The following is a 57,083-nucleotide window of genomic DNA, read 5'->3' as shown; positions in this document are numbered from 1 at the left end:
ATGAATGAAGGCGTACCTTACCCTGACGCCTTGGCAAAGTACGCCGCGGCCTTTCGCAAGATGTCGCGCTCCTCGGTAATGCGCTTGAGTTCGGCCTTCAGGCGTTTTACCTCGTCGGCCTGTGCGTCCTGCGCCTTGCGCTCATCCTCAGGGACGCTGTAAAGCTTCGTCCAGGCATAAATGCTATGAATGCTCACCCAAGCCGCTCGGCTATCTCGGTCGCTGGCTCAGGAGTACCTAGTGAACTCATGGCGGATTCATCCGGCGCAGCTACGGGAAGCCTATCCGAGTCCAGTTTACGATTGGGAAAAAAACAGGTTCCATGATGCCCTGGAATCGCGTTTACGAACGGGAAAAGTAAATCTTTTTGCGACGATGTGTCGGATATTCTGCGACTTTATCGAAAATCGTCGTCGTAAACCTGTAATCTTGAGACAAGCTCGACAACCGTGGGCTGCTACTGAAGTATGAGGACTTATGGAAAAGCGTGTTCCCGACGCCAATCAGGTGAAGTTTAAGGGTGACGGGGAAATGGTCGAAGCCGTAAACCGGAAGGATTGGTCTCAAACCTTGCTTGGACCATCGTCGGAGTGGCCTTCTTGCATCCGCGCCGCCGTGTCGCTGTCGCTCGGGTCCCGGTTCCAGCTGGCAGTGCTTGTGGGACCGGAGCTGGTCTACGTTTACAATGACGCGGTTATTCCCATCTTCGGCGATAAGCATCCTGCGGCGTTGGGGCAGCGCGTGCAGGACGTATGGCCGGAAGCGTGGGACACTCTGGGGCCGATCCTGTTGTCGGTCATGGCATCCGGCCGCTCGACCTGGCACGACGACCTGGTACTGATGCTGTACCGTGCAGGGTTCAACGAGGAATGCTATTTCACCGTATCGTACAGCCCAATCTTTGGCGACGACGACCAGGTCGCCGGCGTATTCGTCTCGACCATCGAGACGACCAAGCGTGTGCTCAGCGAACGGCGTCAGCGTACACTCGGCGAACTGGCCACCCGCTTGGCCCAGCGTACTACGGCCGAATGCTCGCTCGAGCTGGTGCGGGACGTACTGTCGGCGAACCTGCATGCGCTGCCGCTGACCGTCCTCTACCTGTTCGAACTCGACGGCGTGCACGCTGACCGCGTATTCTGCTGCGGCTTGCAAACGGCGGCAGAGCCTTTTCCTCGGCGGCTGGACTGTGCCCTCGGGCCGGCGGGTCGTGCGCTGCATCCTTTGGCAAGGCTCGCTCTGTCGACCGAGCCTTATGTGCTGGAAGCCGCTGCTGTGCTGGGGCCTGACGACCGCTGCGGGATCCACGGAGAACAGCCGCGCACACTGCTGGCGGTGCCGTTGGTTCTTCCCGGCCAGAGCGGGCCGCGCGGCTTCCTGATCGTCGGCACCGACCCGCACGCTCACCTGGATGACGTGCATCGCCGCTTCATCCAGACCGTCGCGGGCATTGTCACGACAGCCGTTGCCGGCGCCGATGCGATCGAGGCCGCACGACGGCACGCTCAGGCGTCGGCAGAGCTCGACCAATCACGTTCACAGTGTTCGGCACTGAACCGTGAGGTCGAAGTGGTCCGCGACGATCTGGCGCGTGTGATGGCGGGCACCAGCGATGTTTTTATTCGTTTCGACGAAGCCCTGCACATACGAACGCTGAACGCCGCTGCCATGGAGTTATTCCGGCGGCCACGTCACAAAATCATAGGCGCGCAACTGTACGATGTCGCGCCTCATCTAAAAAATACCGAGTTCGCCCGGGAGCTGGAGGAGGCTCTGGCCTCGCGAGAGCCGCGCATGTTGGAACACGTGCATTTGGAATCAGGTCGTTGGTTCCACGTGCGCATGGTGCCCGCGCCGCATGGCGTTGCCAGCTTTGCAACCGACATTACGGAGCGTAAGGAAGCTGAGCAGGCGTTAAAGCGGGCCAATGCCAATCTCGAACGGCGTGTGCAGGAACGTTCCGAGGAGTTGCGCGCCGCGACCCAGCTGCTTGYCGCGGTGTTCGATCGGGCGCCAGGTGGAATCGCGATCACCGAAACCGATAGTCGCTTTGTGCGCGTCAACCCAGCGTATGGGGCGATGCTAGGCTACAAACCAGAAGAATTGATAGGCAGGCGGTTCTGTGATCTCGTCGAACCGGACGATCTCGCCGACGCCACGCCGCGCTTCGAGCGTTTGCTGGCGCGCGACCTCGCGTTCTGTGAGACCGAAATGCGGTTTCGGCATGCGCGGGGCGACTGGATCTGGGTGCTCAGCTTCATGTCGGTGATCGAAGACGAACAGCGACGTCCGCGCTACACGGTCCATATTTCCAAGGACATAACGGGGCGCCGGCGCATAGAGGCGGAGCGCCGCGCCGCACAGGAAGAGCTGAACGTGCTTTATCAGCGGCTGGAAACGGTGCGCGAGGCCGAGCGCGTCGCGCTCGCACGCGAAGTCCATGACCAGCTTGGCCAGATTCTGTCGGCCGCCAAGATCGACTTACGCTTGTTGGAAGACAACATCATGCACGGCAGCGAAACAATGACGCCGGACCAACTGGCACAGGAGCTGCGCTCGGCCAGTTCGACCCTCGATCGCGGGCTGATGGTGGTACGTCAGATCGCCACCGAGCTGCGGGCGCCCGAGTTGGACGGACAGGGATTGTACGCTGCCATCGAATGGCATGCCCGCGATTTCGAGCGGCGTACCAGGATCGTCGTCGACCTGGACCTGGGCACCGGATTGCCGCAGCCGGCATTGCCGGCAGGCCAGGCCTTGTTACGCATTTTTCAGGAGGCGCTCACCAACGTGTTGCGGCATGCGCACGCGACCGAAGTGCGGATCACGTTCGAGCTGCGCGGGCCGCGACTACTGCTGCGGATCTGCGATGACGGCGTCGGCATCGCGCGCAGTGTGGCGCGCATGGCAGGCTCGCTCGGATTGACCGGCATGGCCGAACGCGCGAAACTCGCACACGGCCGGTTGCTGGTCGGTTCGATCCGGCCACGCGGCACGCTTGTCTCGGTCCTGGTACCGATCGACGGAGGCGCTGTCCCAGGGGCCAGCGCGGTCAATGAGGGAAACCAATGATCAACATTGTCATCGCGGACGACCACGAACTGATTCGTGAAGGCGTCAAGAAAATCGTGCGCTCGCATCCGGACATGCGCATCGTCGGCGAGGCAGCCGACTTGGCAGGGACGCTCGGACTGGTCAGGTTGCATGGGCCGGACGTGGTAGTGCTCGACATCAACCTGCCCGATTACGACGGACTCGAGGGGCTGTCCGAGCTGCACCGACATTTTCCGGATCAGCGTGTGGTTCTGCTCAGCATGTACGGGGAAGAAAAGTACGCTATCAGCGCGCTGCGCGCTGGTGCGATGGGATATGTCACCAAGTCCATGGCTGCCGACGAACTGGTGCGCGCAATACGCCAGATAGTGAATGGCGAAACCTATATCGGCCCGCGACTTGCCGAACTGATGGCGCGCCAGATGCTCGAAGTTGGCGAAGCGCGACAGCAGCGCCGCCTGACCAAGCGCGAGACCGAGATCGTCTCCTTGATCGGCGCCGGATTGCAGGTCAAGCAGGTGGCAGCTGAACTGGCGATCAGCGTCAGCTCGGTGAACACCTACCGCAACAGGATCTTCCGCAAGCTAGGCGTGCAGACGAACGCGGCGCTGATCCGTTATGCGCTCAAAAGCGGGTACGTCAGCTGATCAAATACCTTCCTCTGTCGCAAAGCTATGTCGTTTCTTTGTGTCACATATCTTGTGACAAAAAGAAGTCTTATTTGTGACACTTTTTGGCGTGGCAAGGTGTTTTTTTCATTCACCTATCTAAATAAAATCAATGACTTAGCCCGACTTTCTTGTTGCGGTGATGGCCTTTCGCCAGCTTGTCCGGAGACGGTCGCGCCTATGAGTGACGCGCTTGCTTGGATACGATGCAGGCATGCGAAGAATAAACAGTAGCTGGCCGCGACCCGCCAAACCAGCCGGAGCCGGGGAATGAAGCGGCTCCGGGATCCGCGCGCAACGCCCTCGCGCCCCGGTGCTGCGGGCGCATTGATCGACGTCCTCGAATTCGAGTGTCAGGGCGGGCGCTTTGCGCTGCCTCTCGACAGCGTGCGGCGCGTGATAATGAGCGCCCAGCCGACCCCCTTGCCGGGCGCATCCGACGTCGTGATCGGCTTGCTGAACGTAGCCGGGCAGACCGTCACCGTACTCGACCTCGCGCGCCGGGCCGGATACCGCCCGACGGTACTCGACCCGGAGCAATATTTTCTTCTGGTGGAGATCGCCAGCTTCCCCTGCGCGGTCGTGGCCGAGCGCATCGTTGGAATCGCGCGTCACGACGCCAGTGCACGGCAATGGCCTCCTGGTGCGGGCGGCGCCGCTTTCGTCGACGGCGCGGTTCAGCTCGACGATGGCCTGTGCCTGGTCATCGATCCGCACAGATTCCTGTTCGAGCAGGACATAATCCAGTTGGCGGCGGCACTCGCGGAGCATGCGCATGACTAAGCGCGGGGCGCACATACCGATGGACGTGGCGCTCGACTTGGCAGCACGCCGCATCGAAGCGGAAACGGGCCTGCATTTCCCGCCAACCCAGCGGCGCCAGCTGAGCGCTGCGCTGGAACGCATGGCCGTCGCCCAAGGCTACGCACGGCAGGCGGACTGCCTCGCCTGGCTGCTAGCGGGAACCTGGAACGCCGAAAAGACCGCGCTGTGCGCGCGCTTCCTGACGGTTGGTGAGACCTATTTTTTCCGGGAACCGCGCGCGCTCGACCTGTTGTGCGACTATGCCCGCGAGCATATCGCGCGTGGCGCCAAGCCGCCCTTGCGTGTGTGGAGCGCCGGCTGCTGCACCGGCGAAGAGCCTTACTCGATCGCGATGACGCTGCAGGACAGGGTGCCGCAAATGGATCCGGACATGGTAGCAATCCTGGCGACCGACCTGAATCCGGTCTTCCTCGACTTCGCACGGGCTGGCATCTACCGGCCCTGGTCGTTCCGGCGCACGGAACCGCAGCGGCAGGCGGCCCATTTTTCCGCACTGGACGACGGCCGTTTCAGGATCTCCCCAGGCCTGCGCGCGCGCGTGAAGTTTGCACAGCTTAACCTGGCTTCGGATGGATTCCCCGATGCCGCCGCCGGCACCTCCGGGATCGACCTGATCTTTTGCCGCAATGTGCTGATGTACTTCGCGCGGCCTCTGGCGAAGCAGGTCATCGCGCGCCTGCGTGCCTGCCTGGTGGATGGAGGCTGGCTGGTAGTCAACCCGAGCGAAGCATCGGCCGAGCTGTTCGAGGGCTTCGCGCCGGTGTACTTTGCCGACGCCGTGTTCTTTCGGAAGCAGAACCATGCGCACCGCGCGCCGCCCGCTAGGGCCGAGGCGCCGGCTGCCGTCGCGGTAAAGCCTGTACCGGCGCGGGCCGCCTCGGCCGCGCCGGCCGCCGCGCCGCAGCTGGTGTCGGCGCACGACGAGATGGCCGCGCGCGCCAGCCTCCTGGTGCGGCATGGCGAGCCTGGCGCCGCACTCCAGCTGATGCGGCGCGCGATCGAGGCGGCTCCGCTATCGACTCCACTGTATCAGACCGCCGCCGCACTCGCCCTCGAGCATGGGGCATCCGCGCTCGCGCGCCAGTGGGTCAAGGGGCTGCTGTACCTGGAACCGCAAAGCGCTTATGGCCACTACCTGGCCGCCCTGGTTGAGCACGCCGACGGCCGCAGCGACGCCGTGGCGCCCCTGCTGCGAACGTGCCAGGCCTTGCTGCCAGCCGAACCCGATGCCGACGGCTTGCATGACGCGGTCGCCTCCTTGCTGGGACGTGTGCAATGACCCGCCCCCCCCAGGAGCCGTCCGGCTTCGACTGGGCCGCGCTGATGCGGCAGGTGGAGCGCCATCGGGCCGCGCTGGGCGCGCTCTCGGGCGACGACCAGGATGCGCGTGCCCACCTGCTCAGGCAGCGCGCCCAGGCTCTGGCATGCGCACCGGTTGCCGAAGACGAGGGCGCGGCCGACGCGCTGGAAGTGCTGGCTTTCGATTGCGCCGGTGAGCGCTATGCGTTCGAGACCTGTTGGGTCGAACGAACGCTGCCGATGCAGCCGCTGACGGCGTTGCCCGGCATGCCCGCGCATATCGTCGGCATCACCATGGTAGAGGGCGAGGTGCTCGCCGTGCTCGACCTGCGCGTGTTGCTCGCGCTGGCCATCAAGGACCTCGTCGAACCCGGCGGACTGGTGGTGCTGCGCGGCGAAGGCAGCCGCTTTGCGCTGATGGCCGATGCGCTGGTCGGCGTGCACAAACTGCCGGCGTCGGGCCTCGATCACAGCCTGCCGGCGCTGGCGCAGCTCGACAAGACATTTCTGCGGGGCGTTGCCCCCGACCGCACAGCGGTGCTGGACGCGCGCCGCCTGCTGACCGATTCCACCCTGGTCGTGCATGCTGACCGCTGACTCTGGAGCTCCCATGTCCTTTTTTTCGAATTTGACCACCAGAGGCAAGCTGCTGCTCGGAATGGGAGTGCTGGTCTCCATGATGGCCGCCATCAGCGCGCTGTCCTACCGCGCCATCAGCGAGCTGCAGTCGTCCCAACAGGCCCTGTTCAAGGACGATCTGTCGATCGTGTTGAACATGGTCGAGCTGCGCAACGCGATAAACCGCGAACGGGTGCAGCTGGTGTCGCTGGTCGTGGCGGCGGCGCCCGACCAGGCCAGGATCGGGATCAAGCTGGACGCCGAGGAGGCGGCGGTGCGGCGCTGGATGGAAAAGCTGACTGCGCAGCGGGCCGACGACGTGGCATTCTCGAGCGCCTTCGAGCGGCTTTCGAGGACGCACGACGAGTATGCTCAGGTGCGCGACCTGCAGGTGTTGGCAGCCTTGAAGGAGGGCCAGCAGGCGAAGGCGGCGGCGGCGATCGGCCAGCTCGAGCGCAAGTTCGAAGCACTCAAGGATATTGCGGAAGAGCTGTCCAAAGTGCAGATGGAGCAGGCAGCTCGTCGGATGCGGGATGCCGAGAACATGGTCGAGCGTGCGCGGGTCGGTCTCCTGCTGATCAATCTGGCGGCACTCGCCGTCGTGTGCGGTAAGGCCTTCTGGCTGGAGCGCTCGGTCGCCGCGCCGCTGCGCCGTGTCACTGGCATCGCGGGACGGATCGCCAGCGGCGACCTGCGCGCAGAGGTGCCGGCAGACGAGCGCAGCGACGAGGTGGGCCAGCTGATGCGCGCGCTGCGCGCCATGGTCGGGGAGTGGCGCCGGGCGGTGGGTGAAACCCATGACGGCATCGCCACCCTCAGCGCGGCGGCGAGCGAGATCCTGGCCAGCACCGCGCAAGGCGTCGCCAGCGCCACCGAGACCGCGGCGGCGGTCAGCGAAACCACGGCCACCGTCGAAGAGGTCAAGCAGACGGCGCTGCTGTCGAGCCAGAAGGCAAGATTGGTGTCGGAGTCGGCGCAGCAGGCCGCGCGCACCGCCGCCGACGGCCGCCGCGCGCTGGAGCAGACCGCGGAGGGCATGCATGGCATCCAGGAGAAAATGGAGGCGATCGCAGCGACCATCGTGCGCCTGAGCGAACGCAGCCAGGCGATCGGCGAGATCACGGCCACTGTGGGCGCGCTGGCCGAGCAGTCCAACCTGCTGGCGGTGAACGCGGCGATCGAAGCGGCCAAGGCGGGCGACCACGGCAAGGGCTTCTCGGTGGTTGCGCAGGAAGTCAAGAGCCTGGCCGAACAGTCGCGCCAGGCCACCCGGCAGGTGCGCGAAATCCTCGGCGACATCCAGAAGCACGTGGGCGCCGCGGTGATGAACACGGAGCAGGGCGCGAAGTCGGTGGCGCAGGGCGTCGGACAGGCGGCCGACGCCGGTCAGGCGATCATCCAGATGGCCGAGCGCATCGAGGAAGCGGCGCAGGCGGCGGTGCAGATCGCCGCCTCCAGCCAGCAGCAGCTGGCGGGCATGGACCAGGTGGCGCTGGCGATGGAGAACATCCAGCAGGCGAGCGCGGAAAGCGCAGCCGGTTCGCGCCAGGCCGAGTCGTCTGCGAGGAGCCTGAATGCGCTGGGACAGTCGCTGCGGCTCTCCAGCGAACGCTTCCAGTTCTGACGCGCCATGGCCGACGCCGCCTTTCTGCAACGCCTGCGCGCGATTTTCGGCGAGGAGGCGAACGAGCACCTCGGGCAGATCGACGCCGCGCTTGTCGCCCTCGAGCAGGGGCCGCAGCCGCCGGGGGAGGAGGCGGTCCAGCAGGTACTCCGGCCCCTGCACACGCTCAAGGGTGCCGCGCGCGCGGTCGACGAAGAGGCCCTCGAGCTCTTGTGCCACGAGCTCGAGGGCGTGCTGGCCGCGGCGCTCGGGCGCGCCGCCGTGCTCACGGCCGAACAGTTCGACCGCTTGCACCAGGGGGCGGCGATTGCGCGGGCCCAGGCCCTGGCGCCCGGCGCGCGCAATCGCAACCAGGCGCTCGCCTGCGCCGCCCAGCTGGCGTCGCTGGCTACCCAGCTCGGCGCCACACCGGCCCCTGCGCCCGCCAAACTCGCCGGCACTGCCGATCCCGCCGACCAGCCGGCCGAGCCGGCGCGCGCGGCTGCGCCCGATACCAGCCATGACCGGATTCGGGTGCAGGGCAAGAGCATCGACGCCATCCGTGGCCATGCCGAGGCGCTGCTGCCGGTCGAGCTGCAACTGCACCACCATCTCGAGGCCCTGCGCGACCTCGCGCAGGGCATGGCTGCCCAGCGCAAAGAAACCGGCGCGGCGGGCGCCGGCGCCGACATCGGCCGCTTCGAACTGGCCTGCAACCAGCTGGCGAGCCGCCTGGCCCGGACCGGGGCCGAGCTGCGCGCCACGCGCACGCGGCTACTCGACGCCACGCTCGAGACTGCGTTGGTGCCCTTCGAGGCGGTGGCCGACGAGCTGCCCGCGCTGGTGCGTAAGCTGGGACGCAGCCACGGCAGGCAGGTCGAGCTCGAATTACGCGGCGCCAGCGTCGCGATCGACCGGCGCCTGCTGCCGGTGCTCAGGGAGACGCTGATCCACCTCGTCACCAACGCGGCCGACCACGGGATCGAGGCGCCCGAGCAGCGCCGCGCGGCCGGCAAACCGGACAGCGGCCGGATCACCGTGGCTGTGGTTCAGCGCGATGCGCGCCAGGTCTCGGTGCGCATCAGCGACGATGGCGCCGGTATCGATACCGAAGCGCTGGCGCGGGTGGCCGGGCAGCGCTGCGGGCTGGATCCCGCGCAACTGGCGCAAATGAGCGAGCAGCAGAGGCTGCAACTGGCCCTGCGCGCCGGCGTGTCGACGCGCGAGGAGGTGACGCAGGTATCCGGCCGCGGCATGGGCCTGGCGATCGTCGCGGAACGGGTGGCGGCGGCCGGCGGCCAGCTGCTGATCGAAAGCAGCCGCGGCGCCGGGACGATGTTCGAGCTGCTGCTGCCGGTAGGCGTGACCAACGTGCGGGCGCTTGTCGTGGCGGCCGGCGGGCTGCGCTATGCGCTGCCGCTGGCGGGCCTGGATGCCGTGCAGGCGGCGGGCCGGGCCGCCATCCGCACGGTCGAGGGCCGCGAAACCATCCTCGATGGCGGCCGGGTGCTGCCGCTGGTGCGGCTGGCGAGCCTGCTTTGGCCGGGGCAGGACGGCGCCGACGGCGCGGCAGGTGTGGTGCTGTTGGCGCGTGTCGGCGCCCAGGACTTCGGCATCCTGGTCGACGAGGTCGTGGCCGAGCAGGACGTGCTGCCCAAGCGCCTCGGACCGCTGCTGCGGCGCGTGCGCTACATCAGCGCCGCCGCCCAGCTCGGGGACGGGACGCTGGTGCCGGTGCTGGCGCTGGAGGACATCGCCACCCATGGTCTGGCGGGTGGCGCGCCCGGCGTCGGCAATACCGCCAGCGCGCCCGCTGCCGCCGCGCGCGTGCTCGTGGTCGAAGACTCCGCCACCTCGCGCCTGCTGCTCAAGCATATCCTGGAAGGCGCCGGGTTCGCGGTCGATACCGCGGTGGACGGGCTCGATGCGCTGTCCAGGCTGCGCGGCACGAAGTACGAAGCGGTGGTCAGCGACGTCGAGATGCCGAACCTGAACGGCCTGGATCTGACCTCCAGCATCCGGGCCAACCCGCAGACCGTCCACCTGCCGATCGTGCTGGTGACCTCGCTGCAGACGTCTGCAGAGCGCGAGGCGGGCCTGCGTGCGGGCGCCGACGCCTATTTCACCAAAGGCGCGTTCGACCAGGATCGGCTGCTGGCCACGGTGCGCCGTCTTGCCGGCTCGGAGCGCGCATGATCCGGATACTGGTCGTCGACGATTCGCCCGCGGTGCGCGAGCTGCTGGCACACATCGTGTCGGAGGCGCCGGGGCTGGTGCTTGCCGGATGTGCCGCGGATGGCGATGAGGCGCTGCGGATGGCGCACGAGTTGCGCCCGGACGTCGTCACGATGGACGTGCAGATGCCGAAGCTGAACGGTTTCGACGCCACCCGGCGCATCATGCAGGAGTGTCCGACGCGCGTGATCATCGTCAGCGGCACCGAGAATCAGGGCGAAATCGGCGCCAGCTTCCTCGCCATCGAAGCGGGCGCGCTGATGCAGGTGCGGCGGCCCCTTGGCATCGGCAACCCCGGCCACGCGGCCAGCGCGCGCGAGCTGGTGCGCGCCATCAGGGCGATGGCCGAGGTGAGGGTCGTGCGGCGCTGGGGCGCGGCGGCGCGCGCGGCCAGGCCCGTGCGCGGGCGCCAGCGCAGGCTGGTGTTGATCGGCGCGTCGACCGGCGGCCCCACCGTCCTGCGCGACATTCTGGCCGAACTGCCGCCGGGGTTCGCGCTGCCGGTGGTGATGGTTCAGCACCTGGCGCCCGGTTTCACGCGCGGATTGGCCGAATGGCTGTCCTCGGCAAGCGGCTACCCGGTCGCGCTGGCCAGCGACGGGCTTCGGCTGCGCGGCGGCATGGCCCACCTGGTTCCGGACTGCTGCCAGCCGGCGATCGACGCCGACCTTTGCATGCGACTGACCGATGGCGAGCCCGAACATGGCATGCGCCCGTCGGTGTCGCATCTGTTCCGTGCACTGCACCCGGACCTGCGCGCCGATTCGGTGGCGATCCTGCTGAGCGGCATGGGCCGCGACGGCGGAGCCGAACTGAAGCAACTGCGCGAGGACGGGGCACTGACGATCGCCCAAGACCGCGCCAGCGCCGTGGTGTATGGCATGCCCGGCGAAGCGGTGCGCCTCGACGCGGCCATGCTGGTGCTGCGACCGGCCGAAATAGGCAAGATGCTGCACGGCCTCACGAGCGAAGCTGCAGCGATGACACGTACTTATGGGATCTGAAGAACAATATGACGGAATCGCGTTTTAGTCACGACAACGACATCGACATCCTGATTGTCGAAGACAGTGTGACCCAGGCGCGCCTGCTCGCCCAGCTACTGCAGGCGGAAGGCGGCTACCGGGTGCGTACCGCAGCCAACGGGCGCGAGGGCCTGGCCGCCGCGCGCGCCGCACGGCCGACCATGATCCTGTCCGACATCTCGATGCCGGAGATGGATGGCTTCGAAATGTGCAAGGAGATCAAGCGCGATCCGGCGCTGCGCGATATCCCGGTGATCCTGCTCACCTCGCTGAGCAGCCTGTACGACGTGATCAAGGGCCTGGATGCCGGCGCTGACAACTTCATCCGCAAGCCCTATGAATCCAGCTATCTACTCGGCCGCATGCGCTTCATCCTGGCCAACCGGGCGCTGCGAAGCAACGACCGCGTGCAGCTTGGCATGCAGGTCAACCTGGGCGGACAGACCCATTTCATTACGGCCGAGCGCCAGCAGATTTTCGACCTGCTGATTTCGACCTATGAAGACGCGATCCACATGACCGAGCAGCTGAAGGTGCAGCAAGCGCGGATCGCCCATTCGTACCAGTCGCTCGAGAGCCTGTACCGGATCGCCGAGGCGCTGAATCCTGCGCTGAGCGAGCCGGAGGTGGCGGAGCGCGCGCTGCAGCGCGTGCTCGAACTGCCTGGGGTGCTCGACGCCACGATCTGGCTGGCGGACGGCGAAGGTCGGCTGCGCCTGATGGGCAGGGCAGGGGATGGCGGCTGCGCCGGGGACGACTGCGCGTGCGAGCAGGCACTGTGCGATGCCGCCCGTTGTGCCGTGCGCGAACCTGGCAGTAGCGCCCACCAGCGCCTATTGGTGCCGCTGGCGTCGGGCGCCCACACCCGTGGCATGCTTTGCATGAGCACGGCAACTGCGCTGTCCGACGACGAACGCCAGGTCCTCGAGACGGTCGGTAATCAGATCGCGGTGGCGATCGAGCGCGCCCACCTGTACACGCACATGGAAGGTTTGGTGCGCGAGCGCACCACTGCGCTCGAATCGGAACGCGCGCTGCTCTCGGCAGTCGTCAACAACAGTGGCGCGCTGGTGGTCGTCCTCGACCCGCAAGGCGTGGTCCGCATCTTCAATTCGGCAGCCGAACGCAGTTATGGCTGGCTCGCATCCGAGGTGGTCGGCCGCAATTTCCGGGACTTCGTCCACCAGGCCGACGACCAGCCGCTGTCGTTCGATCTGCCGACCGATCACGGCGTCCCGGTCCAGAGTCGCCGCGAATGGTACGCGCGCGACGGCAGCATCATCACGCTGATCTGGTCGACGACGTGGCTGCGCGACGCTACCGGTGCGCCACAGTACTTCGTCGCGACAGGGATCGACGTGACCGAACTGCGCGGCGCCGAGGAGCGGGTCCGTTACCTGAGCAACTTCGACCCCGAAACCGGCTTGCCCAACGAAGTGCTGCTGCGCGACCGCTTGCGGCAGATGCAAGCGCGGGCGATGGAGGGCCAGCAGGTGTTGGGCTATCTGTTGCTCGAGCTGCCGCGGCTGCTGATGGTGAAAGCAAGCCTTGGCCTGGACGCGGAGCGTGCGGTCCTGAAGCAGGCGGCGGAGCGCCTCGGCCGCTGGTCGCAGGGTGACGCGACCGTCGCGCGTACCGGCCAGCGCGTATTCGCAATCGTCGCCTTGCGCCAGAACGCGGCCGAACTGGGCGCCCTCGCGCGCCAGGTGCTGGCCGAGATGGAACAGGCGTTCGACTGCTGCCATCAGGAATTGCACGTCGACCCATGCATCGGGATCGCCATGTTCCCGAACGATGGCGACGATTACGACACCCTGGCCCAGGGCGCCGAGGCGGCGCTGCAGCGCGCGCTGGCCAGCAAGGCGGCGCGGTACGAATTTCACCGGCCCGACCTGAACGACGGCATGCACGAACGGTTCCGGCTGGAGGCGGCGCTACGGCGCGCTCTCGAGCGCGAGGAGCTGCGCGTGCACTACCAACCGCAGGTCAGCCTGTCCACCGGCGCGATCATCGGCGTCGAGGCTCTGCTGCGCTGGCAGCATCCTGACTTGGGGCTGACCGCTCCAGGACGCTTCATCGGACTGGCCGAAGAGACCGGCCTGATCCTGCCGATCGGCGAATGGGTGCTACGCAAGGCCTGTGAGCAGTTGGGCGCCTGGCAGCGTGCAGGCCTGCGCCCGGTACCGGTGTCGGTGAACCTGTCGGCGCGGCAATTTTCCGGGCACATTGCCGTCACCGTCGGCCGCATCCTGGCGGAAAGCGGGATCGATCCGGCCCTGCTGGAGCTAGAGCTCACCGAGAGTGCTTCGATGGAGGACCCGCAAAAGACCGTCGACATCTTGCGCCAGCTGAAGGACATGGGGGTGCGCCTGGCAATCGACGATTTCGGCACCGGCTACTCGAACCTGAATTATTTGAAGCGTTTTCCGGTTGATAAGCTCAAGCTCGACCAGTCCTTCGTACGCGACATTACATCGGACCCGGATGACCTGTCGATTTCGCGCGCCGTGATTGCGATGGCGCATGGCCTGCGGCTGGCCGTGATCGCCGAAGGCGTCGAAACGGCCGGCCAGCTCGCGCTGCTGGCGGAAAACGGCTGCGACGAAATGCAAGGCTATTTCTTCAGCCGTCCGGTGGATGCCGAGGCCTGCGCACGCCTGCTGCGCGAGGACCGTTCGCTCGACTTGTCGCAACTGCTGCGCGCACCCTACCAGCGTACGCTGCTTTACGTGGATGACGAGGTCAATCTGCTGTCGGCCGTCCGGCGCCAGATGCGCCATGCGGGCTACCAGGTGCTGGTGGCGAGCAACGCCGAGGAAGCCTACGAGATTTTGGCCAAGACCCGGGTCGGCGTCATCCTGTGCGACCAGCGGTTGCGCGGCATGAGCGGCACCGAGTTCCTGTCGCGCGTCAAGCACATGTATCCGGATACGGTGCGCATGGTCCTGTCGGGTTATACCGACTTGCACTCGGTGACCGAGGCGGTCAACCGCGGTGCGATCTTCAAGTTCCTGACCAAGCCATGGCTGGAAGAGGACCTGGCGGCGGCGGTGCGCGACGCTTTTGCCGAATTTGAAACCAAACGGAGCCCGCTGCAGCCGCGGGAAAGGGCATGACACGTCGCGCGTATGGACCAGGTGCTCTGTTGTGTTGTTATGGGGTAACAAGCATTGTTCTTAGGCAATTGATTTGCATGTTCCTGGTTATAATGCCGGCGAGTAGGATCGCGTGCTCACAAGGTGGTCCGACCCGCCACGCCGGGCTCGCCCGCCACCTGTGCGGCGCTAGGCGCCACGTCACGACACTATTGCCGCGGTCGCCGATGCCTTGCGGCGAGCCGGTGCCCTGCCGGCTGAACACATCAGTTTCACATTCCACAAGCGCTTGTCGAGTTGTTATCCGATCCCAATGAAAGCAGTCATCACCCACTTGCCCGGACCCACGGACCACGCTATCGCGCCTCAGCCGGGCGTAACGGTGCCGTTCGCCCTGCCGCTGCGCTCCGAAGCTTTCGTCGCGTTGGAGTGGTTCGAGCACGCACCAGGGTTCGTCGCTTTTCTCGCCGGCCCCGAGCTGGTGTTCACGCATGCGAACGACGCCTACAAGCGATTGGTGGGACGCGAGCAACTAGTCGGCTTGCCCTTCCATATTGCCTTGCCGGAGGTGGCCGAACAGGGCGTCGTCGCTCTCTGTCATGAGGTCATGGCGCGCGGCGAACGCCACGTCGAGCGCGCGCGCGAGGTGCGGGTCCTGACGCCGGACGGCAGCTCCCAGCTGCGGTATATCGACTTCGTACTCCAGCCGATCGCGGAGGTTAATGGACAGCATGCCGCTGGCCTGCTGGTCCAGGGAAGCGATGTGACGATGGAGACGATTTCGCAACGCGAACTCCAGTTCAGCCTCACGCACGACGTCCTGACGGGCTTGCCAAACTATGCCCTGTTCCGCGACCGACTCGAACACGCCTTGCGACTGGCGGCGCGCGTCCAGGGCGCATTCCAGGTGGCGGCCCTCGATCTCGACCTGTTCAAGCGCATCAATGCCCTGCTCGGCCGCGAGTGCGGCGAGCACATCCTGCTTGACGTGGCGCGCCGGATCGAGGCGGCCGCCGGGCCCGACGCGACGCTCGCACGCGAGAACGGGGACAAGTTTCTGCTCATGTTCGAAGGAGAGTCCCAGACAGGCGCAGCGCAGCGGATCCGCGACGTCGCCCGGGCCCTGGCGGAACCGTTCAGCTATGAAGGCGACGCCATGTATCTGACCTGTTGCGTTGGCGTTGCGAGCTTCCCCACGAGCGGACAGACGGTCGACAGCCTGTTGCTTGCCGCAGACCATGCCCTGGCGCGGGCACAGGAAGGCGGCGCGGGCATGCTGCGCTGGGACGATACCCCGCCCGATGGCGCCGAACTCGAGCGCATGCAGCTTGGCTTCGCCTTGCGTGAGGCTCTCACGCGGGGCGAACTGCAGGTGCATTACCAGCCTCAGGTCGATCTCGTGACCGGCGATATCAGCGCCGTCGAGGCGTTGGTGCGCTGGACGAGGGCGGGGGAAAGCGTGGCCCCGGCCACGCTGATCGCGGTTGCGGAAGAGTGCGGCCTGATCGGCGACCTCGGGAAGTGGGTGCTGCGCACTGCCTGCGCCCAGGCCGTGCGCTGGCGCGAGATGGGTTTCACATCCTTGCGGGTCGCGGTCAACTTATCGGCGCGGCAATTTGCTACGCGCGATCTGGAAAAGTCTGTCGCGCAAACGCTTGCGGACACGGGATTGCCGGCGAGCTGCCTCGATCTCGAGGTCACCGAAAGCTTGTTGATGGAAGACCTGGACGGGGCCGCGGACAGTCTCTATGCCTTGAGACGCCTCGGCATCAGGACCTGCGTCGACGATTTCGGGACCGGCTATTCCAGCCTCGGGAACCTGCGCCTACTGCCGGTCGACGTCCTCAAGATCGACGGTTCGTTCCTGCTGCGCGTCCCCGAGGACGAAGGTGCGTCGGCGATCGTGAGTGCGATCATCTCGATGGGGCACAGTCTCGGCATGCGTGTCATCGCTGAACGCGTCGAACGGGAAAGCCAGTGCGAATTCCTGTCGCGTCATATGTGCGACGAGGTGCAGGGCTACTACGTCTGCGAGCCGATTCCCGCGGATGCCATGACGGACTTCCTGCGAGCGGGAAGCGCGCTGGCGCCACAGTTGCTGCGCTTCAGTCGTGCCAAACCTACGCTGCTGCTGGTCGACGACGAGCCCAGCATCCTGTCCTCGCTCAGGCGCCTGTTGCGTAACGAGGGCTATCGCATCCTGACTGCCAACAGCGGGAGCGAAGGGCTGCAGGTGCTGGCGGAGCACTCGGTCGACGTGATCGTGTCCGACCAGCGCATGCCGGGGATGACCGGGGTGGAGTTCCTGCGCACCGTGAGGCAGCACTATCCGGACACGGTGCGCATCGTATTGTCCGGTTTTACCGAACTGCAGACGGTGACCGATGCCGTCAACGCCGGGGCGATCTACAAGTTCCTGACCAAGCCCTGGGATGACGAGCAACTGCGCGGCCATATCCAGGAGGCCTTCCTGTACGGTGCGATGGCCGACGAGAACCGCATGCTGACACTGCAGGTCCGCACCGCCAACCAGAAGCTCGCCGCAGTGAATCACCAGCTCGAGTCTGTTCTGGCGCAACAGCGCAGCGAGATCCAGCGCGGCGAGATCAGCCTGGACATCGTGCACGAGGCACTCAGCAATGTGCCGGTGCCGGTTCTGGCGAGTGACGATCTCGGCACAATCGTATTGGCAAATCGGGCCGCACTGGAACTGTTTGCCGGTCACGGGCCGGTCCTCGGCAGCGACGTGCGACAGTTATTTCCCAGCCTGCCAGCACAGTTACCTGACGGTACGGGACTTACTTTCGAGCACCGTATTGGTAACTGCCGGCTTCCGGCCGATCTGCGTCCTATGGGGAGCGGGAGCCAGTCGCGCGGGTGGCTCATCGCCGTCACTGGTCAGGCTATCGATATTCACGCGCCGGGCGACGCATCCGCGTGTCTGCCCGGTGGCGCCAACAAAACAGGAGTATCAGCGTCATGAAACGCTTTCAAGCAGTTGCAACCGCCGAGGCCGAAGAAGGCAAGTGCCTCTATGCGGAGGTGCGGGACCGGTCCGGCAACGTCCTGCTGCCAAAGGATACCGTGCTCACCGGCGCCATGATCCGGTCCCTGCTGCGGCGCGACGTCGAGACGGTGCTGATCGTCGACGATTCGATCACGGCGGAGCAGCTAGCCGCCGAGCGCTCACGCGCGCAGGAACGGCTCGAGTACTTGTGCCGCCATGCGGGAAGCGGGAAGGCAAACCTGCTGTTGCGCGAGGTCGTCGAAGGATACCGGATGGCGGAGTTGTCGTGAACATGGTCGATATTGCCCAAGTGGTGAAACGCGTCCGCGACCTGCCAACCTTGCCCTCGATCGCCCTCGATCTGATCAGTTCCTTCGAGCGCGAGGATGTCGACGTAACGACTCTGGCGGAAAAGATCTCGCGGGACCAGGCGCTCGCCGCCAAGACCCTTCGCCTTGCGAATTCGTCCTTTTATGGCCTGGCGGCGAAGGTCAGGACCGTCAAGCAGGCCATTGTTGTGCTCGGCTTCGACAGTGCGCGTGTGCTGGCGGTGGCGAGCAGCGTCATCGAGACCTTTGGCGACAGTAAATGCCAGCAGATCGACGTTGCTGGCTTCTGGCGTCATTCGATTGCGGCCGCGCTATGTGCGAAGAGCCTCGCGCGCCATGCCGGGCTGGACCAGGATTGCGCCTTCATTGCCGGCCTGCTGCACGATATCGGCCGGCTCGTGCTGGCGTCCAGCTTTCCCGACGAATACGCGCAAGTGCTCGCCTACTGTGAGCGCAACGACACGACCACCAGTGAGGCCGAGCTGTGCATCCTCGGCGTGGATCACCAGCGCGTCGGCGAGATGCTGGCGGAGATATGGAAGTTCCCGCCCTTGATCCAGCGTGCGATCGGTCAGCACCATGCGCCGGCCGGCGCCGACCTTTGCAACGTCCCCGGCCTGGTGCATGCGGCGAACGCGCTGGTGCAGGCACTGGATCTGGGCGGCGGCGCGCATATCGCCGTGCCGCGTTTGAACGACGCGACCTGGGAAAGCCTTCGTCTGACACCGGACCATCTGCAGGCCGTATGCCGCGAGACCGAAGGCCAGTTCGAGGAAGCGTCCCGACTTTTCATGCAGGGCTAGGACCATGACACACACCGTTGATATCACATGCGGGGCCGGCGCCGTGGTGCGCCAGGAATCGGTGGAGGCTGAACTGCTGCGCCGCAACCAGGAACTTACCGAACTGAACGCAAAGCTTTCCAGGGCGCAGGAGCAATTGCTGCAGTCGGAAAAGCTCGCCTCCATCGGGCAACTTGCTGCCGGTGTCGCGCACGAGATCAATAACCCGATCAGTTTCGTTTTCTCGAATTTCGGCACCTTGCAGACCTATGTCGCCGACCTGCTGCGGGTGCTGGTCCAGTACGAACAGGCCGAGCAGTTCATCGCGAACCCGGAGGTGGTCAAGCAGATCGCGGCGCTGCGCCATCAGGTGGACCTCGATTTCCTGAAGGACGACGTCCCGGTCCTGATGGTCGAGTCGCGCGAAGGCATCGAGAGGGTGCGCAAGATCGTCCAGGATCTGAAGGATTTCTCGCGGGTCGACGCGCACCAGGATTGGCAGTGGGTGAATCTCCACCACGGGATCGACTCGACGCTGAACATCGTCAATAACGAAGTCAAGTACAAGGCCGATATCATCAAGGAATACGGCGACATTCCCGAGGTCGAATGTCTACCGTCCCAGATCAACCAAGTGATCCTGAATATCGTCGTCAACGGCGCCCAGGCGATCAGCGGGCCGCGCGGGCGGATCACGATCCGGACCGGCACCGGCGACGGTCATGTGTGGATCGAGATCGCCGACACCGGAAGCGGCATTCCCAAGGCGATCCAGTCGCGCATCTTCGATCCTTTCTTCACCACGAAGGCGATCGGCAGCGGGACCGGCCTCGGACTGTCGCTGTCCTACGGCATCATACAAAAGCACGGCGGCCGGATCGAGGTGCACAGCGAAGAAGGCTTGGGTACCGTCTTCCGCATCGAATTGCCGATCAGCCACGACGATGCCGAGGTTGCGGCGCAGGTTCCGGTATGAGCGCGATTGCCGCCGTGGGATCGGACACGCCTGCAGCCACGATCCTGTGCGTGGACGACGAACCGAATATCCTGGCCGCCCTGCGGCGTTTGTTTCGGAAGGAAAGTTTCCGGGTGCTGTGCGCAGAAAGCGCGGCGGCAGGCGTGGCTGTATTGGAACAGGAGCGAGTCGACATCGTTATTTCCGACATGCAAATGCCGGAAATGAATGGTACAGAGTTCCTCGAATGTGTGAGGCGCCGTTGGCCCGACACGCTGCGCCTGCTGTTGACCGGCCATGCGGACGTCGAGTCCACCATCAGCGCGATCAATCGTGGCGAAATCTACCGCTACATCACCAAGCCGTGGAACGAAAGCGCGCTGCTGCTGGTCATCCGCGACGCCTTGGAGCGCCAGCGGCTGGAACGCGAGAAACTCCGGCTGGAGGTGCTGACGAGGCAGCAGAACGACGCGCTGCGTGATCTGAACGCAACGCTCGAACAACGTGTGCGTGATCGGACAGCGGAGCTGAGTGCGGCCCAGAACTCCTTGCAGGCTTCGCACGAGCGGCTGAAGTCGAATTTCCTCACATTGATCAAAGTCCTGTCGAGCCTGATCGAAATGCGCGGGGGAGCTGTCGCGGGGCATGGACGGCGGATCGCCGACTTGGCGCGCCGGATCGCGCTGCGGATGGGCTTGACCCCGCGTGAAGCGCAGGACGTGTTCGTGGCGGGCCTGCTGCATGAAATCGGCAAGACCGGGTTTCCAGACAGTTTGCTCGGCATGCCGGAGTCAATGCTGAGGGGGGACAACCTGGGGCGCTACCGCAAATATCCGCTGCTTGGCGAGCAGTTGCTCATGCCTCTCGAAGAATTGCGCGAAGTCGCCGCCATCGTGCGCGCCCATCGCGAGCGTTTCGACGGTAGCGGCTTTCCCGACGGCGTGGCTGGCTTCGACATACCGCTCGCGGCGCGCATTTTGGCGGTGGCCCACGACTTCGAAGCATTGCAGCAGGGCCTGCTTGTTCAGCAGCAGATGGACGCCAGGCGGGCAACCGATCTGGTGGTGGAAAGCAGAGGCAAGCGCTACGACCCAGGCGTGGTTGGGGCATTCTACGATATCCGGACCGGACGCAGTATCTCCGAGGAAGTCGCGGAGATTGCCATGGGGATAACACAGCTCAAGCCGGGGATGGTGCTCAGCCGCGACCTGCTGTCCGCAGAAGGCGCCTTGCTGCTGTCGACAGATCACGTGCTGAGCGAGCGGATGCTGAAACAGCTTGCCGAATTCGAGCACAGGGCGGGTACCGAACTTCAACTCTTCATCAGGTCTGGAGCAGCGCATGCGCCGTATTCTGATTCTTGACGACGAGCCTGGCGTACTGAATGCGCTGAGGCGCACGCTACGCTCGGCATTCCCCAAGGAGAGCGTCACGATCGAAACATTCGACGATCCCGAAAGCGCCGTTCTGCGTGCTGGCGACCAGGACTTCGATGTCGTGATTTCAGACTTTCGCATGCCGGGCCTCAACGGCGCCGACGTGCTGCAGCTGGTGAAGGGGCTGCAGCCCACCGCGACGCGCATCGTCGTGAGCGCGACCACGGATTACGCCGACATCATCGCGGCAGTCAACCGGGCCGAGGTGTTTCGTTACTTGGCTAAGCCATGGGAGCACGAGGAATTGGTCGCAACGGTGCGGGAAGCGTTCGAGCGGCGGGACTGCCTGATGCAGTCTAGGCCGGGGCAGCCTGCCGCGCAAGCGTCGGAAGTCCGCGCCGACCAGGAGGAATGCGCGCCGCACCAGTGCGAGTTGCAACAGCTTGAACAGGAAGAGCCAGGCATTACGCACGTGAATTGGGATGAACATGGGAATATTCGGCTTTTCTGATCGAGATGCGTCGAGCACGCGCGCTCGGACGAGCGGCTTCGCAGGTGCACTGAAACATGCTGGGTTCTTGAGCGAGACCTTGTCGATATGAAAAAATGGATTTCGCGTTTGATAGGCAACGCTGAAGCGGGGACGAACGAAGGTGCCGGCCAGGATGCCGATGGCACGGCGCAGGCGCGGCAGGCGGAGCGTACTTGCGCCGAGATCGATGCCGCCTACTATCGATGGCTGACCGCGTCCGCGGGATTCAACGCGCCTGCCGAGTTGGAAACCTCGATTCTCGATCAGGTGCAAGGCCTGTGCGACTCTCCGGGCGAGGCGGCCGAACTGGTGCCACGCGTGCCCGAGGTGATTCCGCGCCTGTTGCGTAGCCTGCGCGACGAGGAGGTCTCGGTCGCGGAGCTGTCGCGCCAGGTGGAGCAAGACGTCGTGCTGGTTGCGGAAGTCATTCGCGAGGCCAACAGCGCCTACTATCGGCCCTTGACCGCAGTCAAGACCGTCGAAGCCGCGATCATGATGCTTGGGCAAAATGGATTACGCATGTTACTTGCCCGTATCGGTTTTCGGCCTGTCATCAAAATGCAGTCCGGTGGATTTTTGCGGCGAGTTGCGCCCCAGATCTGGGGCCAGTCCGAAAAATGCGCGCTTGCCGCAAGCCTGGTGGCGCCGGGCCTGACCACCGGCGTGTTCGAGTCCTATCTGGCCGGCCTGATGCAGAACGTCGGTCTGGTCGTCGCGTTCCGGCTCGCTGAGCGTGTGTGCGAGCCAGGCAAGGTTCCTGCGTCCAGCCAGTTTGGTGTCAAGCTGCTGGCCTGTAGTCGGGCTCTCTCGGCGGCGATTGCAAGACATTGGGATTTTCCGCAGGACGTCGCAGACGCCATTGCGCAGGCAGCTGATCCTGGCGAGTCAAACCTTGCCCTGGCGCTTCGCCAGGGCGATTGTATTGCCAAGCTGCGGCTGCTGCTCGACAGCGGTGTCCTATCCGCAGACGATAACCTCATCTCGGATGCACTCGACAGTTTCCAGCAGCGCTGCCTGCGAAAGCTGTGCAATGTGGAAAGTTAAAGACATTTCGATTGCTTGCAATGCAGAGAAATCAGTAGCTCAACCATTTTGTCGGAACGGAAGGCATTTGCAACCTAATGCCGCCGAAAAAAAGAACGCGCTTGAAAGTGAAATCAAGCTAATGCGACAAATTTTATGTGTGTGCTCGTCGAGTGCTACAACATGCCGGTGCGCTACGCCTGTCTGGCGCGCAAGTTCTTTGAAACGTTGTCAATTTTCGATCATGGCCGCCCAATCTGGCATTCGGCGCCATTAGACCGGGACAGAACACTGTTCTTGCCGCTTAGTCTACAAGTGGCAGCGCGTGTCGGGGCCTCGACAATGCAGGTGCTATATTGTTCGAAAAAGATTGCAAGACGACGAGGCGCTTGAATCCGTCTTTTTCTTTGCCGCAACTTGGGGGGCTAAGGAATGGCCCGGTCCGCGCTTTATGGAGTTGATGCAATCGAATGCCAGATACCGATCGAAATCGCACACTTCTACCTGCCTTCCTAGTACTGCTGCTTGGATGCTCCGTTTCGTTCTCCGCTTTCGAACTCGAAAATCGCCTCGCTGGCGAACGTACCGCGCTTCACGCGGCGACCGACGCGGCCCAGTACCAGTACGCACTTGAGCAGGGCATCGGCGCTTACGCGCATTTAAGCCGGGACCTGGCGGGTTACGTCGCGGCCGCCGGTGATTCTGGCGAAGCTGGCTTCGTAAGATATGCGCGCACCGCCGATGTGCTTGCCGAGCATCCGGGCCTTCGCTCGATTGGATATGTTGAGCAGGTGCCAGGCTCCAGCCTGAATACCAATGCCTTGTTCTCATACTGGTACATGTATCCGCGAAGTGCAGAGGCGCTGCGTGCCTGGGAGCCCGACTTGTCGAAAGTACCTGAACGCCGGCGGGCAATGCAGGTGGCCCGCGATTCCGGCTTGCCCACCTCTACGCAACCGCATTCCTACCTGAGCAGCTCGAATGCAACGCCAGTGGTCGCCGTTTTCTCGCCCGTCTACCGCACGGCGCTCCCGCCAACTACGATTGCCGAGCGGCGCGCAGCATTGCGCGGCTTTGTTTTTTTAGTTGTCGATGTTGACGAGGCAGTGGAGCGGGTAATGGGGCCGGGATTTCGTCGGTCATTCGACCTTGAGATTTACGATGGATCGGTGCGCCCCGAGAATCAGTTGTATGACGGCGACAAACGACCGCACTTTCGCTTGGGCGACCGTGATTTTCCTGTGGCCCGCCAATCCGACCTTACGTTCGCTAACCGCACGTGGAAACTGTTTTTCTTCGCAAAGGCTGTGTACCGCGAGCGTTATTACAATCCCTACGGCGCAGTGATCCTGTTGGCGGGCTTTATGGCGTCGATCGGACTCGCCTACCTCACTGCAGCGTGGATGCGGCGTGTGGCCAAGCGCTCGCGCCGGCGCGCAGAAGTCATGCGCTTTGACACGATCTTCGAAAAACACCCTTTTGCGGCCTATTCCCTCGATCACCGACACCGCTTCCTGAGTGCAAACGCGAAGGCCTTGAATGATTTTAAATTGAGCAAGCAAGACCTGATCGGGAAGCCCATCGAGGAGATGATCGTGCCGGAGAATCTGTCGCGCTTTCTCCAGGCGTTTGCGGAGGTCTTGAATGGGGATTCGGTGTCCTTCGAATCGGCGCTGATCGATAACGTTGGCGTGCGCATCGAGGTGAGCATGATCATGCTTCCGGTAATAGCTAACGATCGGGTGATCAGTGTTCTCGGTATTGCCGAAAACATCACTGAACGAAAATTGATCGAGTGGCGCCTTGCGGACTCTCAGCGGATGCTCAAACTGGTCATCGACAACATTCCCCAGAGGGTATTCTGGAAGGACTCGCAGCTCAGATATATGGGCTGTAACGAGGCGTTTTCCCGTGATGCAGGCTTGGCGCGACCCGAAGACATCGTTGGCAAGAGCGATTTTGAACTGGCTTGGCGGGCAAGCGCGGAATTGTACCGGAATGACGACATCGAGACGATGCGCTCCAACGAGCCAAAAATCAATTTCGAGGAGCGTCAGCTGCGTGATGATGGCAGTGAGACCTGGTTGCGTACAAGCAAAATACCGCTCTATGACATTGACGGACGCACCGTCGCGTTGCTCGGGTTATACGAAGATATCACTGATCGTAAGTTGCTTGAACGACAGCTGCAGCAATTGGCGCATTACGACAGTCTGACCGGGCTGGCCAATCGCGCCTTCTTCTACCACCACTTGGAATTGGTGACGTCGCGCGTGAAGCGCCGTCATGCGACAGTGGCGCTGCTGTACCTCGACCTTGACCGGTTCAAGGCGATCAACGATACCTATGGCCACGACGCAGGCGACGTGGTGCTCAAGGCGTTCGGTCAGCGCATCAAGCACGTGGTGCGAGAGACGGACCTCGTGGTACGCCTCGGCGGCGACGAATTCGCCGTGCTGCTGGAGGATTTGCCCGACCGCAAGACCGCAGAAACCGTGGCGCGCAAGCTTGTTGCGGTGATGCAGGCGCCATTTCCACTCGGCTCGGCCGACGTGGCGGCCGGCACTAGCGTTGGTGTCGCCTTTCTCGAGCCAGGTATGGCTGGCGACGAGGCGGTGCGCCGGGCGGATCAGGCGATGTATCGGGCCAAGCGTGGCGGACGCAACCGGCACGAGGTTTACGGCTCTGCTCTCTAGGCGTGCATTTGCAGGAGATTGTCGCCATCGGTAGAGAGCCTGGATAGCGGTGCTATGTCGCCGATCCCTTGGCGGGGACGGCCACGGTCGTAATCGTCGTTCCACTGGCGGAAGACATCCGTCCGCTCGTCAGAATCGGTGTAGACGAAACCATGGATCCACTCGTGTAGCGCTGACTAGATGATGCGATCTGCCTTACCGTTGGTTTGCGGTCGGTAGAGTCGGACGACGCGATGCTTAAGTGTTGGACGACAAAGGTTGGAGCCGCTTTTCAGCCCAGGCCTACGCGTCTTCGCAAGTGGACAAGAGCTACGGGAGAATCCGCGGCCAGTTGATCTATCTCTGCAGAGTTGTCGGCTCTGCCGTTGAAATCGCCGACTTACGGCTCAGTTCGCGCCGCAATCGTGCGTGGCCTGCTCGCGTACATAATTTGCGCCGGAACCAATTTGAATGGCGACCGCCGCTGGTCATGCTCGATGTCGCTTCCCAGCGACGGTTGCTTGTCGGTTGCTCATCAACCGGGATTCACTGATGAGCTACCGTCAGCTCCTCATAGAAAGGAGCAATCCGAATTAGCGGATGTCGCAACTGCGTGTTGTTTGATCAACTAGAAGTCCCAGGTCTGGCGTAGTGTCCCGCCATGCGGAAGTGCAACATGCTACTGCTAATGGTACGGATCAGTTTGTAGTGAAAAAAGCTTCATCGAATCAACCGGCTAGCTCATCCATTGATAGAATGGGAATGACGCCAGGCTCGCCGGCGGCTGAAAAGCTTAGGCAGTAACGGCAACACGAGCCCCTGATTTCAGGGGCTTTTTTTTCATGTTCACGAGAACAAAAGACGGAATCCTGAGAATGAGGAAAAGCAGGGCAATGCCCCGAACGCGACGATTGTGCAGCACGCTGATGGGCATCGCATTGAGTTCCCTTGCTTGCGCACAGGGCCATTCCGTCGTTCTGGCCGACTACAACCATGCCGTCTGGACCGCGAGCGACGGCGCGCCCGTACACGTCGAGCGCATGACGCAAACGCCCGATGGCTGGCTGTGGCTGGGGACGCCGAACGGCCTGTACCGCTTCGACGGCGTGCGTTTCCACCCCTTCGTCGCAGCCAACGGCGAGCACTTGCTGAGCCCCCGGATCTGGGAGCTGGCACCCCAGCCCAACGGCGACCTGTACATCGCTTACGAGGCCCCGGGCCTGAGTGTACTGCACGCGGACGGCCGGCTTGAGCATCTCGCTCCGGGAACGAAGGAGAGTCCCGTCAGCAGGACCAATGACGTGGTACGCGACGGCGAAGGCGCGCTGTGGGTCGGCACATCCTCCGGTCTGCGGCGCCTGCAGCAGGGGCGCTGGTCGAAGCTGGGAGCGGCGCAAGGCTGCCCCGATGCGCCGTTGACGATCGCACTTGATCGCAACGACCGGTTATGGGCCACCAATGGCCGTCACCTGTTCCGCTACGACCGGGACGCCGAGCGTTGCGTCCCCGCCAGCCTGACTGCACCAAACCGCGACGCTTCCGAAAAGATGCTGGGATTCCGGACCTCGCAGGACGGCCGGCTCTGGGTTGGAGCGGATAGCTATCTTGCGCTCGTATCGGCGGCGGCGCCCAGTGCTACCGCGCGACCGGGCTACCTCAGCCAGGGATCGGGCAGTACCGCCATCTTCGACCGGGCCGGCAACCTGTGGGCACTGCGCTGTCCGACCGGCGTCTGCCTGGCCGCGTACGCCGGCGTGGACCAGGCGAGCTACATCGACGTGGCTGCGGCGACGACGAGCCGGCTCGACCAGCCTGGCCAGCTGAGCTCGCTGGCGCCGCGCGTGATCTTCGAAGACCGTGAAGGCGATATCTGGCTCGGTTCTGCGACCGGTATCGAGCGCTTCCGCCGGAACACCTTGCGCCCCTTGGGGCTGCCGGCCATCAAGGGAGATTTCCATGTCGCGCCCGACGCCGACGGCAGCGTGTGGGTGGTCGCTCCCCAGGAGATGCGGGGATGGCGCTACGATCCTGCGTCGCGCCGTCTCACGGCGTTGCCGGGCAAGTATCGCGGTGCTACGCTTGCGCCCGACGGTGCGGTCGTGCTCCTCAGGGAGGACGGCATTACGGTGCGCCGCGCCGGCGTCGAGACCGTTATCGACCTGCCGGGACCGCTGCCGATGGCGGCCTGGGCACGCGGCGACGGCCACCGGGTCTGGCTCGGCGGGGTGAACGTCCCGGTCCAGCTTTGGGACGGCCACGCCTGGCGGCCGCTGGCCGACCTGCCTGGCGCCGAATTCGTCTTCAGCACGGCGGGCCAGCCCGGCCAGATGTGGCGCGGACTCGCCGATGGCCGCCTGGTGCTGTTCGAGGGTGGCCGCCTGCGGGGGGAATACGGCCAGGCTGCGCTGGGCAACATCGGCCAGGCGACTTGCGTGTCGACGGCGCCCGAACTCGTCGTGGGCGGCGAAGCTGGCGTGGCAGTGTTGCACGAAGGGCGCTTCCGGCGCTTGCGCGTGGAGCGCGACGATGTGCTGCGCCGTGTCACCGGCTTCTTCGTGGCGGCCGACGGCACCCGCTGGCTGAACGGCGGCATCGGCCTGCTGCGTGTCGAAGCAAGCGATTGGCGCCGGGCGGTGGATAGCGGTGCGCCGCTGCGCTATGCCTTGCTGGACGCGCGCGACGGCTACTCGGGCACTGCGGCGGGTGTAGCGTCGTTGAGGTTGGTGGGCGAGCACCTGTGGGTGACGACCACCGACGGCATCGTCGAGCTCGACCCGTCGCGGCGCGAACGCAATCCGCTGGCGCCGCAGCCCTTGCTGCTGGCGGTGACCGGGGATGAGCTTGCCTACCCGCTGACGCGCCCGCCGCTGATCCGCGCCGGCACCACGCGCCTGCGCTTCGACTTCACCGCACCTGCGCTGAGCCGGCCCGAACGCATCGTCTTCAGCTACCGCCTCGACGGCGTGGACCGTGCCTGGCAAACCGGCTCCGAACGCAGCGCCACCTATACGGGGCTGGCGCCGGGAGACTACCGCTTCCGGGTGCGCGCCATGAACGAGGACGGCGTGTGGAGCGAAGGCGAACGGACTCTCGACCTGCACGTGGCGCCGACCGTGGTGCAGACCGCCTGGTTCAAGCTGGCGTGCGTGCTGGCCGGCCTGCTGCTGCTCTGGCTCGGCTACCGCCTGCGCCTGCGCTTCCTGACGCGGACCTTGACCGAGCGTATGAGTGCGCGGATGGAAGAGCGCGAACGCATCGCACGCGACCTGCACGACACCGTGCTGCAGACTTTCCAGGGTTTCGTGATGAAGGTGACGACGATCCTGCCCGCATCGGAGTCCGCGCTGGCGGACTCTTTGAGGCGCAGCCTGCGCGACGCCAAGGCCGCCATCGAGGAAGGGCGCGACAAGGTCGCAGCCCTGCGCGACGGCGCGCACCACGAGCCCTCGCTGTGCGACTATCTGCGCACGACGGGGGAGCAGGACGCCGGCCCGGGCCAGCACTTCACGCTGCGCTGCGTGGGCAGGGCGCGGCCGCTGCATCCGATCGTCGAGCAGGAGTTGTGCGCCATCGGCCGCGAAGCCTTGCGCAACGCCTTCCGCCATGCGGATGCAAAACTGCACGAAGCGGTCGTGGAGTACGGTGCAGGCGCCCTGGTGCTGACCATGCGGGACGACGGCCGCGGTATCGACGCCGGCGCCAGGGACAAGCAGGGCCACTGGGGCTTGCGCGGCATCGAGGAGCGCGCCCGGCGCATCCATGCCGACGCGTGCCTGCGCACGGCGCCCGGCGCCGGCACGAGCTGGCGGATCGAAATCAAGGCGGCGCTGGCGTATGCGGACGTGCGCCGGGGCCTGCGCTGGCGCTGGCCCTGGCGACGCTGACGTTCAGCGGCTCTGGACGTCCTGACCGGTGCGCGACTCAAGCTGCGACGGCGCCGGCCTCACCGGCGCCTGGACGGCGGCGTGACGCAGGATCGACTGCGACTGGGACACCGGGCGCGTGATCGGCGAACGCTTGGCGCCGAGTGCGAAGTCGCTGGGCCGGTTCAGGCCCGTGGCCACCACGGTCACGCGCATGGCGTCGCCCAGCGACTCGTCGTAGACCGCGCCGAACTTGATGATGGCCTCGTCGCCGGTCTGCGAGCAGATCGCGTTCATTACCGCCTTCGTTTCACGCAGCTTCAGCGTTTCCTCGGATGCGGCAATGTTGACCAGCACACCGCGCGCGGCGCGCAGGTTCGAGCCGTCGAGCAGCGGGCAGGCAATGGCTTCTTCGGCCGCCTTGACGGCACGGTCTTCGCCGCTGTGCTGGGCGGAGCCCATCATGGCCATGCCGGTCTGGCGCATGACCGTGCGCACGTCCTCGAAATCGACGTTGACCATTCCAGGCACGGTGATGATTTCGGCAATCCCGGTCACCGCCTTGCTCAGCACATCGTCGGCGGCGGCAAACGCCTCCTTTTGCGTGATGTCGCCACCGAGGACTTCCTCGAGGCGGCTATTGAGGACGATGACGAGCGAGTCGACGCATCGGGCCAGGGTGGCGATGCCTTCTTCCGCTACGCGCATGCGCCGCGGACCTTCGAATTCGAAGGGCTTCGACACCACGCCGACGGTCAGGATGCCCAGCTCGCGCGCCACTTCGGCAATCACGGGCGCGGCGCCGGTGCCGGTGCCGCCGCCCATGCCGGCGGTGAGGAACACCATGTCGGCGCCTTTGAGCGCATCGGCGATGATGGTGCGTTCGCGCGTGGCGCTTTCGCGTCCGACGATCGGGTCGCTGCCTGCGCCGAGTCCGCTCTCGCCGAGCTGGATCCGTTTTTCGGTCTTGGTGTTCGACAGCGCTTGCGCGTCTGTATTCGCGCAAATGAATTCGAAGGTCGACACTCCGGAGGAGGCCATATGGCTGACGGCATTGCCGCCGGCACCGCCAACCCCGATTATCTTGATGACCGTTGCCGGTTGGGGAATGTTTGTTTCGGACAAGGAATACTCCGTTTGAAATTGTGTGTTCGACCGGCTGTAATTGCTGCGCGACAAGCGCATGCTGGTGCCGAGCCTATTAGACTACTTGCTGAGGTGCGCACGCGAAAGTTTGAAAACGTTACATTCGAAAATAATTGTAATAACGCGTGCAATGGCGCCGAAACGCTGGTGTGCGCTTAGGTATGCAGCAAGGCCACGAACTGCATGAGCTCGTTTTCGCCAAGGTCCGACACCGCCGAGAAATTCATCCCGCCAGCGCTCCACCGGACCAGGTGATAGCCTTGCCTGTCTGTCATCTGCGGCCTTGTAGGCAGATCCTTGCCTGGCCAGATCGTCACATTAATCGGATGGCGATGGCGGCGGTAGACGAGGACCGCGACATTCTGGCCCGCCAGATAGTCGAGCCGGCCACCGATCAGCGGATATCCTTGCGCTGCGAGGTCGATGACTGGGGGAGCGAAGGGCAGCTTGCCGTTGAACCAGGGTTTGACGGTGTGTTGATCGGACGAGACAAGGTCGGTCAGGTGGTCGACTTGCAGGGACCGTATGTGACTTGCGACCAGTTCATCGGTCAGGATCTGTTGCGGCGACCGCGCCATGCGGTACTCGCCGACACCCCAGGCCAGGGCCGCTGCCAGCGCCACGGTGAGCGCCGCGGCGGTTTGCGGCCACCAGCTTCGCCGTGCAAGCGGGCTCGTGCGAGGCATCCGACTGGACGGCAGGCCCGTGACGACCTGCGCGTGCAGCGCCGGCGGTGCGCTGAAATACGGCGCTTTCTCACGTATCCGCATGCCGGCGCTGCGTTGTTCCTCGATCTCGCGCCGGCACGCGAGACAGGTCTCGAGATGACGATCCACCGCGAGCGTGTCGACGATGCCCAGCTCCCGGTCGACATAGGCGGGCAAGAGTTGCTGGATCTCGCTATGCTCCATCATTCCCTCCGATAGCCTCGCCGAGGTTTCTCGCGAGAAGCTTGCGGCCCCGTCCCAGCCTTGACATCACCGTGCCGATCGGAATACCGGCAATCTCGGCGATTTCCTTGTACGACAATTCTTCCAGTTCGCGCAGGACGACGACCTCGCGAAATTCAAGAGGCAGGGCGGCAAGCGCCTGTTGTACGGCCCGATCGCAATCCTGTTGCATCAGCCGGGCCTCCGGATTCCCACGGGTTTCGTCCAGGCCGTGGAGTTCTTCGTCGAATGCCGTCTCTGGCGGCACGCCTTTTTCACGCAATCCGCTGTAAAAGGTGTTGCGCACGATGCGAAGCAGCCACACGCGTCCGTCGCTGCCATGAAATCCTGAAAAATACTTGAACGCACGCATCGCGGCCTCCTGCACGATGTCCTGCGCATCCTCGCGGTTGCGGGTCAACCAGCAAGCGAGATTGAAGGCCGAATTCAGATGCGGCAGGATCAATTCCCGGAATCGCACTTCAAGGGCCGAGCTGTCCATACGCATCCTTCGCTTGTCATCCCATCAAGACTGCGCTCGCCTGGATTTTATTCCCGATTCGTCGGGTGGTCCGGGAATAAGACGTCGCTGCCGCCGGTATACGGCTTACCGATCCGATCGAATCGGGGATGAACATGGAGGAAGCAATGGAACACACTATCGACCGGCGCGATTTCCTCAAGCTGGCAGGGCTGGGTGGCGTGGTGTTTGCGTCCGGCCTGGCCGGCTGGGCCAGCGCAGGTACACCAGAAAAGGATTTTTATTTTGTTCAGCTGTCGGACGCGCACTGGGGTTTTGAGGGATCGCCCAATCCCGATGCCCGCGGGACGCTGCCGAAAGCAGTCGCGGCCGTGAACAAGCTGGAGCCGCCGCCCGATTTCATCGTGTTTACCGGCGACCTGACGCACACGACCGATGATCCGGTGGAGCGCCGCAAGAGGCTGGGCGAATTCAAGGGGATCATCGACGGTTTGAAGGTCAAGGATCTGCATTTCATGCCAGGCGAGCACGACGCATCGCTGGACCATGGTGCCGCCTTCCAGGAATTCTTTGGCGACACCCACTACAGCTTCGACCACAAGGGCGTGCATTTCATTGTGCTGGACAATGTCTCCGACCCCGCAGGAAGAATCGGCGACGCCCAGCTCGCGTGGCTGGCCAGCGACCTCGGCAAGACAGCAGCGAACCTGCCGGTCGTCGTGTTCACGCATCGTCCCTTGTTCGACCTGTATCCACAATGGGACTGGGCCACGCGGGATGGCGCGGCGGCTGTCGAGCTGTTGATGCCGCGCGCGAACGTCACTGTTTTCTACGGCCATATTCATCAAGAAAATCATCACATGACCGGCCATATTGCCCACCATGCGGCGCGTTCCCTGATCTATCCCTTGCCGGCGCCAGGATCGCAACCCAAGCGCGCACCGCTGCCATGGGATGCCGCGCATCCCTATCGCGGATTGGGATACCGCGAGGTGGCCGCGCAGCAGGCGGGGCAGGCCTTTCAATTGCAGGAATTCCCCGTCCAGGGAGGCTCGTCATGAAACCCTGCCTGCAGCGGCGCCTGTTCGTGCTTGGCACGGCGGCGGCTACCCTGAGCATGCTGGTTCCCGCAAGCGCGAGGCGCGAGCAGGAGCGCCTGGTGCAAGTGCGCGCCCGGCGATTCACGTTCGAGCCGGATGAGATCCGGCTCGCGCTTGGCGTACCGGTCAGCTTCGAATTCACTTCGCTGGACGTCCCGATGGGTTTCAATTTGCCGGACTTCGGTGTGCGAAGCGATATCCTGCCCGGTATGGTGACACGGCTCCGCCTGACGCCGGACAAGGCCGGTCAGTTCCCGTTTCATTGCGATATCTTTTGCGGATCCGGCCATGAAACGATGTCCGGAATGATTGTCGTGAGTTGAGGCGTGGTCCAGTCGTCCGCCCCGAATGTCCAGGATGTTCTAGAATTCCCCCGATCCATCTCGTCTGCCGCATGTGGTCTCGTCAGGAGGAGGGCATATGAACCTGTCGCAGGTGACCGTCCAGCCGGCTCCCAGGCCCGGCAGTTCTTTCCACCAGGCCCTCCGCATCCTGCCGCGGCCGCGCCGCGCCGCCATGTTCGATATCTATGCTTTTTGCCGCGCGGTGGACGACATCGCCGATGGCGCGGCGCCGCCTGCCGAAAAGCGTGCGGCGCTGGAGCGTTGGCGCGAGGACGTGCACGCATGCATCGACGGCGCCGGCCCGGCGCATCTGGCGAACTTGCAGCGTGATATTGCCACTTTCTCACTCGCACGCCCCGATTTCGACGCCGTCATCGACGGCATGCTCATGGACGCACAGTCCGAGCCTATCTGCGCGCCGCCGGCGGCGACGCTCGACCTGTACTGCGACCGCGTCGCCAGTGCGGTCGGCCGGCTGTCGGTCAGGGTGTTCGGCCTGCCGAACGACGACGGCATCCTGCTCGCGCATCACCTTGGGCGCGCCCTGCAGTTGACCAATATTCTGCGCGACATCGACGAGGACGCCGGCATCGGTCGCGCCTATCTGCCGCGTGAATTGCTGATGGAAGCGGGTATTGCCCCTGGCGACGGCGGGTGGAAGGCGGCGGCGATCGCAGCCGATCCCGCACTGCCGCAAGCCTGTGTCCGGCTAGCCGGCCAGGCGCGCGCCTGTTTCGACGAGGCCACGAATGTCATGCGCGGTCATCGCGGCGGCTGCGTGCGGACACCGCGCATCATGGGCGCGGTGTACCAGGCGCTGCTGGCGCGCATGCTCGAGCGGGGCTGGGCCGGGCCTCGCGACGCGGTCAGGGTCGGCAGCCTCGAACGGCTCGGCATCCTGCTGCGGCATGCCGTTCTATAGCCCATCATTTCTGTAAAGGAATCATGATGCGATATTCAGCGTTCCGGGCATTGCATGTGGGGACGGCGGGTGCAGGCGGGGTCGCGCATGAGGCGCGCAGCCGCGGTCTCGAGCAGGGAATCGAGCGCGCGCTCCGGGCGGTCCTGGCCGAGCAGCGGCCGGACGGGCACTGGGTCTACGAACTGGAAGCGGATGCCACCATCCCTGCCGAGTACGTGCTGATGGTGCACGCGCTGGGCGAGCCGGCCGACCCGGCGCTGGAAGCGCGAATCGGCCGCTACCTTCGCCGCAAGCAGGGCGCGCACGGCGGCTGGCCGCTGTTCCATGACGGCGCCTACGACCCGAGCGCCAGCGTGAAAGCTTATTTCGCCCTGAAAATGATCGGCGATTCGCCGGATGCGCCGCACATGGTCCGGGCGCGAGAGGCGATCCGGGCGCGCGGCGGCGCCGAACGCAGCAACGTGTTTACCCGCATCCTGCTGGCGCTGTACGGGGTCGTGTGCTGGGATGCCGTGCCGGTCATGCCGGTCGAAATCGCGCTGCTGCCGCGCTGGTTCCCCTTCCATTTGTCCAAGGTCTCCTACTGGACCCGCACCGTGCTGACGCCCCTGCTGGTGCTCGACGCGCTCAAGCCGCGCGCGCGCAACCCGCGCGGGGTCGGCATCGACGAGCTGTTCCTGGCGCCGCCGCGCGAGCTTGGCCCGGCAGCTTGCGCGCCGCACCAGAATCCGTTCTGGTTCGCCTTCTTCAGCAAGGCCGAGGCCTGCGTCCGACTGCTGCAGCCCGGCATGCCGGCCCGCCTGCGGCGCCGCGCGATAGCACGCGCCAGCAGTTTCGTACGCGAGCGGCTCAACGGCGAGCACGGGCTCGGCGCCATTTTTCCGGCCATGGTCAACGCCGTCATGATGTTCGATGCGATGGGCGTCCCGCGCGACGATCCGGATGCCGTCCGTGCGCGCCGTGCGGTCGACAGGCTGCTGGTGGACCGTGGCGACGAAACCTACTGCCAGCCCTGCTTTTCCCCAGTGTGGGATACCGCGCTGATGAGCCATGCCCTCCTCGAAACGGGCACGCCGGAAGCGCTCGAGGCGGCGCGCCGCGGCCTCGAGTGGCTGCGTCCCCTGCAGATCGTCGACCTGCACGGCGACTGGGCGGAGCGCCGCCCCGGCCTGCGCCCCGGTGGCTGGGCCTTCCAGTATGCGAATGCGCACTATCCGGACGTCGACGATACGGCGGTCGTGGCGATGGCCATGCATCGCTACGACCGGCTCCAGCCCGAGCCCGGTTTCCAGGACGCGGTCGAGCGCGCCCGCGAATGGGTACTCGGCATGCAGTGCCGCGGCGGGCGCCACGGGCACGGCTGGGGTGCCTTCGACCCGGAGAACACCCACCTCTACCTGAACAACATTCCCTTCGCCGATCACGGCGCGCTCCTCGATCCGCCCACTGCGGACGTGTCCGCGCGCTGCGTGTCGATGCTGGCCCAGCTCGATCCGGCTGCCTGCCGCGACCGGAAGGCGCCGGCCCGGCGTGCGCTGGCATGGCTGCTCGACGAGCAGGAAGCGTGCGGCGCATGGTATGGACGCTGGGGCATGAACTATATCTATGGCGCCTGGAGCGTGCTGTGCGCGCTCGGCGCCGCCGGCCTGGACATGAAGGACGAGGCGGCCGTGCGCGCCGTCGCATGGCTGGCATCGATCCAGAACGAGGATGGCGGCTGGGGCGAGGACGGCGACAGCTACCGTCTCGGCTACGACGGCCACCGGCCATTCCAGTCGACACCTTCGCAGACCGCATGGGCGGTGCTCGGGATGATGGCGGTGGGCGCGGTCGACTCGCCGGCCGTCGCCCGCGGCATCGCCTGGCTGCTCGAGCGGCAGCGCGAGGATGGGCTGTGGGACGAGCAACACCACACCGCGACCGGCTTCGAACGCGTGTTCTATCTGCGTTACCACGGCTATGCGCGCTATTTCCCCTTGTGGGCGCTGGCGCGCTACCGCAAGCTGCGCTTTAGCGGCGGCGGCAAGCCGGGGTATGGCATGTGAGGGACACGGGCGAGCGGGATGCCAGGGTCATCGTCGTCTGCGGCCTGGGCTTCGAAGCGGCGATCGTGTCCAGGCTGGGCGTGGCCACCGTGCGCGGGCCCGGACCGCAGCGGATTGCCGATGGGCTCGATGCCCTGCTCGCCGGGCAGGGCGGGCGCGCCGGGGACTGGGGCGGCATCCTGAGCTTTGGCTGCGCCGGCGCCACCGATCCCTCACTGCGGCCGGGCGACTGCCTGCTGGCGTCAAGCGTGTGGAGCGCGGCCGGGGCGTTTCCCGTGGATCGCGCCTGGTCGCGTGCACTGCGGGCCCGGCTGCCGCAGGCGCGCGAAGGCCTGCTCGCAGGGCTGGATTTCCCGCTCGCCACGAGCAGGGACAAGGCAAGGCTGTGGCAAGAGACGGGCGTGCGCGCGGTCGACATGGAATCGCATGCGGCGGCGCTGGCGGCGAGGCGTCATGGCCTGCCGTTCGCAGCCTGCCGGGTGGTGCTGGACCCCGCCTGGCGCAGCCTGCCCGCATGCGCCCTGGCTGCGATGCGCCCTGGCGGCGGCACCGACATCCCGGCGCTCCTGCGCGGCCTCGCGGCGGCACCGCATGAAGCCGTCGCACTGGCCGTTTTGGCGCTGGATGCCTGGCGCGCGCGGCGTTCCCTGCTGCGCCTGGCCGTGCGGCTCGGCGGGGCGCTGGCGCCGCCGCGTTGAGTCACTTGTTCTTGCCGGCGGGGCGGTCGCCCGCCGTGCCGCCTCCGGTCGCATTGCTCTTCTGGTCCGCCTCGTAGTCGGGCAGGGCCCGCGGCTGCTCTTCCTCGATTTTGGACTGCCGTTGCGCCAGCCAGGCGTCGCGTACGAACAGGTATTTGTCGAGGGCCGCCTGTTCCAGCAGATTGGTCGCGTTCAGGTAGCGGGCACGTTCGCTGACGAAGTTGATTCCCCACAATGAATTGCGAACCGCGGGGCGGGCGTAGTTGACGGGCGTAACGAACTGGTCGGCGCCGAAGCCGGCGGCGTCGCGGAAGGTGCTGGGCCCGAACAGCGGCAGCACCAGATAGGGACCGCTCGCCACGCCGTAGTGGGCCAGGGTCAGGCCGAAGTCCTGGTTGTGTTTGGGAATCCCGGCCGGCGTCGCGATGTCGAGGAAGCCCAGGAGGCCAAACGTGCTGTTGACGGCCACTCGCATCAGGTCGGACATGCCGTCCATGAGGCGCAGCTGGGCGAAATTGTTGAACATGACCGGTACATCGCCCAGGTTGGCGAAGAAATTCGCGATGCCCGTACGGATCGGACTCGGCACGACGCGGTTGTAGCCGCGCGCCACCGGCTGGGCGACGGTGCGGTCGACGGCGTCGTTGACGCGCCAGGTGACGCGATTGAGCGGCTCCAGAGGATCGGCTGGATTGCTGCCCGGGCCGGTGGCGCAGCCACCCAGTGCGGCGAGGCCGGCGAGAGCGGCCAGGCGGATCGCGGGTGGCGCAGCGGAGGGTTGGATGTGTGTTCGCATACGGTTCTGGCCTTGGACGTTTCAGGTGGACGAAGGCGCGCGTGCGCTACTGGCCTGACGCTGCCGCGCGCGCGGCTGGCCAAGCAGGATAGGCTGGAAGAAGACGGCGCCGATCAGCGTACAGATCAGGGACAGCACGAGCAGCTCGCCCATGCTGGCGGTGCCAGGATGCCCGGACAGCCACAGGCTGCCGAAGGCAGTCCCGGTGGTGGCGGCGCTGACGACGATGGCTTCGGTCAGCCCGTGCTGGAGCAGAGCGGCTTCACCGCTGCGCCATGCCATTACATAGTAGATCTTGAACGCCACGCCCACGCCGAGCAGCAGGGGCAGGGCGATGATGTTGGCGAAGTTCAGGGATATGCCCAGCAGGACGCTGGCTTCGAGCGTGACGAGGCCCGAGACCAGCAGTGGCACCATGGTCCTCAGCACGTCGCCGAACTGGCGGAAGGCGAGCCACAGCAGCAGTGTAATCGTGAGCACGGCCAGCACCGCTGCCTGCACGAAGGCATCGACGATGAGCGAGGCCGCACCGAGCACCGAGATCGGCCCGCCGCTGGCGTCCGGCGCCACGCGCTGCACGGCCAGCGCGAAGCGGCGCAGGCGTGCGCTTTCCTCGGCGGCACTGTCCGCTTTTGCCCCGGTGGCGCGGCGGGGGCTGACGTCGACCAGCGCGCGGCCATCCGGGGTCATCCAGTTGTGCTTCAGCTGCCCGGGCAGGCTGGCGAGCGTCACCGGGGCGGCCTGCAGCGCCAGCTTGAGGCCGTCCAGTGCCAGCCGGAGCGGGGCGGCGATGGCGGCCTCGGCACGATCGCGCGCGGCGGCATCGGCACGCGCCAGCGCAGCCAAGGCATGGCTCAGGCGTGTGGCATGAAAGGCGCCAGGGCCGGGATGGTCGAGTGCCGCGTTGCGCAGCGAGACAGCGGCGGCCTGTAGCGCCGCCACGCGGGTGCCGTCGGTGGCCGGAGGCAGGGGCTGCTGATACAGTACCGGCGTCAGGACGGCCGCGGTCGCGGCGATGCGCTGGAGCTTGGCGGGTTGCTGCTCCGGCACCAGACTGGCAAGGGTCAGCGCCTGTGCGACTTCCGGCAGTGTTTCGATGCGTGCGGCGACGGTCCGGGCCTGCTCAAGCGAGGGCGCCAGCACCTGGACATTGTCGAGGCCGATGTCGGTGCTGCGCGACAGCGCCTGCAGCGAAGTCATCGATTCGCTGCGGGGATCCTTCAGGTGCAGCGGATTGAAGTCGAATTCGAGATTGCCCAGCAGCGGCAATCCGGCGGCCACCATGGCCAGGGTGCCGGCCAGCAGCGGCTTGCGATGCGCCTGCAGCGCCCGGTCGACCGGCACCAGCCGGGGAAAGCCCGGCGCGGTCCGGCCGGGCGGCGGATCGAGCAGCCGGATCAGCGCCGGCAGTACCGTCAGGCAGGAGGGCAGCGCCACGAACAGGATCCCGCAGCCGGCGATCTGGCCCAGCTCGGCAACGCCGCGGTAGGCCGTCGGCAGGAAGGCGAGGAAACCGAAGGCGGTGGCGATCGCCGCCAGCAGGAGCGGCAGCGCGATCGCCCGACCGGCCTCGTGTAGGGCCTGCGCGGTGCTGGTGCGGCGCTGGTGCATCTCGCGGAAGCGCACGCCGAACTGGATGCCGAAGTCGATGCCGATCCCGACGAACAGGATGGCGAAAGCGATCGAGATGAGGTTCAGTGCGCCGACCATCATGATGCCCAGCGCCGCCGTCAGGGCCAGGCCGCCGGCCATGGTCAGGCAAACGGCCAGGATCAGTCGCCCGGAGCGCAGCGCATACCAGAGCAGGGCCAGCACCAGCAGCAAGGCGGCTACGCTGGTGGCCAATGAGCCTTCCTGCAGCGAGGCGAATTCGTCGTCCGACAGCGGAATCGGCCCGGTCAAGCTGACATTCGCCTGGTAGCGCTGGGCCAGGCGCAGCTCGCGCGCGCTGGCCCGGACCGCTGCCGCCGCCGCCGAGCCCGGCATCAGGTCCTTGAAGTCCAGCACTGGAATGGCTTCGACCAGGCTGAAGGCACTGCCCGCCGGGCCGGTGTCGACCAGGTTCTGCCAGGAGAGCGCGGCCTGGCGTCCGGCCAGCACGCCTTCGACCGCGTCGGCGCTCTGCGCGAGCAGCGGCGCCATGCCGGGCAATCCGATCTGGCCGCTCTGCAGCGGCGCGCCCAGCGAGACCGACAGCAGGTTGGCCAGGCCGCGCAGGGAGGGATCGCGGGCCAGGGCGTTGAGCAGAGGGCGGGCATCGCGCAGGCCATCGGTCAGGCGGCCCAGCTCGGCCTCCGGCACATAGAGCAGGCCGTTACGACGGAAGAAGTCCTCGCCCTCGCCAAGGCTGACAGAACGGAAGCGGTCCGGCTGCCGGCGCAGGCTGGCCGCCAGTTCGCGCGCCGCCTGCGCGGCCAACTCGGGCGCGGGGGCGCGCACGACAACCAGCGTCGTATCGCTGCGACCCGGGAAGGCTGCGGCGACGGCGGCGTCGCGTCTCGCCCAGGGCGCATCCGGATCCATCAGGCGGCCGACGTCCGTGGTGATGGCGAAATGGCCGGCGACATACAGGCAGGCACCGGCCACCAGCAGTGCGAACCCCGCCACGACGGCCCAGGCGTAGCGCACCGAGAGGTCGACGATCCTGGCGATCAGTGTGGTCAGCATGTGCTCGTGATAATGGAGTCTGGCTCATTAAACCCGAGAACACGCCGCCGCATCGCACGATTCGCCGCGCCGCCGGGCCACCGAAGCGGGCCCTTGCCGCCCTTTGCGCTACACTGGTGCGGCCCGCGTCGGGCCACTCATCGGGAGACGCAGAATGAAGCTTTCGAGGCCCTCCTTGCTATTGTCGATCGCCGTGCTGTGCCTGGCGGCCTTGCCTGGCGCCCATGCCGGGCAGGCCGAGCCGGACCCTCTGGCATCGGCGCAGGCGAGCCGCTCGCCCGAGCAAGTGGTGAAATCCACGATTGAGGGCGTGATGGCGGCAATCCGCAGCGACGCGGGCGCCCGCGCCGGCGATCCGGAGCGGACTTATCAGGTGGTCCGGCAAACTTTCTTGCCGTCCACCGACTTCATGTTGACCACCCAGTACGCGGTCGGTCCGGCCTGGGGTTCGGCGACTCCGGCCCAGCGCGAGGCGCTGTTCACCCAGTTCCAGACCCTGCTGGCGCGCACTTATGCGCTGCAGCTGACCCAGATCCGCGAGCAGGACACGAGCTTCAGCTATGCGAAGCCGGCGCCGCTGCCGGCCGGCGCCAGCGACGCGGTGGTCAAGACCAGCGTCGTGACCGGTGGCGAAGTCATGCCGATCGCCTATCGCCTGCGCAAGACCGGCGCCGGCTGGAAGATCTACGACATCGACATGATGGGCGCCTGGATGATCCAGGTCTACCGCCGCCAGTTCGCAGCCCGGCTGTCTGCGGGCGGCGTCGATGGACTGATCAGCTACCTGGCGGCGCACAACGCGGCCCCTTGATGCTTTCCCGGCGCCAGCGGCCCGCTTCGAACCATTGCCACGACAACAGTGCGGGAATGGCGATGAGGATTTCGCGCATGCGCTTGACCAGGGCCAGCGACAGGGACACGTCGCCGCCCACGCCGGCGAGGTGGCCGAACAGGATGGTGGCCGCCTCCTGCACACCGAGTCCGGCCGGCACCATGAAGCCGGCATGGCGCGCCGCCTGGGTCAGGGACTCGATCGCGAGCGCCGTCGGCAGGCCCACCGGATGGCCGAGCAGGCGCAGCGCATACCAGGTCTCGAAGCATCCCGCGAAATAGGACAGCAGCTGCCAGCCCAGCGCGCGCAGCAGGAGGACGTGCTGTCCGAACAGCCGGGCGACGGCGGCATCCAGGGCGGCGCCGTCCAGGCCCAGGCCGGCCACGATGCGGTCGCCGGACAGACGCAGCGCCAGGGCCTCCAGCCGCCGGAAGGCCTGGCCGCCGCGCAGCAGCCACCAGGCCAGCAGCGGCAGTGGCAGCGACAGCAGCAGGCTGGCCCCGATCACCCAGACCTGGCCCATGCCGGCGGCCACATGCGCCATCAGCACCAGGCCCAGGCCACAGAACAGGTACAGCACGGCGATCGTGATCAGCACTTCGACGATCACGCTGGCGGTGACGCCGGCGGTGTCGGGAACACGCAGGCGCGCCAGGCGCACCCCCGCCAGCTCGCCGCCGACGCCGGCGGCGGGCAACAGGCGGTTGATGGCTTCGCGTACCGAAGCGACCCACAGCAGGTAAGCGAGGCCGGGCGGACGCGGCGGCGCGGCATCGGGTGCGGTGTCGCGCCCTGGCCCGGTCGGCAGGGAGAACCAGGGTTCGAGCAGAATTCGCCAGGCCCAGGCGTCCAGCGCCAGCGTGCCGAGGCGGACGGGTACCAGCAGCAGTAGCGGCCAGCCGGCATGGGCAAAGGCGCGCAGCACGTCCCGCCAGCCCTGCCACGCGACCAGCGCGCACAGCAGCGCCAGCCCGGCGATCGCTGCGCCGATGACCAGCCGCCTCATGCGCACACGAGGTCGGCGAAGCCGCCGAAGCGGAAGCCGCGTGCGCGCAGGCGGTCGCGCGCCTGGCGGACGCGTGGCGACACCAGTGCGCCGTATTCGTCCGCGTGGCGGTAGCCCGTCATCGAAGCGGCGATCGCCGCGCCCGACTCCAGGGCGGGGTGCAGATAGAGTTCGCCGACGCCGGAAGCAGGCAGTTCCCGCAGCGCAGCCAGGAGTGCTTCTTCATTGAAACGTCCCGACAGGCGAAGGCCGACGATATAGTCGTTGTGGCGGATGCCGGCCGCCCGCAGCCGGGCTCGCAGCAGGAGCAGCCAGGGCCTCAGCCAGAACGGCAGGCCGTCTTCGAGCGGCAGGCGTACCGCGTGCAGTCCGAATTCGCGGCCGATTTCCAGGATCAGGGACAGCACGGTGGGATGCAGGTGGAAGTGCTTGTGTGCATTGAGGTGGTCGAGTGCCAGTCCGGTGGCGGCGAATTCTTCGAACTGGGCGCGGATCTCGAGCGCCAGCTGGGACCGGACCCGAGGCAGGAAGAAGAAGCGGAAGCCGTCGCGCACCATGCGCGAGCCGAAGCGGCCGGAGGCGTCGACGAGGTCGGGGATCAGGCAGCGCGGCAGGCAGGGTTCGCCATCGGCGAGCACCAGGTGCAGGCCGACCCGCAGCGCGGGACAGGCGCGCGCGCGCGCCAGCGCATCGCCTGCGGCAGCCGCGCCGACCATCAGGCTTGCGGCGGACAGGACGCCGCCGCGATGCGCGCGCTCGACCGCCTGGTTGACGCTGGCGTGGAGGCCGAAATCGTCGGCGGTGATGATCAGGCCGGGGCCGGGTGCGGCATTCATGCCTGATGCGCGCGCAGGAAACGGAAGAATTCCACGCCCTCGCGCAGGCGCCGCTTCGTCATCTCCCAGCTCTTCATCATTTCGCGCACGATCTCCCAGATCTTCGAGGGGCGGAAGTAAAAGCTGCGGTAGAAGCGTTCCACGCCGTGGTACATCTCTTCGCTCGACAGGTGCGGATAGCTGAGGGCGGCCAGTTGTACCCCGCTCTCGTTGACCAGGTTGATGGTCCGGTTGGGTGGAATCCATTGGTTCTCGACCGCCTGCTCGTAGAGCCGGGTGCCGGGGTAGGGCGCCGCCAGCGACACCTGGATCGTGTGCGGGTTGATTTCCTTGGCAAACGCGATCGATTTTTCGATCGTCTCGCGTGTCTCGCCGGGCAGGCCGAGGATGAAGGTGCCGTGCACGGTGATGCCGAGGGCGCGGCAGTCGGCGGCGAAACGCCGCGCGATGTCGGTGCGCAGGCCCTTCTTGATGTTCAGGAGGATCTGGTCGTCGCCGGATTCGTAGCCCACCAGCAGCAGGCGCAGGCCGTTGTCCTTCATGATCTTCAGGGTGGAGTACGGTACGTTGGCCTTGGCATTGCACGACCAGGTGACGCCGAGCGCGCCGAGGCCGCGCGCGATTTCCTCGGCGCGCGGGCGGAAATCGGTGAAGGTATCGTCGTCGAACATGATCTCCTTCACTTCCGGCATGTTCTCCTTGATCCAGCGGACCTCCTCCAGCACGCTTTCCGGCGAGCGGATCCGGTAGCGATGCCCGCCGACGGTCTGCGGCCACAGGCAGAAGGTGCAGCGCGAGCGGCAGCCGCGTCCGGTGTACAGCGAGACATAGGGATAGTTCAGGTAGCCGATGAAATAATTGCGGATATTCAAGTCCCGCTTGTAGACTGGAGCGACGAAGGGCAGTTCGTCCATGTTCTCGATCATCGCGCGCGGCGGATTATGGCGGATGCTCCCATCCCTGTCGCGCCAGCTGATGCCGTCGACTTCCGCGAAGGGCAGGCCGGCGGCCAGGTCGCGGCAGGTGTAGTCGAATTCCTCGCGCGCCACGAAGTCGATCGCGGGACTCGCCGCCAGCGATGGCCCTGGATCGACGGCGACCTTGGCGCCCACCATGCCGACCAGGATGGCCGGCCTGTTCTCCTTGAGCAGTTCGGCGAAGCGCGCATCGCTGGGGAAGGAGGGCGTACTGGTGTGGATGATCACCAGCTCGTAGCCGCAGGCGATGGCCAGGGTCTGTTCAACCGTCAGTCCATCCGCCGGCGCGTCGAGCAGGCGGCTGCCAGGTACCAGGGCGGCCGGCTGGGCCAGCCAGGTAGGGTACCAGAAGGAGCGGATCTCCCGTTTGGCCTGGTAGCGCGAACCGGCGCCGCCGTCGAAGCCGTCGAAGGACGGCACTTGCAGGAAGAGCGTTTTGCGCTGCGGGTTCGTGGTCATCGGGGGCTCCGTCCGGGTTCGGGTTTGTCGAGGGAGGATGGCGGTGCGCCGGCGCCGCGCTCGCGGCGGTCGCGTCGGTCGACACACAGCAGGTGATCGCGCCATTGTGCGGTGGCGCCGATGAACGCGCTCAGCCATTCCAGCAGCAGCAGGCAGTCGCGCAGCGGCGCCATGCAAAAGTTTCCGGCGCCCGGCGCCGTGCGCGCTTGCAGGCCCAGGCGTGCGCACAGGCCGACCGAAGCCAGGGCCCAGCTCCAGGCGCCGGGTGAGAGCCACAGGCCGAGTGCGAGCATCGGCAGCGTGAAGGTCACGAAACAGAACGCATAGCCGGGCGGATTGAGCGAACGGATCGTCTGCATCCAGCGCCGCTCGCGCCGCCAGAGCGCGCCCAGGCTCGCTTCCGTGACGTCGGTGGACACGCGCACGTCGGAGAAGGCCGTCGCGAGTCCGCGCCGGCGCGCCAGTTCGCCGAGCCAGAAGTCGTCCGCCAGCCTGTCCTTCAAGGCGTCGAAGCCACCGATGGCACGCAGCACCTCGGTGCGCAGGGCGATGGTGGCGCCAAAGCCGAAATCGCTGCTGCCGCCGCGGCTCGCCACGGCGACCGAGGGGGCGAACCAGGTGTCGATGAAGAGCGCGCCCAGGCGGCTCCAGAAGCCGCCGGTCGCCCGGCCACGGTAGAGGCAGGTGACGATGCCGACCCGCGGGTCGGCCAGCGGCGCGGTGACGCGTTCCAGATAGTCGGGCTCGACGGCGACGTCGCTGTCCGCCAGCACCAGCCAGGGATGGCGGGCCTGCGGTGCCATGTTGATCAGGTTGCTGACCTTGAGGTTGCTTCCGTGCACCCGCGAGTCGATCACCAGTGCCATGTCGAGTGCGGGATAGCGCAGCCGGATGCGCTCGACCACGGCAATGGCCGGGTCGTCGGGCGCCCGCACGCCGAACACGACCTGGAAGCGTGGGTGGCTTTGCGTGCAGAGTGTGGCGAGATTCTGTTCGAGGCGGGGCTCGGCGCCGCACAGCGGCTTCAGCACGCTCACGGGAACCCGCGCCCCGGGGGCGCCGGCCCGTGCGCGCGGCCAGGTACGGGGACGGCACAGCAGCGCCGCCAGCGCATACAGCGTGGCGAGCACGATGAGGAGTGAACCGGCGACGGCGCTCAAGAGTAGCATCGGATGGCGCTCCCGCGCATGTCAGGCCGGCCCGGCGGTGCCGGCCGCAGGCGCCTGTGCCGCCTTGCGCCCGCGGATCTCCTCGAGCTTGATGGCGACGTGCCGCGCATGGACGTACTGGGCGGGCCGCTGGCCTTCGAGTGCGATGTCCGGCGCCATCGGGCCGCTCGTGGCCACGCCCTTCAGGGCGACCCGCGCGGCGCTCAGCGGGTGGACGAAGGTGTCGGCCACCGCGCTGGCCTCGTAGCCGCTGTGCACCATGCAGTTGGCGCATTTCTCGTAGCGGCCGGTGCCGTAGGCATCCCAGTCGGTCTCTTCCATCAGTGCCTTGAAGGTGGGCGCATAGCCTTCCCCCAGCAGGTAGCAGGGCCGCTGCCAGCCGAACACGGTGCGCGCCGGGTTCCCCCAGGGGGTGCAGTGATAGGTCTGGTTCCCGGCCAGGAAGTCGAGGAAGAGGCTGGACTGGCTGAAAGGCCAGCGCCGGCCGCCTTCGCCACGTGCCAGGATGTCGCGGAACAGTTGCCGGGTCGCGTTGCGGTTCAGGAAGTGCTGCTGCTCGGGGGCGCGCTCGTAGGCATAGCCTGGCGAGACGGTGATGCCGTCCACGCCGAGTTCCCCGACCGCGTCGAAAAACGCGGCGACCCGTTCGGGCTCGGCATCGTTGAAGAGCGTGCAGTTGATGTTGACGCGGAAGCCTGCCTGCTTGGCGCGCCGGATCGCGGCCACCGCGCGCTTGTACACGCCGCGCTGGCTCACCGCGCGGTCGTGGGTCTCTTCGTCGCCGTCGAGGTGTACCGACCAGACGAAGAAGGGACTGGGCCGGTACTGGTCCAGCTTCTTTTCCATCAGCAGCGCGTTGGTGCACAGGTAGACGAACTTGCGGCGCGCAACGATGCCGGCGGCGATGGCGGGCATGTCCCTGTGCAGCAAGGGTTCGCCGCCGGCGATCGACACCACCGGGGCGCCGCACTCGTCCACCGCGCCGAGGCAATCCTCGAGCGACAGCCGCTGGTCCAGGATCTCGTCCGGATAATCGATCTTGCCGCAGCCCGAGCAGGCCAGGTTGCAGCGGAACAAGGGCTCGAGCATCAGCGCGAGCGGATAGCGCTTCTGGCCGGCGAGGTGCTTGCGCAGCACGTAGGCGCCGACCAGGGTTTTCTGGAGAAGGGGAATTGCCATGAAACCTCCGTTAGGCGTTCAGGCGGTGCAGTCCGCCAGTTCGGCAGGCAGGCGGAACTCCACGCGTTCCACCGGGCCGTCCATGGTCGCGACTTCGACCGGACCCAGGCGCCGCAGGGTGTCGATGACATCCTCGACCATCGCTTCGGGCGCCGAGGCGCCGGCCGTGATGCCCACCGTGGCGGCGCTCGCCACCCACGCGGGATCGAGCTCGCTGCCGTCGGCCAGCAGGTAGCTCGGGATCCCGCATTCGGCACCGAGTTCGCGCAGCCGGTTCGAGTTCGAACTGTTGGCGGCGCCGACCACCAGCAGCACATCGACCTGCCTGGCCAGTTCGCGCACGGCGCGCTGGCGATTCTGGGTCGCGTAGCAGATGTCCCGCACTTCCGGCCCGACGATGTCGCTGAAGCGCCGCTGCAGCGCCGCGATGACGCCGCGGGTGTCGTCGACGCTCAGCGTGGTCTGGGTGATGTAGGCCAGCGGCGTGTCGGCCGGCAGCTCGAGCGCCTCTGCTTCCCGCTCGTTCTGGACCAGCAAGACCGGGCCGTCGATCTGGCCCATCGTGCCCTCGACCTCCGCATGGCCGGCGTGGCCGATCAGGATCACGGTGCGGCCGCCGGCAACGTACTGGCGGCCCTGGATGTGGACCTTGGTCACCAGCGGACAGGTGGCGTCCAGCACGTGCAGGCCGCGCGCCTGTCCGTCCGCCTCGACCTTGCGCGCCACGCCGTGGGCGCTGAAGACGGTCACGGCGCCCGGCGGCACCTGCTCGAGTTCGTCGACGAACACGGCGCCCTTGTCCCGCAGGCCGTCGACCACGGTCTTGTTATGGACGATCTCGTGGCGCACATATACCGGCGCGCCATGCCGGTCGAGCGCGCGCTGGACGATCTCGATGGCGCGGACGACGCCGGCGCAGAATCCGCGCGGTTGGGCAAGAATGACTCGCATGGGCGCTCTCCATGAAGGCGGTTAAGCGATGTTTTGATTACAATCGGCTCACGGACGCCGGCTTCGGGCGCCGCGTGGAGGTGCCGATGGCTGGACAGGAAAGGATCTTGATCACCGGCGCGGCCGGCTTCATCGGTTCCGCCGTGGCGCGCGCGGCCCTCGCGCAAGGCCACCCGGTACGCCTGCTGGTGCGTGCAAGCAGTCCGCGTGCCAACCTCGATGGGCTCGATGCGGAGCTCGCGGTCGGCGACGTCAGGGACCAGGCCGCCGTCGAGCGTGCGCTGGACGGCGTTTCCTGCCTGCTGCACGTGGCGGCCGACTATCGCCTGTGGGCGCGCGATCCCGACGAGATCGTGCGCAACAACGTCCAGGGGACGGCTGCCGTCATGCGGGCGGCGCTGGCCGCCGGCGTCGGGCGCCTGGTCTACACGAGCAGCGTCGCCACCCTGCGCGTCGGACCGGACACCGTGGCGGCCTGCGAGGACGAACCGGCGGCGCCCGAGCAGGCGATCGGCGCCTACAAGCGCAGCAAGATCCTGGCCGAGCGCCTGGTCGAACGGATGGTGGCCGAGGAAGGCCTGCCGGCCGTGATCGTCAATCCGTCCACGCCGATCGGCGCGCGCGACTTGCGGCCGACGCCGACCGGACGGATCATCGTCGAAGCGGCGCGCGGACGCATGCCGGCCTTCGTCGAGACCGGCCTGAACCTCGTCGACGTGGAAGATGTGGCGCAGGGCCACCTGCTGGCACTCGCGCGCGGACGTATCGGCCAGCGCTACATACTGGGTGGCAGCAACCTCATGCTGCGCGAGCTGCTCGGCGAGATTGCGACCCTTATGGGACGCCGTCCGGCCCGGGTCAGGCTGCCGGTGGCGCCTCTGATTCCGCTGGCCCATGCGGCCGAGGGCATTGCCCACCTGAACGGGCGCGAGCCCTTCCTGACCGTGGACGGCCTGCGCATGTCGCGCAACCGGATGTTCTTTACCTCCGCCAAGGCCGAGCGCGAGCTGGGATACCGGCCGCGCGCCCACGCGGAGGCGCTGCGGGCGGCGCTCGCCTGGTTCGAAGGCGCCGGCTACTTGGGGTAGGATGCCGGCCGGCAAGGGGGATATCGACGCTGGCATCGCTGGTTCTCAGTTCGGCCCTTCGGCGCGCCGGGCGGGGGCGCTAGTTTTGCCGCGGGGCAGCAGCCGTAGAGCCAGGCGGACCATGCGCGGCACCGTAAGCGGCCGCTGCAGACGCTGGTCGTAGCCGGCAAAGCGCCGTTCGTTCTCTTGCAGGCATAGCGCCAGCAACTCGCGCAGCGTCGGCGCCTCGGCCGCCACGGCTTGCGCGCCGTTCAGCGTGAAGTTGTTGTCCGGCGCGGCCGCGTCGCCGTCGCCATCGATGGCGCGTGCCAGACCGATGCGCTCCCAGGCCAGGAAGGCCCAGGCCCGGGCGACCCTGGCCTCGAAACGCAGGCGCCGCCAGAAGCCGAGATGGGCCCGGTGCCAGGCCAGCCAGTTGGCAAACAACAGGATGTGGCGGCATTCCTCCTGCATGACGGGCTCGAAGGTTTCCACCAGTTCGCAGGGGAACAGGCCCGAGCGGCGCGCCACTTCGAACAGGCCGAAGGCAAAGAAACTGTCGATGCATTCGCTGTAGCCGGTGACCAGGTAGGCCCACTCCGTGTCGCCGGGCAAGGCATAGGGGGCCACGGGCGCCAGTTGGATGCCGTAAGCTTCGACCATGCGCGACAGGACTTCCTTGTGCCGGTTTTCCTCCCAGGCATTGAGGGCGAGCGCACAGCGGATGTCCGGGTTCGAGACGGTGCCGGCGTAGGCGGCCATGCGCAGGCGCGCCTTGCCTTCGGTCTGGACCGCGATATCCCAGATCGGCAGCGCGACGATGCGCGCCAACGCAGCCGGGTCGAGCGCCGGCCAGTCGAGCACCGCGGGCCGGTAAGGATTGAAGGTGTCGCGGAACATGCGGCAGGTCTCGGTCCGGTGCAGGTCGGTTCCCGGCACCAGCGGACCCGCAGCCTGGCTGACCCAGCGCCGCATGCCTGCATCCGCGGCGTCGAGCGCCGCACGGTCGGCGCGCGACGTATCCTGTGGCGGCGGACAGAAGCCGGGCACGAGTCGCTCGATATCGAAATCATCGTACAAATACTTGCCCATGCGATTCCCCCGCAGGCCGCCTATCCGTGCGAACGATCATACACGGGTGTCTTTGGCGACGGCACACGCAAACTCCGTGTCGTCCCGAACGGACATCGTGCTTTGCCGAAGCATCGTCCTGGAGCCTGTTCCGAAATATAATAGGCGACCGAAGTTTTACTTCAGGCAGTATCTAGACTCATGGAGCCCTGTTCGACAGGGCTCTGTTTTTTGCACTTTGAGCACAAAATTTGGACTCCTTCCATGGAAATTAAAGTCAACTTTCTCGACAAGCTGCGCCTCGAGGCCAAGTTCGATGACTTCACGGTGATCGCCGACCAGCCGATCCGCTACAAGGGCGACGGCTCGGCGCCTGGCCCCTTCGACTACTTCCTGGCCTCGTCGGCCCTGTGTGCGGCTTACTTCGTGAAGTTGTACTGCAACACCCGCAACATCCCGACCGAAAACATCCGTCTTTCGCAGAACAATATCGTCGATCCGGAAAACCGCTACCAGCAGATCTTCAAGATCCAGGTCGAGCTGCCGCCGGATATCTCCGAAAAGGACCGCCAGGGCATCCTGCGTTCGATCGACCGCTGCACCGTGAAGAAAGTGGTGCAGACCGGTCCCGAATTCGTGATCGAGGAAGTCGAGAACCTGGACGCCGATGCGCAAGCCCTGCTGACCGTGCAGTCGTCGGCCGAATCGAGCACCTATATCCCGGGCAAGGATCTGCCGCTGGAGCAGACCATCGCCAATATGTCGGGCCTGCTGGCGGGACTGGGCATCAAGATCGAAATCGCGTCCTGGCGCAATATCGTGCCGAATGTCTGGTCGCTGCATATCCGCGATGCGCATTCGCCGATGTGTTTCACCAATGGCAAGGGCGCGACCAAGGAAAGCGCACTGGCCTCGGCCCTGGGCGAGTACATCGAACGCCTGAGCAACAACCACTTCTATGCCGGCGCCTACTGGGGCGAGGAAATCGCCAACGCCCCCTTCGTGCATTATCCGGACGAGCGCTGGTTCAAGCCCGGCGCCGACGATGCGCTGCCGCCCGAGATCCTGGACGAGTATTGCCTGGGCATTTACGATCCCGAGGGCGAACTGCGCGGCTCCCACCTGTACGACACCAACTCCGGCAACGTCGAGCGCGGCATTGTCTCCCTGCCGTATGTGCGGCAGTCGGATGGCGAGACCGTGTATTTTCCGTCCAACCTGATCGAAAACCTCTACGCCAGCAATGGCATGAGCGCCGGTAATACGCTGGCCGAAGCCCAGGTGCAGTGCCTGTCCGAGATTTTCGAACGGGCGGTCAAGCGCGAAATCATCGAAGGCGAAATCGCCTTGCCCGATGTGCCGCAGGAAGTATTGGCGAAATACCCCGGCATCGTGGCCGGGATCCAGGGCCTGGAAGAGCAGGGCTTTCCGGTGCTGGTCAAGGATGCCTCGCTGGGCGGACAGTATCCGGTCATGTGCGTCACCCTGATGAATCCGCGTACGGGCGGCGTGTTTGCTTCCTTCGGCGCGCATCCGAGCTTCGAGGTGGCGCTCGAGCGCAGCCTGACGGAATTGCTGCAAGGCCGTAGTTTCGAAGGTTTGAACGATCTGCCGCCGCCGACCTTTGCCAGCGAAGCCGTGACCGAGCCCTACAACTTCGTCGAGCACTTCATCGATTCGAGCGGCGTGGTGTCGTGGCGCTTCTTCAGCGCCAGATCCGAATACGATTTCGTCGAGTGGGATTTCTCGGGCGAGGGCAGCAATTCGAATGCGGACGAAGCAGCGACCCTGCTCGGCATTCTCGAAGACATGGGCAAGGAGGTCTATATGGCCGTGTATGACGAGCTGGGCGCCACCGCCTGCCGCATCCTGGTGCCCGGCTACTCCGAAATCTATCCGGTCGAGGATCTGGTCTGGGACAACACCAACAAGTCGCTGCTGTTCCGTGAAGATATCCTGAACCTGCACCGCCTCGGCGACGATGCCCTGGCCGCATTGCTGGAGCGTCTCGAGAACAACGAGCTGGACGAGTATTCCGACATCGCCACCCTGATCGGCATCGAATTCGACGAAAACACGGACTGGGGACAGCTGACCGTGCTGGAACTGAGGCTGCTGATCAATCTCGCCTTGAAGCAGTTTGAAGAAGCCCAGGAACTGGTGGGCGCCTTCCTGCAGTACAACGACAATACCGTCGAACGCCGCCTGTTCTACCAGGCCCTGAATGCGGTACTGGAAGTGGTGCTCGACGACGAGCTGGAACTGGACGATTACGTGGTCAATTTCCGCCGCATGTACGGCAATCCGCGCATGGACGCGGTGCTGGGTTCGGTGGACGGCAGCGTCCGGTTCTTCGGCTTGAGCCCGACGAGCATGAAACTCGAAGGTCTCGACAGGCATCAACGCCTGATGGACAGCTACAAGAAACTGCACAAGGCAAGGGCCAACAGCAAATGACCATCTTCGCTACTCCCGTATTCGACGCCACCGTGATCTACGAAGGCAAGGAACTCTTCAAAGGCCGCGGCGCCGCAAGCATGTGGGCCGAAAAGCTGGCCCGGGAAATCGAAAGCCCCGTCACGGTGGAAAAGATCGGTACCGGCTGGGCCCTGTGCGGCAGCGTCGACGGTGTCGAGTGCAAATGGGGCATTCTCGGCCAGCGCCTCAAGCGCCTGGACTGAGAGGGGCGTCAGGCAAGCATGTCGACTTCATCGCTGACGATCTCGCGCATCCTTCACGCTGGCTACGTGGTCGAATGCGGGGGCACCCGCATCGCATTCGATACGATCTTCGAGAATCCGTTCAGCCGCAACTGCCACGCCTTTCCCGACGTCCGCTTCGACCAGAAGCAGATCCGGCGCCTGCGTTTCGACGCCGTGTTCATCTCACACTTTCACGACGACCACTGCTCGCTGGAGAGCCTCGACCTGCTGGACCGCGCGACGCCGCTGTACATCTACTGCATCTTCGAGGAATTGTTCGAGATGGTGAGCCAGCTCGGCTTCGAACGGGTGCATCCCTTGCGGCTGAACGAGCCGGTCGAGGTAGGCGCCTTCGAGGTCGTGCCGCGTGAGGCGATGGATGCCGACGTCGACTCGATGTTCCAGGTGAAGGCGGCCGGGCTGAACCTCCTCAACGTCGTCGATTCCTGGATCGACGAGGAAACCCTCGCCAAACTGGTCGGAGAGGGGCCCTGGGACATGGTGTTGTGGCCGTTCCAGACCATGCGCGAACTCGAAGTGCTGGCGCCCTCGCGTGCCGTTGCGGCGCCGCCAGCCCTGCCGGAAGAGTGGTTGCCCCAACTGAAGGCCCTGAATCCGCGCTATGTCGTGCCGAGCTCCTGCCAGTTTTTGCAGGAACCGTGGTCGTGGTACAACCGTGCGTTCTTTCCGATTTCGTATGCACAGTTCGGACGGGAGGTGGCGGCGGCGCTGCCGCAGGCGCAGGTGGTGAGGCTCGAACCCGGGATGTCGGTGCGGCTCGACGCCACGTCGCTGCAGCCGGCGCCGCCCCTGGGCTGGGTGATTCCGGTCGGCTGCCAGGATGTCGATTACGTCTACGAGGGTATTGCGACGCCGCCGTCGACGGCCGATATCGCGCGCCATTTTGCGCCCCTGACGGAGGCCCAGCATGCGCGCGTCATGGAATACTGCCGCACCACCCTGCCCATGAAATACGCCGAAGTCGAGGCCGCATCCGGCTATTTCGACAGCCCCCGCGTCTGGCAGCTGTCGGTCTACGACCACACGGGCGCGGCGACGCGCTTGCGCTACCGGCTCGAGGCCGACGGCGTCGCCTGTCTCGACGAGGACGCCGCACCGCTGGCCTGGACCACCGACATTCCTGCAGCGAAGCTCTATGCGGCACTCGAACTCGGCGAGTCCCTGACGTCGATGTACATGCGCATCAACGATACCGTGTTCGACGCCGAAACCGAACGCGAACTGGCGGATGCCGATGTGGTCGACGACCCGCTGATCCGCTGCCTTTTCAGCGCCACCTTCGGCGCTTACCAGGCGGCCCAGTTGCGCAGGCTGCTGGAAGCTTCCTCGTCCTGACGGGCGGCGCCGGACTCAATCCGCCTGGACGATGAACCCGGCGACCAGCGCGGCGAGTTCATCCGGCCGCTCCCGGTGCGGCACATGGCCGGTATCCTGCATCATCACGATGCGCGACGGCCCGCCGCAACGCTGCGCAATCATCTCGGGATGGTGCGCCGAGCCGTATTCGTCGCGTACGCCATGGATGGCCAGCACCGGGCTGGTCACCATCGGCAGGACGTCGGCGAGCGACCAGCCTCCGAACGCGGGATCGAGCCAGGTGCCGGTCCAGGCGTCCAGCACCCATTTGGCTTTCTCTCCGTGATACCTGCTCAAGCGCTCGAACTGGTCCGCGTTTTTAAATTCTTCCTTCGCGATCTGAATGCCTTGCCGGGTTTCGTCGGCGGCATAAGCCTGGGCCGCCACGGTGACCAGCGCGCTGCAGTCGTCGGCGTGGCGGGCGGCGCAATGCACCGCCATGCCGCCGCCCACGCTGTGGCCCAAAGCGAGGAAGCGCTGCAGGCCGAGCCGTTCGCGAATCAGCGGGAAGAAGCGTTCGGCCTCGTCGGCCACGAAATCCAGTTGTAATCTATCCTGCCTGGGGTCGGAACGGCCGAATCCCAGCCTGTCATAGGCAATCACGGCGCGGCCGGTGGCGGTGGCCAGCCTCGCGGGAAAATCACGCCACAGTTCCACGCAACCCAGCGAATCATGGAAAAGCACGATGGGCGCCTTGTCGGCGGCGCCATTCCAGATGCGGGTGAAGATGCGGCCTTGCGGGTGGGCGATCCAGACGTCCCGGTGCGGGAGAGGGGAGATTGCGGGCTCGTTCATCGCAAAACGATAGCATAAGGGACCGGGGGCGCCATCTCGCAATAGAATATAGCCGGGTTGACTACGAGGAGACTACCATGCAGCAAAGCTTGAGCTACGTGCACGGCGCACATGAGGTCCCGCTGATCGGGGAATCGATCGGGGTTCATCTCGCATCGATCGCCGCGCGTTTCGGCGATAACGATGCGCTGATCGTGCGCCACCAGAATATCCGCTGGACCTACCGCGAATTCGACGAGCGGGTGACACGCCTGGCCGCCGGTCTCCTCGGGCTCGGGCTGGAGCCCGGCGCCCGGGTCGGTATCTGGGCCCAGAACTGCGCCGAATGGGTGCTGGTGCAGTTCGCGACCGCGCGCGCCGGCCTGATCATGGTTAACATCAATCCGGCCTATCGCCGCTCCGAGCTCGAATATGTGCTCAACAAGGTGCGGTGTAGCGCCCTGATTCTGGCTCCCGCATTCAAAGCCAGCGATTACATCGGCATGGTGCAGGAGATTGCGCCGGAAATCCAACATTGCAAACCGGGTGCGCTGCAGTCGCTGCGGCTGCCCCACCTGCGCCACGTCGTGCGCCTCGGCACCGAACGGACGCCCGGCATGGCCAATTTCGATGAGCTGCTGGCGCCGCCCGGCGCCGAGGCGCTGGCATTGTTGTCGAAGGTGCAGAGCGAGGTGCAGTTCGACGACCCGGTCAATATCCAGTTCACCTCCGGCACGACAGGAGCGCCGAAAGGCGCAACGCTGAGCCACCATAACATCCTGAACAATGGCTTCTTCATCGGCGAGGCGATGAAGCTGGGCATGCGCGACCGTCTTTGTATTCCGGTGCCCTTGTACCACTGTTTCGGCATGGTGCTTGGAAATCTCGCCTGCGTCACGCATGGCGCGGCCATGGTATTCCCCGGCGATAGCTTCGATCCGAAAACGGTATTGGAAACGGTGCAGGCGGAACGCTGTACCGGCCTGCATGGCGTCCCGACCATGTTCATCGCCATCCTCGATCATCCGGATTTCAAGCAATACGATCTGTCGACGCTAAGGACCGGCATCATGGCGGGCTCACCGTGCCCGGCCGAGGTGATGAGCCGGGTCATCAATCACATGCACATGGGCGAAATCACGATTGCCTACGGGATGACGGAGACCTCGCCCGTGTCCTTCCAGAGTTCGGTCGACGATCCGGTCGAGCTGCGGGTCACGACCATCGGGCGCGTCCATCCTCACCTCGAGGTCAAGATCGTCGACGCCAATGGCCGTATCGTTCCCCGAGGCGTGAAAGGCGAACTGCTGACACGCGGCTATTCGGTCATGCTGGGCTACTGGGACGACGAGGAAAAGACGCGCGACACCATCGATGCGGCGCGCTGGCTGCATACGGGCGACCTGGCCGTCATCGACGAGAACGGTTTCGCGGCTATCGTGGGCCGCTCCAAGGACATGGTGATCCGTGGCGGCGAGAACATCTATCCGCGTGAGATCGAGGAATTCCTGTATCGCCATCCGAAAATCATGGACGTGCAGTGCGTCGGCGTGCCGGACCAGAAATACGGCGAGGAACTATGCGCCTGCATTATCCTGCGCCCCGGGGAGGAGGCCAGCGCCGAAGAGATCCAGGATTTCTGCCGCGGCCAGATTGCCCATTACAAGATACCCCGCTATATCCGCTTCGTGTCTGCCTTCCCGATGACGGTGACGGGCAAGATCCAGAAGTACGTCTTGCGGGACCAGATTGCTACCGAGCTCGGCCTCGCCGGCTGAGCAATCGAACCATGGAATGCAAATGTCGGACACTAAAAACACCCCCTTTCAGCTCACCCTGACCGATATCGAAGTCGGTTCCCTGCTGGTAAAAGTCCTGGCGCAGCATGCGAAATCCGGGCGGGGAGAGCCGATCGCCCACGAGGATTTGCTGACGCTCGGGCGCAATATGTATCCGAAGGATGCGATGTTCGGCCGCGAAGTGCCGGTCGGGATCGGCATGAAGCTCGCCTTTGTCGAGTCCTTCTGCAAGGCGAAGGGCTATCCGAACCTCGCTTGCCTGGCGGTCGACAGGGCGACCATGGACCCTGGATGGGAGATCGAAAGGGAGGCCGTGGCGGCGCAAGACTGGACGGGCGTCGATGCGGCGCTGGCGGCATACGCAGAGGCAGCACGGGCCGCGGTGCCGAAGCGATTCAAGCCGCGGAAGGAACGTCCGGCCGACGTCGCCTGGTATGCCTTTTACTGCTCGCATCGCGAGGCATGCGCCCGGGTCTCGGCCGAGGACAAGAAAGAGATCGTCAATCTGCTGATGGCAGGTCTGGATCCGGACACGGCGCTACGTCGCGTCATGGCTGCGAAAGCAGGGTAGTTTATGCCCCTTGCATACCCTTGTGCGGTTTGCTATAGTGCGCCTCCTGCTTCTGCAGCGCACGTCGAGATCCAACAACGAGTGCACACTGCAGAAAAGGATGAGTTGACGAGGTAAGCGAAACACTGCATAATCTCGCTTCTCTGCTGCTGACGAACAAAACGATTCGCCGGATGCAGCAAGGCAGTACCGAATACGATCTTTAACAATCAACAGTCGAT

Annotated in this window: 43 protein-coding genes and 1 pseudogene; 30 read left to right on the top strand and 14 right to left on the bottom strand. The window is 65.5% G+C overall.

Features of this window, described 5'->3' with window-relative positions; all coding sequences use genetic code 11:
* A pseudogene (locus tag AB4Z32_RS24030) lies at positions 1 to 226 on the bottom strand (IS3 family transposase); the annotation flags it as partial.
* 251 nt (positions 227 to 477) lie between these two features.
* On the opposite strand from AB4Z32_RS24030, the gene AB4Z32_RS24025 reads away from it, so the two are divergent.
* The 18 genes from AB4Z32_RS24025 (at position 478) to AB4Z32_RS23940 (ending at position 28,985) form a co-directional block, all read left to right on the top strand.
* The gene (locus AB4Z32_RS24025; RefSeq protein WP_442124391.1) at positions 478 to 3,072 is read left to right on the top strand and encodes a PAS domain-containing protein; all 2,595 of its coding nucleotides are present in this window, start codon (positions 478 to 480) and stop codon (positions 3,070 to 3,072) included.
* Complete coding sequence (locus AB4Z32_RS24020) at positions 3,069 to 3,701, top strand: response regulator (protein WP_442124390.1); 633 nt, start codon at positions 3,069 to 3,071, stop codon at positions 3,699 to 3,701. The genes AB4Z32_RS24025 and AB4Z32_RS24020 overlap by 4 nt, the downstream gene beginning before the upstream one ends.
* Positions 3,702 to 3,992: 291 nt before the next feature.
* Entirely contained in the window at positions 3,993 to 4,505 is a 513-nt protein-coding gene (locus AB4Z32_RS24015; RefSeq protein WP_442124389.1) for a chemotaxis protein CheW, read from the top strand.
* A complete protein-coding gene (locus AB4Z32_RS24010) occupies positions 4,498 to 5,826 on the top strand; it encodes a CheR family methyltransferase (RefSeq protein ID WP_442124388.1) in 1,329 nt (442 codons plus the stop codon). Before AB4Z32_RS24015 ends, AB4Z32_RS24010 begins: the two co-directional genes overlap by 8 nt.
* Positions 5,823 to 6,443: a chemotaxis protein CheW gene (locus tag AB4Z32_RS24005; protein ID WP_442124387.1), complete on the top strand. Its 621-nt coding sequence runs from the start codon at positions 5,823 to 5,825 to the stop codon at positions 6,441 to 6,443. The genes AB4Z32_RS24010 and AB4Z32_RS24005 overlap by 4 nt, the downstream gene beginning before the upstream one ends.
* A 13-nt stretch (positions 6,444 to 6,456) precedes the next feature.
* The gene (locus AB4Z32_RS24000) at positions 6,457 to 8,088 is read left to right on the top strand and encodes a methyl-accepting chemotaxis protein (protein ID WP_442124386.1); all 1,632 of its coding nucleotides are present in this window, start codon (positions 6,457 to 6,459) and stop codon (positions 8,086 to 8,088) included.
* A 6-nt stretch (positions 8,089 to 8,094) separates the two neighbouring features.
* The gene (locus AB4Z32_RS23995; RefSeq protein ID WP_442124385.1) at positions 8,095 to 10,263 is read left to right on the top strand and encodes a hybrid sensor histidine kinase/response regulator; all 2,169 of its coding nucleotides are present in this window, start codon (positions 8,095 to 8,097) and stop codon (positions 10,261 to 10,263) included.
* Positions 10,260 to 11,306, top strand: coding sequence for a chemotaxis protein CheB (locus AB4Z32_RS23990; protein ID WP_442124384.1), 1,047 nt, complete (start codon positions 10,260 to 10,262; stop codon positions 11,304 to 11,306). The genes AB4Z32_RS23995 and AB4Z32_RS23990 overlap by 4 nt, the downstream gene beginning before the upstream one ends.
* 8 nt (positions 11,307 to 11,314) lie before the next feature.
* Positions 11,315 to 14,443: an EAL domain-containing protein gene (locus AB4Z32_RS23985; protein WP_442124383.1), complete on the top strand. Its 3,129-nt coding sequence runs from the start codon at positions 11,315 to 11,317 to the stop codon at positions 14,441 to 14,443.
* Between the two features lie 292 nt (positions 14,444 to 14,735).
* Positions 14,736 to 17,405 (top strand): EAL domain-containing protein, encoded by a 2,670-nt coding sequence (locus AB4Z32_RS23980; RefSeq protein WP_442124382.1) that lies wholly within the window; start codon positions 14,736 to 14,738, stop codon positions 17,403 to 17,405.
* On the top strand, positions 17,402 to 17,719 hold the full coding sequence (locus AB4Z32_RS23975; protein ID WP_442124381.1) for a hypothetical protein: 318 nt from the start codon (positions 17,402 to 17,404) through the stop codon (positions 17,717 to 17,719). Before AB4Z32_RS23980 ends, AB4Z32_RS23975 begins: the two co-directional genes overlap by 4 nt.
* Before the next feature lie 2 nt (positions 17,720 to 17,721).
* On the top strand, positions 17,722 to 18,561 hold the full coding sequence (locus tag AB4Z32_RS23970) for an HDOD domain-containing protein (RefSeq protein ID WP_442124392.1): 840 nt from the start codon (positions 17,722 to 17,724) through the stop codon (positions 18,559 to 18,561).
* Between the two features lie 4 nt (positions 18,562 to 18,565).
* Positions 18,566 to 19,516, top strand: a complete 951-nt coding sequence (locus AB4Z32_RS23965; RefSeq protein ID WP_442124380.1) for an ATP-binding protein — start codon at positions 18,566 to 18,568, stop codon at positions 19,514 to 19,516.
* Positions 19,513 to 20,859 carry an HD domain-containing phosphohydrolase gene (locus tag AB4Z32_RS23960; RefSeq protein WP_442124379.1) on the top strand — a complete coding sequence of 449 codons (1,347 nt, stop codon included), beginning with the start codon at positions 19,513 to 19,515 and terminating at the stop codon, positions 20,857 to 20,859. Before AB4Z32_RS23965 ends, AB4Z32_RS23960 begins: the two co-directional genes overlap by 4 nt.
* Entirely contained in the window at positions 20,837 to 21,382 is a 546-nt protein-coding gene (locus AB4Z32_RS23955; protein WP_442124378.1) for a response regulator, read from the top strand. The genes AB4Z32_RS23960 and AB4Z32_RS23955 overlap by 23 nt, the downstream gene beginning before the upstream one ends.
* A gap of 87 nt (positions 21,383 to 21,469) precedes the next feature.
* Positions 21,470 to 22,447: an HDOD domain-containing protein gene (locus AB4Z32_RS23950; protein ID WP_442124377.1), complete on the top strand. Its 978-nt coding sequence runs from the start codon at positions 21,470 to 21,472 to the stop codon at positions 22,445 to 22,447.
* A 449-nt stretch (positions 22,448 to 22,896) separates the two neighbouring features.
* Positions 22,897 to 25,122, top strand: a complete 2,226-nt coding sequence (locus AB4Z32_RS23945; RefSeq protein WP_442124376.1) for a diguanylate cyclase domain-containing protein — start codon at positions 22,897 to 22,899, stop codon at positions 25,120 to 25,122.
* A gap of 1,394 nt (positions 25,123 to 26,516) precedes the next feature.
* Positions 26,517 to 28,985: a triple tyrosine motif-containing protein gene (locus AB4Z32_RS23940; protein ID WP_442124375.1), complete on the top strand. Its 2,469-nt coding sequence runs from the start codon at positions 26,517 to 26,519 to the stop codon at positions 28,983 to 28,985.
* 3 nt (positions 28,986 to 28,988) lie between these two features.
* On the opposite strand, the gene ftsZ is transcribed toward AB4Z32_RS23940, so the two are convergent.
* The 3 genes from ftsZ to AB4Z32_RS23925 all read right to left on the bottom strand — a co-directional run bounded on the left by ftsZ (position 28,989) and on the right by AB4Z32_RS23925 (position 31,541).
* On the bottom strand, positions 28,989 to 30,149 hold the full coding sequence (gene ftsZ / locus AB4Z32_RS23935; protein WP_442124374.1) for a cell division protein FtsZ: 1,161 nt from the start codon (positions 30,147 to 30,149) through the stop codon (positions 28,989 to 28,991).
* Positions 30,150 to 30,265: 116 nt separating this feature from the next.
* Positions 30,266 to 31,024 (bottom strand): anti-sigma factor family protein, encoded by a 759-nt coding sequence (locus AB4Z32_RS23930; RefSeq protein ID WP_442124373.1) that lies wholly within the window; start codon positions 31,022 to 31,024, stop codon positions 30,266 to 30,268.
* On the bottom strand, positions 31,011 to 31,541 hold the full coding sequence (locus AB4Z32_RS23925) for a sigma-70 family RNA polymerase sigma factor (RefSeq protein WP_442124372.1): 531 nt from the start codon (positions 31,539 to 31,541) through the stop codon (positions 31,011 to 31,013). Before AB4Z32_RS23925 ends, AB4Z32_RS23930 begins: the two co-directional genes overlap by 14 nt.
* Positions 31,542 to 31,687: 146 nt before the next feature.
* Here AB4Z32_RS23925 and AB4Z32_RS23920 point away from each other — a divergent pair, with 146 nt between their 5' ends.
* From AB4Z32_RS23920 to AB4Z32_RS23900, 5 genes are all read left to right on the top strand, one after another.
* Complete coding sequence (locus AB4Z32_RS23920) at positions 31,688 to 32,581, top strand: metallophosphoesterase family protein (RefSeq protein ID WP_442124371.1); 894 nt, start codon at positions 31,688 to 31,690, stop codon at positions 32,579 to 32,581.
* Positions 32,578 to 32,943, top strand: coding sequence for a cupredoxin domain-containing protein (locus AB4Z32_RS23915; RefSeq protein WP_442124370.1), 366 nt, complete (start codon positions 32,578 to 32,580; stop codon positions 32,941 to 32,943). The genes AB4Z32_RS23920 and AB4Z32_RS23915 overlap by 4 nt, the downstream gene beginning before the upstream one ends.
* Before the next feature lie 97 nt (positions 32,944 to 33,040).
* Complete coding sequence (gene hpnD / locus AB4Z32_RS23910; RefSeq protein WP_442124369.1) at positions 33,041 to 33,886, top strand: presqualene diphosphate synthase HpnD; 846 nt, start codon at positions 33,041 to 33,043, stop codon at positions 33,884 to 33,886.
* A gap of 23 nt (positions 33,887 to 33,909) precedes the next feature.
* Entirely contained in the window at positions 33,910 to 35,931 is a 2,022-nt protein-coding gene (gene shc / locus AB4Z32_RS23905; protein ID WP_442124368.1) for a squalene--hopene cyclase, read from the top strand.
* Positions 35,928 to 36,629 (top strand): phosphorylase family protein, encoded by a 702-nt coding sequence (locus tag AB4Z32_RS23900; protein WP_442124367.1) that lies wholly within the window; start codon positions 35,928 to 35,930, stop codon positions 36,627 to 36,629. Before shc ends, AB4Z32_RS23900 begins: the two co-directional genes overlap by 4 nt.
* A gap of 1 nt (position 36,630) precedes the next feature.
* On the opposite strand, the gene AB4Z32_RS23895 is transcribed toward AB4Z32_RS23900, so the two are convergent.
* Together AB4Z32_RS23895 and AB4Z32_RS23890 are read right to left on the bottom strand one after the other, a co-directional pair.
* A complete protein-coding gene (locus tag AB4Z32_RS23895; protein ID WP_442124366.1) occupies positions 36,631 to 37,425 on the bottom strand; it encodes an MlaA family lipoprotein in 795 nt (264 codons plus the stop codon).
* 21 nt (positions 37,426 to 37,446) lie between these two features.
* Positions 37,447 to 40,092 (bottom strand): MMPL family transporter, encoded by a 2,646-nt coding sequence (locus AB4Z32_RS23890; RefSeq protein ID WP_442124365.1) that lies wholly within the window; start codon positions 40,090 to 40,092, stop codon positions 37,447 to 37,449.
* 154 nt (positions 40,093 to 40,246) lie between these two features.
* Between AB4Z32_RS23890 and AB4Z32_RS23885 the strand changes: the two genes are divergently transcribed.
* Positions 40,247 to 40,903 (top strand): MlaC/ttg2D family ABC transporter substrate-binding protein, encoded by a 657-nt coding sequence (locus AB4Z32_RS23885; RefSeq protein WP_442124364.1) that lies wholly within the window; start codon positions 40,247 to 40,249, stop codon positions 40,901 to 40,903.
* On the opposite strand, the gene AB4Z32_RS23880 is transcribed toward AB4Z32_RS23885, so the two are convergent.
* Genes AB4Z32_RS23880 through ispH form a run of 6 tightly spaced genes read right to left on the bottom strand, consistent with a single transcriptional unit; the run spans position 40,869 to position 47,501 of the window.
* Entirely contained in the window at positions 40,869 to 41,930 is a 1,062-nt protein-coding gene (locus AB4Z32_RS23880) for a lysylphosphatidylglycerol synthase domain-containing protein (protein ID WP_442124363.1), read from the bottom strand. The genes AB4Z32_RS23885 and AB4Z32_RS23880 overlap by 35 nt on opposite strands.
* Positions 41,927 to 42,766: a hopanoid biosynthesis-associated protein HpnK gene (gene hpnK / locus AB4Z32_RS23875; protein ID WP_442124362.1), complete on the bottom strand. Its 840-nt coding sequence runs from the start codon at positions 42,764 to 42,766 to the stop codon at positions 41,927 to 41,929. The genes AB4Z32_RS23880 and hpnK overlap by 4 nt, the downstream gene beginning before the upstream one ends.
* Positions 42,763 to 44,202 (bottom strand): hopanoid biosynthesis associated radical SAM protein HpnJ, encoded by a 1,440-nt coding sequence (gene hpnJ / locus AB4Z32_RS23870; protein WP_442124361.1) that lies wholly within the window; start codon positions 44,200 to 44,202, stop codon positions 42,763 to 42,765. The genes hpnK and hpnJ overlap by 4 nt, the downstream gene beginning before the upstream one ends.
* A complete protein-coding gene (gene hpnI / locus AB4Z32_RS23865) occupies positions 44,199 to 45,371 on the bottom strand; it encodes a bacteriohopanetetrol glucosamine biosynthesis glycosyltransferase HpnI (protein WP_442124360.1) in 1,173 nt (390 codons plus the stop codon). Before hpnI ends, hpnJ begins: the two co-directional genes overlap by 4 nt.
* Positions 45,372 to 45,392: 21 nt before the next feature.
* Positions 45,393 to 46,550, bottom strand: coding sequence for an adenosyl-hopene transferase HpnH (gene hpnH / locus AB4Z32_RS23860; protein ID WP_442124359.1), 1,158 nt, complete (start codon positions 46,548 to 46,550; stop codon positions 45,393 to 45,395).
* An 18-nt stretch (positions 46,551 to 46,568) separates the two neighbouring features.
* Positions 46,569 to 47,501, bottom strand: coding sequence for a 4-hydroxy-3-methylbut-2-enyl diphosphate reductase (ispH, locus tag AB4Z32_RS23855; RefSeq protein ID WP_442124358.1), 933 nt, complete (start codon positions 47,499 to 47,501; stop codon positions 46,569 to 46,571).
* A gap of 86 nt (positions 47,502 to 47,587) precedes the next feature.
* On the opposite strand from ispH, the gene hpnA reads away from it, so the two are divergent.
* Complete coding sequence (gene hpnA, locus AB4Z32_RS23850; RefSeq protein ID WP_442124357.1) at positions 47,588 to 48,589, top strand: hopanoid-associated sugar epimerase; 1,002 nt, start codon at positions 47,588 to 47,590, stop codon at positions 48,587 to 48,589.
* A gap of 45 nt (positions 48,590 to 48,634) precedes the next feature.
* Here hpnA and AB4Z32_RS23845 read toward each other — a convergent pair whose 3' ends face one another.
* Positions 48,635 to 49,660, bottom strand: coding sequence for a ferritin-like domain-containing protein (locus AB4Z32_RS23845; protein ID WP_442124356.1), 1,026 nt, complete (start codon positions 49,658 to 49,660; stop codon positions 48,635 to 48,637).
* Positions 49,661 to 49,903: 243 nt separating this feature from the next.
* Between AB4Z32_RS23845 and AB4Z32_RS23840 the strand changes: the two genes are divergently transcribed.
* From AB4Z32_RS23840 to AB4Z32_RS23830, 3 genes are read left to right on the top strand one after another with little or no spacing between them, the layout of a single operon-like run.
* The gene (locus AB4Z32_RS23840; RefSeq protein WP_442124355.1) at positions 49,904 to 52,096 is read left to right on the top strand and encodes an OsmC domain/YcaO domain-containing protein; all 2,193 of its coding nucleotides are present in this window, start codon (positions 49,904 to 49,906) and stop codon (positions 52,094 to 52,096) included.
* Positions 52,093 to 52,320, top strand: coding sequence for a hypothetical protein (locus AB4Z32_RS23835; protein WP_442124354.1), 228 nt, complete (start codon positions 52,093 to 52,095; stop codon positions 52,318 to 52,320). Before AB4Z32_RS23840 ends, AB4Z32_RS23835 begins: the two co-directional genes overlap by 4 nt.
* An 18-nt stretch (positions 52,321 to 52,338) precedes the next feature.
* A complete protein-coding gene (locus AB4Z32_RS23830) occupies positions 52,339 to 53,697 on the top strand; it encodes an MBL fold metallo-hydrolase (RefSeq protein ID WP_442124353.1) in 1,359 nt (452 codons plus the stop codon).
* 15 nt (positions 53,698 to 53,712) lie between these two features.
* On the opposite strand, the gene AB4Z32_RS23825 is transcribed toward AB4Z32_RS23830, so the two are convergent.
* The gene (locus AB4Z32_RS23825) at positions 53,713 to 54,513 is read right to left on the bottom strand and encodes an alpha/beta fold hydrolase (protein ID WP_442124352.1); all 801 of its coding nucleotides are present in this window, start codon (positions 54,511 to 54,513) and stop codon (positions 53,713 to 53,715) included.
* Between the two features lie 77 nt (positions 54,514 to 54,590).
* Here AB4Z32_RS23825 and AB4Z32_RS23820 point away from each other — a divergent pair, with 77 nt between their 5' ends.
* Complete coding sequence (locus AB4Z32_RS23820; protein WP_442124351.1) at positions 54,591 to 56,270, top strand: AMP-binding protein; 1,680 nt, start codon at positions 54,591 to 54,593, stop codon at positions 56,268 to 56,270.
* A 22-nt stretch (positions 56,271 to 56,292) separates the two neighbouring features.
* Complete coding sequence (locus AB4Z32_RS23815; RefSeq protein WP_442124350.1) at positions 56,293 to 56,862, top strand: hypothetical protein; 570 nt, start codon at positions 56,293 to 56,295, stop codon at positions 56,860 to 56,862.
* Positions 56,863 to 57,083 lie beyond the last annotated feature (221 nt).

Source organism: Massilia sp. 2TAF26 (assembly GCF_052115005.1).
Lineage (GTDB): Bacteria > Pseudomonadota > Gammaproteobacteria > Burkholderiales > Burkholderiaceae_D > Telluria.
Note: the sequence above shows the minus strand (reverse complement) of the source record. Positions and strands in the feature narration are given on the sequence as shown.

Coding starts and splice junctions, on each gene's coding strand:
- AB4Z32_RS23965 (WP_442124380.1), top strand. CDS start 18,566: ATGACACACACCGTTGATATCACATGCGGGGCCGGCGCCGTGGTGCGC.
- AB4Z32_RS23945 (WP_442124376.1), top strand. CDS start 22,897: ATGCCAGATACCGATCGAAATCGCACACTTCTACCTGCCTTCCTAGTA.
- shc (WP_442124368.1), top strand. CDS start 33,910: ATGATGCGATATTCAGCGTTCCGGGCATTGCATGTGGGGACGGCGGGT.
- AB4Z32_RS23830 (WP_442124353.1), top strand. CDS start 52,339: ATGTCGACTTCATCGCTGACGATCTCGCGCATCCTTCACGCTGGCTAC.
- AB4Z32_RS23915 (WP_442124370.1), top strand. CDS start 32,578: ATGAAACCCTGCCTGCAGCGGCGCCTGTTCGTGCTTGGCACGGCGGCG.
- AB4Z32_RS23825 (WP_442124352.1), bottom strand. CDS start 54,513: ATGAACGAGCCCGCAATCTCCCCTCTCCCGCACCGGGACGTCTGGATC.
- AB4Z32_RS23985 (WP_442124383.1), top strand. CDS start 11,315: ATGACGGAATCGCGTTTTAGTCACGACAACGACATCGACATCCTGATT.
- AB4Z32_RS23890 (WP_442124365.1), bottom strand. CDS start 40,092: ATGCTGACCACACTGATCGCCAGGATCGTCGACCTCTCGGTGCGCTAC.
- ftsZ (WP_442124374.1), bottom strand. CDS start 30,149: ATGCGCTTGTCGCGCAGCAATTACAGCCGGTCGAACACACAATTTCAA.
- AB4Z32_RS23845 (WP_442124356.1), bottom strand. CDS start 49,660: ATGGGCAAGTATTTGTACGATGATTTCGATATCGAGCGACTCGTGCCC.
- AB4Z32_RS23895 (WP_442124366.1), bottom strand. CDS start 37,425: ATGCGAACACACATCCAACCCTCCGCTGCGCCACCCGCGATCCGCCTG.
- ispH (WP_442124358.1), bottom strand. CDS start 47,501: ATGCGAGTCATTCTTGCCCAACCGCGCGGATTCTGCGCCGGCGTCGTC.
- AB4Z32_RS23990 (WP_442124384.1), top strand. CDS start 10,260: ATGATCCGGATACTGGTCGTCGACGATTCGCCCGCGGTGCGCGAGCTG.
- hpnJ (WP_442124361.1), bottom strand. CDS start 44,202: ATGACCACGAACCCGCAGCGCAAAACGCTCTTCCTGCAAGTGCCGTCC.
- AB4Z32_RS23970 (WP_442124392.1), top strand. CDS start 17,722: ATGGTCGATATTGCCCAAGTGGTGAAACGCGTCCGCGACCTGCCAACC.
- AB4Z32_RS23815 (WP_442124350.1), top strand. CDS start 56,293: ATGTCGGACACTAAAAACACCCCCTTTCAGCTCACCCTGACCGATATC.
- AB4Z32_RS23960 (WP_442124379.1), top strand. CDS start 19,513: ATGAGCGCGATTGCCGCCGTGGGATCGGACACGCCTGCAGCCACGATC.
- AB4Z32_RS23975 (WP_442124381.1), top strand. CDS start 17,402: ATGAAACGCTTTCAAGCAGTTGCAACCGCCGAGGCCGAAGAAGGCAAG.
- hpnH (WP_442124359.1), bottom strand. CDS start 46,550: ATGGCAATTCCCCTTCTCCAGAAAACCCTGGTCGGCGCCTACGTGCTG.
- AB4Z32_RS24005 (WP_442124387.1), top strand. CDS start 5,823: ATGACCCGCCCCCCCCAGGAGCCGTCCGGCTTCGACTGGGCCGCGCTG.
- AB4Z32_RS23950 (WP_442124377.1), top strand. CDS start 21,470: ATGAAAAAATGGATTTCGCGTTTGATAGGCAACGCTGAAGCGGGGACG.
- AB4Z32_RS23820 (WP_442124351.1), top strand. CDS start 54,591: ATGCAGCAAAGCTTGAGCTACGTGCACGGCGCACATGAGGTCCCGCTG.
- AB4Z32_RS24010 (WP_442124388.1), top strand. CDS start 4,498: ATGACTAAGCGCGGGGCGCACATACCGATGGACGTGGCGCTCGACTTG.
- AB4Z32_RS23920 (WP_442124371.1), top strand. CDS start 31,688: ATGGAACACACTATCGACCGGCGCGATTTCCTCAAGCTGGCAGGGCTG.
- AB4Z32_RS23885 (WP_442124364.1), top strand. CDS start 40,247: ATGAAGCTTTCGAGGCCCTCCTTGCTATTGTCGATCGCCGTGCTGTGC.
- hpnD (WP_442124369.1), top strand. CDS start 33,041: ATGAACCTGTCGCAGGTGACCGTCCAGCCGGCTCCCAGGCCCGGCAGT.
- AB4Z32_RS23880 (WP_442124363.1), bottom strand. CDS start 41,930: ATGAGGCGGCTGGTCATCGGCGCAGCGATCGCCGGGCTGGCGCTGCTG.
- hpnK (WP_442124362.1), bottom strand. CDS start 42,766: ATGAATGCCGCACCCGGCCCCGGCCTGATCATCACCGCCGACGATTTC.
- AB4Z32_RS23840 (WP_442124355.1), top strand. CDS start 49,904: ATGGAAATTAAAGTCAACTTTCTCGACAAGCTGCGCCTCGAGGCCAAG.
- hpnI (WP_442124360.1), bottom strand. CDS start 45,371: ATGCTACTCTTGAGCGCCGTCGCCGGTTCACTCCTCATCGTGCTCGCC.
- hpnA (WP_442124357.1), top strand. CDS start 47,588: ATGGCTGGACAGGAAAGGATCTTGATCACCGGCGCGGCCGGCTTCATC.
- AB4Z32_RS23930 (WP_442124373.1), bottom strand. CDS start 31,024: ATGATGGAGCATAGCGAGATCCAGCAACTCTTGCCCGCCTATGTCGAC.
- AB4Z32_RS24000 (WP_442124386.1), top strand. CDS start 6,457: ATGTCCTTTTTTTCGAATTTGACCACCAGAGGCAAGCTGCTGCTCGGA.
- AB4Z32_RS24020 (WP_442124390.1), top strand. CDS start 3,069: ATGATCAACATTGTCATCGCGGACGACCACGAACTGATTCGTGAAGGC.
- AB4Z32_RS23925 (WP_442124372.1), bottom strand. CDS start 31,541: ATGGACAGCTCGGCCCTTGAAGTGCGATTCCGGGAATTGATCCTGCCG.
- AB4Z32_RS23980 (WP_442124382.1), top strand. CDS start 14,736: ATGAAAGCAGTCATCACCCACTTGCCCGGACCCACGGACCACGCTATC.
- AB4Z32_RS23955 (WP_442124378.1), top strand. CDS start 20,837: ATGCGCCGTATTCTGATTCTTGACGACGAGCCTGGCGTACTGAATGCG.
- AB4Z32_RS23835 (WP_442124354.1), top strand. CDS start 52,093: ATGACCATCTTCGCTACTCCCGTATTCGACGCCACCGTGATCTACGAA.
- AB4Z32_RS24015 (WP_442124389.1), top strand. CDS start 3,993: ATGAAGCGGCTCCGGGATCCGCGCGCAACGCCCTCGCGCCCCGGTGCT.
- AB4Z32_RS23995 (WP_442124385.1), top strand. CDS start 8,095: ATGGCCGACGCCGCCTTTCTGCAACGCCTGCGCGCGATTTTCGGCGAG.